Origin of the sequence: Luteolibacter rhizosphaerae, from assembly GCF_025950095.1 — a bacterium.
GTDB classification, from domain to species: domain Bacteria; phylum Verrucomicrobiota; class Verrucomicrobiia; order Verrucomicrobiales; family Akkermansiaceae; genus Haloferula; species Haloferula rhizosphaerae.
The window spans coordinates 461373-519043 of the sequence record NZ_JAPDDR010000003.1; the positions used below are offsets into that span (position 1 = coordinate 461373).

53 protein-coding genes (2 of these 53 cut by a window edge) are annotated in these 57671 nt (G+C 62.5%); 39 read left to right on the top strand and 14 right to left on the bottom strand.

All coding sequences use genetic code 11. From position 1 onward, the window contains the following. From OJ996_RS07615 to OJ996_RS07625, 3 genes are all read right to left on the bottom strand, one after another. Positions 1 to 1541 carry the 5' portion of a glycosyltransferase family 4 protein gene (locus OJ996_RS07615; RefSeq protein WP_264512889.1) on the bottom strand. Its footprint begins 574 nt before the window's first position, so the window shows 1541 of its 2115 coding nt (coding positions 1-1541); the start codon lies at positions 1539 to 1541; its stop codon lies beyond the left edge, outside the window. 282 nt (positions 1542 to 1823) lie between these two features. Continuing rightward, positions 1824 to 2093 carry a hypothetical protein gene (locus OJ996_RS07620; RefSeq protein ID WP_264512891.1) on the bottom strand — a complete coding sequence of 90 codons (270 nt, stop codon included), beginning with the start codon at positions 2091 to 2093 and terminating at the stop codon, positions 1824 to 1826. A gap of 111 nt (positions 2094 to 2204) precedes the next feature. After that, positions 2205 to 2708 carry a methylated-DNA--[protein]-cysteine S-methyltransferase gene (locus tag OJ996_RS07625; RefSeq protein WP_264512893.1) on the bottom strand — a complete coding sequence of 168 codons (504 nt, stop codon included), beginning with the start codon at positions 2706 to 2708 and terminating at the stop codon, positions 2205 to 2207. A 118-nt stretch (positions 2709 to 2826) separates the two neighbouring features. Between OJ996_RS07625 and OJ996_RS07630 the strand changes: the two genes are divergently transcribed. After that, positions 2827 to 4290: a DNA-3-methyladenine glycosylase 2 gene (locus OJ996_RS07630; protein ID WP_264512895.1), complete on the top strand. Its 1464-nt coding sequence runs from the start codon at positions 2827 to 2829 to the stop codon at positions 4288 to 4290. Here the strand turns inward: OJ996_RS07630 and OJ996_RS07635 are convergent. The 3 genes from OJ996_RS07635 to OJ996_RS07645 are packed head-to-tail and all read right to left on the bottom strand — an operon-like array spanning position 4270 to position 8264. Continuing rightward, positions 4270 to 4971, bottom strand: coding sequence for a metallophosphoesterase family protein (locus OJ996_RS07635; RefSeq protein WP_264512897.1), 702 nt, complete (start codon positions 4969 to 4971; stop codon positions 4270 to 4272). The two genes, OJ996_RS07630 and OJ996_RS07635, sit on opposite strands and share 21 nt — an antisense overlap. 4 nt (positions 4972 to 4975) lie before the next feature. Continuing rightward, positions 4976 to 7021, bottom strand: a complete 2046-nt coding sequence (gene recG / locus OJ996_RS07640) for an ATP-dependent DNA helicase RecG (RefSeq protein ID WP_264512899.1) — start codon at positions 7019 to 7021, stop codon at positions 4976 to 4978. Between the two features lie 22 nt (positions 7022 to 7043). Continuing rightward, complete coding sequence (locus OJ996_RS07645) at positions 7044 to 8264, bottom strand: hypothetical protein (protein WP_264512901.1); 1221 nt, start codon at positions 8262 to 8264, stop codon at positions 7044 to 7046. Between the two features lie 127 nt (positions 8265 to 8391). On the opposite strand from OJ996_RS07645, the gene lepA reads away from it, so the two are divergent. The 5 genes from lepA (at position 8392) to OJ996_RS07670 (ending at position 14106) form a co-directional block, all read left to right on the top strand. Continuing rightward, positions 8392 to 10191: a translation elongation factor 4 gene (lepA, locus tag OJ996_RS07650; RefSeq protein WP_264512903.1), complete on the top strand. Its 1800-nt coding sequence runs from the start codon at positions 8392 to 8394 to the stop codon at positions 10189 to 10191. 109 nt (positions 10192 to 10300) lie between these two features. After that, entirely contained in the window at positions 10301 to 11008 is a 708-nt protein-coding gene (locus OJ996_RS07655) for a hypothetical protein (RefSeq protein ID WP_264512905.1), read from the top strand. 82 nt (positions 11009 to 11090) lie between these two features. Then, complete coding sequence (locus OJ996_RS07660; protein ID WP_264512907.1) at positions 11091 to 11681, top strand: TetR/AcrR family transcriptional regulator; 591 nt, start codon at positions 11091 to 11093, stop codon at positions 11679 to 11681. A gap of 89 nt (positions 11682 to 11770) precedes the next feature. Continuing rightward, on the top strand, positions 11771 to 12859 hold the full coding sequence (locus OJ996_RS07665) for a class I SAM-dependent methyltransferase (RefSeq protein WP_264512909.1): 1089 nt from the start codon (positions 11771 to 11773) through the stop codon (positions 12857 to 12859). 113 nt (positions 12860 to 12972) lie between these two features. After that, positions 12973 to 14106, top strand: coding sequence for a HupE/UreJ family protein (locus tag OJ996_RS07670; protein ID WP_264512911.1), 1134 nt, complete (start codon positions 12973 to 12975; stop codon positions 14104 to 14106). Here the strand turns inward: OJ996_RS07670 and OJ996_RS07675 are convergent. Continuing rightward, a complete protein-coding gene (locus OJ996_RS07675) occupies positions 14103 to 15362 on the bottom strand; it encodes a hypothetical protein (RefSeq protein WP_264512913.1) in 1260 nt (419 codons plus the stop codon). The genes OJ996_RS07670 and OJ996_RS07675 overlap by 4 nt on opposite strands. A 280-nt stretch (positions 15363 to 15642) precedes the next feature. Between OJ996_RS07675 and rlmN the strand changes: the two genes are divergently transcribed. Both rlmN and OJ996_RS07685 read left to right on the top strand, forming a co-directional pair. Beyond that, positions 15643 to 16725 carry a dual-specificity RNA methyltransferase RlmN gene (rlmN, locus tag OJ996_RS07680; RefSeq protein WP_264512915.1) on the top strand — a complete coding sequence of 361 codons (1083 nt, stop codon included), beginning with the start codon at positions 15643 to 15645 and terminating at the stop codon, positions 16723 to 16725. Between the two features lie 6 nt (positions 16726 to 16731). Next, positions 16732 to 18672, top strand: coding sequence for a ferritin-like domain-containing protein (locus tag OJ996_RS07685; protein WP_264512917.1), 1941 nt, complete (start codon positions 16732 to 16734; stop codon positions 18670 to 18672). A gap of 1 nt (position 18673) precedes the next feature. On the opposite strand, the gene OJ996_RS07690 is transcribed toward OJ996_RS07685, so the two are convergent. Further along, complete coding sequence (locus OJ996_RS07690) at positions 18674 to 19378, bottom strand: pseudouridine synthase (RefSeq protein ID WP_264512919.1); 705 nt, start codon at positions 19376 to 19378, stop codon at positions 18674 to 18676. Beyond that, the gene (locus OJ996_RS07695) at positions 19375 to 20385 is read right to left on the bottom strand and encodes a class I SAM-dependent methyltransferase (protein WP_264512921.1); all 1011 of its coding nucleotides are present in this window, start codon (positions 20383 to 20385) and stop codon (positions 19375 to 19377) included. The genes OJ996_RS07690 and OJ996_RS07695 overlap by 4 nt, the downstream gene beginning before the upstream one ends. Before the next feature lie 128 nt (positions 20386 to 20513). Between OJ996_RS07695 and OJ996_RS07700 the strand changes: the two genes are divergently transcribed. Together OJ996_RS07700 and OJ996_RS07705 are read left to right on the top strand one after the other, a co-directional pair. Then, entirely contained in the window at positions 20514 to 21758 is a 1245-nt protein-coding gene (locus tag OJ996_RS07700; RefSeq protein WP_264512923.1) for a hypothetical protein, read from the top strand. A 14-nt stretch (positions 21759 to 21772) separates the two neighbouring features. Further along, positions 21773 to 23089 (top strand): hypothetical protein, encoded by a 1317-nt coding sequence (locus OJ996_RS07705; RefSeq protein WP_264512925.1) that lies wholly within the window; start codon positions 21773 to 21775, stop codon positions 23087 to 23089. Positions 23090 to 23133: 44 nt separating this feature from the next. Here OJ996_RS07705 and miaB read toward each other — a convergent pair whose 3' ends face one another. The 3 genes from miaB to OJ996_RS07720 all read right to left on the bottom strand — a co-directional run bounded on the left by miaB (position 23134) and on the right by OJ996_RS07720 (position 26364). Beyond that, complete coding sequence (miaB, locus tag OJ996_RS07710) at positions 23134 to 24504, bottom strand: tRNA (N6-isopentenyl adenosine(37)-C2)-methylthiotransferase MiaB (RefSeq protein ID WP_264512927.1); 1371 nt, start codon at positions 24502 to 24504, stop codon at positions 23134 to 23136. Positions 24505 to 24680: 176 nt separating this feature from the next. Beyond that, a complete protein-coding gene (gene purN / locus OJ996_RS07715; RefSeq protein WP_264512929.1) occupies positions 24681 to 25262 on the bottom strand; it encodes a phosphoribosylglycinamide formyltransferase in 582 nt (193 codons plus the stop codon). Positions 25263 to 25308: 46 nt separating this feature from the next. Then, a complete protein-coding gene (locus tag OJ996_RS07720) occupies positions 25309 to 26364 on the bottom strand; it encodes a hypothetical protein (RefSeq protein WP_264512931.1) in 1056 nt (351 codons plus the stop codon). Positions 26365 to 26501: 137 nt separating this feature from the next. Here OJ996_RS07720 and OJ996_RS07725 point away from each other — a divergent pair, with 137 nt between their 5' ends. The 10 genes from OJ996_RS07725 (at position 26502) to OJ996_RS07770 (ending at position 36720) form a co-directional block, all read left to right on the top strand. Then, positions 26502 to 26783, top strand: coding sequence for a ribbon-helix-helix protein, CopG family (locus tag OJ996_RS07725; protein WP_264512933.1), 282 nt, complete (start codon positions 26502 to 26504; stop codon positions 26781 to 26783). Continuing rightward, positions 26780 to 27166 carry a type II toxin-antitoxin system VapC family toxin gene (locus OJ996_RS07730; protein WP_264512935.1) on the top strand — a complete coding sequence of 129 codons (387 nt, stop codon included), beginning with the start codon at positions 26780 to 26782 and terminating at the stop codon, positions 27164 to 27166. Before OJ996_RS07725 ends, OJ996_RS07730 begins: the two co-directional genes overlap by 4 nt. Positions 27167 to 27268: 102 nt before the next feature. Further along, positions 27269 to 28369 carry an aminopeptidase gene (locus tag OJ996_RS07735; protein WP_264512937.1) on the top strand — a complete coding sequence of 367 codons (1101 nt, stop codon included), beginning with the start codon at positions 27269 to 27271 and terminating at the stop codon, positions 28367 to 28369. Between the two features lie 489 nt (positions 28370 to 28858). Then, positions 28859 to 29962: a hypothetical protein gene (locus OJ996_RS07740; protein ID WP_264512939.1), complete on the top strand. Its 1104-nt coding sequence runs from the start codon at positions 28859 to 28861 to the stop codon at positions 29960 to 29962. Positions 29963 to 30161: 199 nt separating this feature from the next. Beyond that, entirely contained in the window at positions 30162 to 31418 is a 1257-nt protein-coding gene (locus OJ996_RS07745; RefSeq protein ID WP_264512941.1) for a hypothetical protein, read from the top strand. Between the two features lie 56 nt (positions 31419 to 31474). Beyond that, entirely contained in the window at positions 31475 to 32881 is a 1407-nt protein-coding gene (locus OJ996_RS07750) for a hypothetical protein (RefSeq protein WP_264512943.1), read from the top strand. Positions 32882 to 32897: 16 nt separating this feature from the next. Further along, on the top strand, positions 32898 to 34343 hold the full coding sequence (locus OJ996_RS07755) for a hypothetical protein (protein WP_264512945.1): 1446 nt from the start codon (positions 32898 to 32900) through the stop codon (positions 34341 to 34343). A 248-nt stretch (positions 34344 to 34591) separates the two neighbouring features. Next, positions 34592 to 36028 (top strand): glycoside hydrolase family 10-like protein, encoded by a 1437-nt coding sequence (locus tag OJ996_RS07760; protein WP_264512946.1) that lies wholly within the window; start codon positions 34592 to 34594, stop codon positions 36026 to 36028. Between the two features lie 167 nt (positions 36029 to 36195). Then, complete coding sequence (locus tag OJ996_RS07765; RefSeq protein ID WP_264512948.1) at positions 36196 to 36414, top strand: hypothetical protein; 219 nt, start codon at positions 36196 to 36198, stop codon at positions 36412 to 36414. Positions 36415 to 36450: 36 nt separating this feature from the next. After that, on the top strand, positions 36451 to 36720 hold the full coding sequence (locus OJ996_RS07770; RefSeq protein WP_264512950.1) for a CDGSH iron-sulfur domain-containing protein: 270 nt from the start codon (positions 36451 to 36453) through the stop codon (positions 36718 to 36720). A 139-nt stretch (positions 36721 to 36859) separates the two neighbouring features. Here the strand turns inward: OJ996_RS07770 and glgP are convergent, their stop codons facing one another. Then, positions 36860 to 38521, bottom strand: a complete 1662-nt coding sequence (gene glgP / locus OJ996_RS07775; RefSeq protein ID WP_264512952.1) for an alpha-glucan family phosphorylase — start codon at positions 38519 to 38521, stop codon at positions 36860 to 36862. A gap of 230 nt (positions 38522 to 38751) precedes the next feature. On the opposite strand from glgP, the gene urtB reads away from it, so the two are divergent. From urtB to serS, 17 genes are all read left to right on the top strand, one after another. Then, a complete protein-coding gene (gene urtB / locus OJ996_RS07780) occupies positions 38752 to 40506 on the top strand; it encodes an urea ABC transporter permease subunit UrtB (protein WP_264512954.1) in 1755 nt (584 codons plus the stop codon). Continuing rightward, positions 40506 to 41636 carry an urea ABC transporter permease subunit UrtC gene (gene urtC / locus OJ996_RS07785; protein WP_264512956.1) on the top strand — a complete coding sequence of 377 codons (1131 nt, stop codon included), beginning with the start codon at positions 40506 to 40508 and terminating at the stop codon, positions 41634 to 41636. Before urtB ends, urtC begins: the two co-directional genes overlap by 1 nt. Further along, positions 41633 to 42400 carry an urea ABC transporter ATP-binding protein UrtD gene (gene urtD / locus OJ996_RS07790; RefSeq protein ID WP_345783770.1) on the top strand — a complete coding sequence of 256 codons (768 nt, stop codon included), beginning with the start codon at positions 41633 to 41635 and terminating at the stop codon, positions 42398 to 42400. The genes urtC and urtD overlap by 4 nt, the downstream gene beginning before the upstream one ends. Then, positions 42397 to 43122: an urea ABC transporter ATP-binding subunit UrtE gene (gene urtE, locus OJ996_RS07795; RefSeq protein WP_264512960.1), complete on the top strand. Its 726-nt coding sequence runs from the start codon at positions 42397 to 42399 to the stop codon at positions 43120 to 43122. Before urtD ends, urtE begins: the two co-directional genes overlap by 4 nt. Before the next feature lie 2 nt (positions 43123 to 43124). Further along, positions 43125 to 43412, top strand: a complete 288-nt coding sequence (locus OJ996_RS07800; protein ID WP_264512962.1) for a hypothetical protein — start codon at positions 43125 to 43127, stop codon at positions 43410 to 43412. Between the two features lie 10 nt (positions 43413 to 43422). Beyond that, a complete protein-coding gene (locus OJ996_RS07805; protein ID WP_264512964.1) occupies positions 43423 to 43725 on the top strand; it encodes an urease subunit gamma in 303 nt (100 codons plus the stop codon). Beyond that, a complete protein-coding gene (locus OJ996_RS07810) occupies positions 43725 to 44042 on the top strand; it encodes an urease subunit beta (protein ID WP_264512966.1) in 318 nt (105 codons plus the stop codon). The genes OJ996_RS07805 and OJ996_RS07810 overlap by 1 nt, the downstream gene beginning before the upstream one ends. 36 nt (positions 44043 to 44078) lie before the next feature. Next, positions 44079 to 45800 carry an urease subunit alpha gene (gene ureC, locus OJ996_RS07815; protein WP_264512968.1) on the top strand — a complete coding sequence of 574 codons (1722 nt, stop codon included), beginning with the start codon at positions 44079 to 44081 and terminating at the stop codon, positions 45798 to 45800. 36 nt (positions 45801 to 45836) lie between these two features. Beyond that, positions 45837 to 46067: an antitoxin VapB family protein gene (locus OJ996_RS07820; protein WP_264512970.1), complete on the top strand. Its 231-nt coding sequence runs from the start codon at positions 45837 to 45839 to the stop codon at positions 46065 to 46067. Continuing rightward, on the top strand, positions 46058 to 46450 hold the full coding sequence (locus OJ996_RS07825) for a type II toxin-antitoxin system VapC family toxin (protein WP_264512972.1): 393 nt from the start codon (positions 46058 to 46060) through the stop codon (positions 46448 to 46450). Before OJ996_RS07820 ends, OJ996_RS07825 begins: the two co-directional genes overlap by 10 nt. A gap of 4 nt (positions 46451 to 46454) precedes the next feature. Continuing rightward, a complete protein-coding gene (locus OJ996_RS07830) occupies positions 46455 to 46886 on the top strand; it encodes an urease accessory protein UreE (protein ID WP_264512974.1) in 432 nt (143 codons plus the stop codon). After that, positions 46876 to 47541, top strand: a complete 666-nt coding sequence (locus OJ996_RS07835; RefSeq protein WP_264512976.1) for an urease accessory protein UreF — start codon at positions 46876 to 46878, stop codon at positions 47539 to 47541. The genes OJ996_RS07830 and OJ996_RS07835 overlap by 11 nt, the downstream gene beginning before the upstream one ends. Next, positions 47519 to 48151 carry an urease accessory protein UreG gene (gene ureG / locus OJ996_RS07840; protein ID WP_264512978.1) on the top strand — a complete coding sequence of 211 codons (633 nt, stop codon included), beginning with the start codon at positions 47519 to 47521 and terminating at the stop codon, positions 48149 to 48151. The genes OJ996_RS07835 and ureG overlap by 23 nt, the downstream gene beginning before the upstream one ends. 79 nt (positions 48152 to 48230) lie before the next feature. Then, positions 48231 to 48440: an RNA-binding protein gene (locus OJ996_RS07845; RefSeq protein ID WP_169455283.1), complete on the top strand. Its 210-nt coding sequence runs from the start codon at positions 48231 to 48233 to the stop codon at positions 48438 to 48440. 170 nt (positions 48441 to 48610) lie between these two features. Then, a complete protein-coding gene (locus OJ996_RS07850) occupies positions 48611 to 50431 on the top strand; it encodes a hypothetical protein (protein ID WP_264512983.1) in 1821 nt (606 codons plus the stop codon). A 77-nt stretch (positions 50432 to 50508) separates the two neighbouring features. Then, positions 50509 to 51777 carry a serine/threonine-protein kinase gene (locus OJ996_RS07855; RefSeq protein ID WP_264512985.1) on the top strand — a complete coding sequence of 423 codons (1269 nt, stop codon included), beginning with the start codon at positions 50509 to 50511 and terminating at the stop codon, positions 51775 to 51777. A gap of 51 nt (positions 51778 to 51828) precedes the next feature. Beyond that, complete coding sequence (gene serS, locus OJ996_RS07860; RefSeq protein ID WP_264512987.1) at positions 51829 to 53112, top strand: serine--tRNA ligase; 1284 nt, start codon at positions 51829 to 51831, stop codon at positions 53110 to 53112. 6 nt (positions 53113 to 53118) lie between these two features. On the opposite strand, the gene OJ996_RS07865 is transcribed toward serS, so the two are convergent. Further along, positions 53119 to 53391 carry a GlsB/YeaQ/YmgE family stress response membrane protein gene (locus OJ996_RS07865; RefSeq protein WP_264512989.1) on the bottom strand — a complete coding sequence of 91 codons (273 nt, stop codon included), beginning with the start codon at positions 53389 to 53391 and terminating at the stop codon, positions 53119 to 53121. 226 nt (positions 53392 to 53617) lie between these two features. Here OJ996_RS07865 and OJ996_RS07870 point away from each other — a divergent pair, with 226 nt between their 5' ends. After that, entirely contained in the window at positions 53618 to 57505 is a 3888-nt protein-coding gene (locus OJ996_RS07870; RefSeq protein ID WP_264512990.1) for an endo-beta-N-acetylglucosaminidase, read from the top strand. A 59-nt stretch (positions 57506 to 57564) separates the two neighbouring features. Further along, positions 57565 to 57671, top strand: the beginning of a protein-coding gene (gene tilS, locus OJ996_RS07875) for a tRNA lysidine(34) synthetase TilS (RefSeq protein WP_264512991.1). The gene runs 850 nt beyond the window's last position; the window shows 107 of its 957 coding nt (coding positions 1-107); the start codon lies at positions 57565 to 57567; its stop codon lies off the right edge, out of view.

Sequence of the window (57671 nt, forward strand, 5' to 3'; positions counted from 1 at the left end):
GCTCGCAAGTACTCGTGGATGGCCACCAAGGTGAAAGCCCAAGCCCGCGGCGAGCTGAAGTGCTTTACCGCAGGCAGTCCTCGCTGGAAAAGGAGGGCGCAGAGATTGCGATAGCCTTCGTTTGCAGAGCGGCCCAGAGCGGTACCCGCTGCCCAGAGCGCCCGGGCGTGGCTATCTTCGGAGCCTTTGCTCTCCAGCCACTGCCGCTCGTGATTCATGAAGTTCCGAAAGCGGCGCGTGTTTGCATCAAAGGCATACCAAAGGAAGGCCAGATAGGTGCTCGCCAGCGCATCGATTCTCGTGTCCGCTCCGTGTTCTTCCTGATGGAGGATCGTGAAGATGAAGGCCCGCGCATTGTCATCGGTGCAGTAAGCCTCGTGATAGTTCGGTACGTTGTAGATCGCGTGCTGGAAAATTCCCGTGTGATCGGTCATCCGGAAGAGGTGGTCCAGTTTCGCAGGTGGGACGGCGTAGCGCTCCCGCGTGGACTCGCGTTCTTCCATCGCGGAGGAGGACATCGCGCTCAGACCCGCACGTGCCAGATCGAAACTCTCCATGTAGCGCCGGGCCACGTGCGGCCAAGTCATCTTGCGGCCTTCCTTCCAGGCCTTTTTCCGCATCGCGGTCATCCGGGTGGGATGCTTCAGGAGATCGTTCACCGCGGTGGCGATCGCTCCAGGGTCGGCGAAGGGGACAAGCACTCCCCGCTCCTCAGCAAGCAGTTCCAAGGCATGCCAGTAGGGCGTAGAGATGATCGCCTTTCCCGCGCCGAAGGTGTAGGCCAGCGTTCCAGACGTGATCTGTTCCTCGTTCCGGTAGGGAGTGATATAGATGTCCGCCCCGCCAATGAACTCTTTGAGCTCTTCCATCGAAACGAAACAGTCATGGAAAACCACCTGGTCCTGCACTCCCAGTTGCCGCGCCAGCGCCTGGAGTCCTTCGCGGTACGCTTCTCCTTGGCTCGCGATCAGGTGAGGATGAGTGGCCCCTACCACCAAATAGACGACATCCGGGTTCTCAACCAGAATGCCAGGCAGTGCCTCGATTGCGGATTCTATCCCCTTGTTCGGAGAGAGAAGGCCGAAGGTGAGCAGCACTGTTTTTCCCTCGGCATTGAAGATGTCCTTGTAGAAATTCGAGTCCACAAAGGGCATGTCGATCACGCCGTGGGGGATGAGGTCGATCTTGTCACGCTCGATCCCGTAAGTTTCCACGAGCAGACGTAGCCCCCGCTCCGCCATTACAATGAAGCGTCGCGAGAGTTGGTCGAGCCGTTCCATTACGTGGCGTTGCGCCGGATCCGGCTCTTTCAAGACGGTATGGAGCGTGGTCACCACGGGCTTCTTCAGCTGGTCCAGAAAGCCTAACAGGTGCGCTCCGGCCGGGCCGCCGTAGATACCGAACTCATGTTGGAGAGAGACAACCTCCACATTGTTGATGTGAAGGAACTCGGCCGCTCGGGTGTAGGATTCGGGATCGTTCTGATCGATTACGAAGCGTACCCTGGTGGGATAGTCATAGCCCTCCGCCCGATCGTTCATTGCTCCTGCAAAGCAACTCGTTGCAGGAAATTCAGAAGCGATTGCCTCGCAGATATCGGCAGTAAACGTGGCGATGCCGCATCTCCGCGGCGGATAATTGCCGATAAAGGCGATATGACGGGTCGACAAAGCAACTTTCATGGCGGGCGAAATCGAAATGATCTCGCGCTCTCCATGGCGGCGGAATCCGAGGATCCCGACAAAAGGCCCTTAGCCCCTTACGAAACGAATTACAGTAGCCGCGATGCGACCGGTAACAAGGAATATCGCGACACCTGATGCCTACTGCCTGCCGCTCAGGCAGAGCTTGATCCGGTCTTCGAGGAAATTGGTGACGGAGGACAGCGAGCGCTTTCCCGATTGCGGGGACTCGAAGATCGAGCCGTTCTCCGGCTCCGCACTGCCGTTTGGCCCCGGCTCGATGAACATCACGTAGCGCGGGAAGCGGCTTGGCAGCCACACGATCTCCGGGGATTTGATGAAGGTCTTCACCAGCTCCTCCACTTCGGGGCGCTTCGTTTCTGGGATGGAATCGTTCAGGGTGATTTTCACGGGAGTGCAGTGGGAAATCCCGGCCGGGGGTGCCAAGGGGTCCGCCATACGACTTGGCGGAAAGGGTAGCGAGGTATTTCGCGGAAATTCACGCTGCCCGGCGCGAATCCCTTACCACTTCAAGGCCGGGAAATCGTCCTTCGCTTCCATCCGGAGCAGGAAAGCCTTTGCCTCCAGCCCGCCTGCGAAGCCGGTGAGCTTCCCGTTCGAGCCGATCACGCGGTGGCAGGGCGCGACGATGGAGATCGGGTTCTTGCCATTCGCCGCGCCGACGGCCCGTACCGCGCCCGGACTGCCAACCTGCTTCGCGATCTCCGCATAGCTGCGGGTTTCGCCGAAGGGGATGGTGGTGAGTGCTGCCCAGACCTTTTTCTGGAAATCGGTGCCTTTGAATGCGAGGGGCAGGGTAAAGCGCTCCAGCTTGCCGGCGAAGTAGGCGTGCAACTGCTTCTCCGCTTCGACCAAGACGGGATGCTCGGGCTTCTCTGCCATCGGCCCCAAGCGCACCCGTTCAGGTGGATCGTTCTCCCAGAGGATCGCGGCTAGGGCATCGTCCTCCGCTACCAACGTGAGTGTGCCCACGGGTGAGTCCATGGTTTTGTAGAAAGTGCTCATGGCCTCACTATGCCCATTTGAAGAGATGCTGCTGGCCGTTTTCGGACATCAGGGCAAATTTAATCGCGTGTCCGAAAACGGCCAGCACGGGTGCGGGCTTTGGGGTTATGCTACTCCGATGATTGATCCCGCCGCTGCTTACAACGCGATGAGTTCGCGCGATCCCCGCTTCGATGGAGTCTTCTATGTCGGCGTCACTTCCACGGGGATCTATTGCCGGCCGATCTGCACGGTGAAGGCCCCGAAGCCGCAGAACTGCCGCTTCTTCGAGAGTGCGGAAGCGGCGGAGAAGGCAGCCTTCCGGCCTTGTCTGCGTTGTCGCCCGGAGCTGGCCCCGGGGAATGCACCGGTGGATAGCGCGCATCGCATCGCCCAGCTCATCGTGCACCGCATGAACGAGGGGCTTACCGATGAAGGCGCGAATTTGGAGGAGATCGCCGCGCAATTCGGGATCAGCTCGCGACAGCTTCGTCGCATCGTGCAAAAGGAGCTCGGGGTCTCGCCGATCGAGCTGATGCAGACGCGCCGCCTCCTGCTGGCGAAGCAGCTCCTCACCGAGACCAAACTGCCGGCTACCGAGATCGCATTTGCCAGTGGCTTCTCCAGCTTGCGGCGTTTCAATGATGCCTTCAGTGCCCGCTATCGCATGCCGCCCACGCGCTTGCGCAAGGAATCGGCGGAGGGTGAGACGGATTGGAAATTGTCGGATACTTCCACGCTGCAGCTTGGCTACCGGCCGCCCTATGACTGGGATGGAATTCTCGCGTTCTTGAAAGGCCGCGCGATCCGGGAAGTGGAGCATGTCGCGGAGGATCGCTACGCGCGTACCATTCGCCTCGGGAAGCACAGCGGTTGGGTCCGCGTCACGCATCTGGCGGGGAAGCATGCGCTGGCGGTGGAGTTCACGAACTCGCTGTCGCCGGTGCTGCCCGCGTTGCTGGGGCGGCTGAGGAATCTCTTCGATCTGAGTGCCAGGCCGGATGTGATCGCGGCGCATCTGAGGAAAGATCCGCTTCTGAGGGAGGGCGTGAAACGAAATCCGGGACTGCGCGTCCCCGGTGCCTTCGATGGCTTCGAGATGGCGTTGCGGGCGATCCTCGGCCAGCAGATCACGGTGAAGGCGGCCACCACGCTTTCGTGCCGCTTCGCCGAAGCCTTCGGGGACGAAATCGAGACTCCGCTGCCGGAGCTGTCACGTCTTTCACCGCTGGCTTCACGGGTCGCTGTTGCCACCGTGGACGATGTGGCGAAGCTCGGGATCGTGAGCGCGCGCGCGAAGAGCATTATCGCGATGGCCCGTGCCTTCCACATGGACGGTTTGCAGCTCGAACCCGGCGCAAATCCGGAGGCTGCGGTGGAGCGGTTGGTGGCCCTGCCGGGCATCGGGCCGTGGACGGCTCACTACATTGCGATGCGCGCTTTGCGTTGGCCGGATGCTTTTCCGAAGGAAGACATCGCGGTGCGAAATGCGCTCGGCCGCGTGAGTGCGAAGGAGGCGGAGAGGCTGTCCCAGCGCTGGCGGCCATGGCGCAGCTACGCGGTGCTGCATCTGTGGCGGAGTTTATCGGCGCAAGCGGCCTGATTGAATGCGGCCCTCTGCATTGGCCTGCCAGAACTCAAAGCCGGTGAGATCGAGACAGGTGAGTTCTCCTCCCTTGGTAATCCCGGTATCGATACAAATGGTATGCCCGAGGTCGGTTATTCTCCCGAACTCGTTGCGGGTGTGACCGCAGATCACGGTTCTCCCCGATTGATGGGGTAGAGCCATGGACAGGGTCATCCATTGCAGGCGTTCGGACTCTTCCTCGGCAGGAGACATGGAAGATCTGATTCCGCCATGAACGAAGATGAAGTCATCCGTCTCGTGCCAGTTCACGCAGGTGTTCTCTAAGAAGTACCAGTGGTGGAAGGGCACGACACGGATGAGCTCCTCGCTACTGCCAGCACCGTAGCTCGCGAGGGAGTTCTGCCCCGCGAGGGTTTCCCAGACCAGGAACTTGGTGGGGTCGAGATGCGCATCAAGAAAGATCTGATCGTGATTGCCGCGAAGGAAGATGGTGCGCGGGCGCGATGCGAGAGAGCAGAGGATCTCGAGGGTGCCTTTTACGTCCGGGCCTTTGTCCACATAATCGCCGAGGAAGATCAGCCAGTCGCCATCGGAGAGCGGAATGCTAGCAAGCAAAGCCTCCAACGCACGGGTGTGGCCGTGGATGTCGCCGATGGCGAAAACTTTAGAACCCACGCTGGATTCCAGATCTGACACGGGTTCAGCCACGTTGATCGACCGTGGAAGGTTTTTCGTGGATGAGCCCCCGAAGGGCGGCATGTGTATCGGATAGCATCGCATCTTCCCGGATCACCTGATCTGCCAGCGCGCGCGCTTCGCGGAGGAGTGCGGTATCCGCGAGGAAGTCCGCGAACCTGATATCGCCCAAGCCGCTTTGCATGGTGCCCAGCACATCGCCGGGGCCGCGCAGGCGCAGGTCTTCCTCCGCGATCACGAAGCCATCCGAAGTCTTCTCCATCACTGCCAGCTTCTCCATGCCCTCGGCGCTTTTGCCGTCGGTGAGGAGGATGCAGTAGCTCTTGTGCTCGCCGCGCCCGATGCGGCCGCGGAGCTGGTGGAGCTGCGCGAGCCCGAAGCGCTCCGCATGATGGATGATCATGAGATTCGCATTCGGGACATCCACGCCGACCTCGATCACGGTGGTCGCGACCAAGGCCTGGGTTTCGTTGTCACGGAAGCGCCGCATCACATCCTCCTTCTGCTCGGGGTCGAGCTTGCCGTGGACCATACCCACCTTGAATGCCGGAAGCCGCTTCTGCCATTTCTCGAAAGCTTCGGTGGCGGACTCGGCCTTCAGGGTCTCGCTCTCCTCCACGAGCGGATAGACCAGATAAGCCTGCCTGCCGGCGTCGAGCTGGTCCTTCACGAACTTGGTGATCTCGGTCTGCTTCGCGGTGGTGCGCAGCGCGGTGACCATCTTGCCGCGTCCAGCCGGGCGTTCATCCAGGATCGAAACGTCGAGGTCGCCGTAGATGGTCATCGTTAGCGTCCGCGGGATCGGTGTGGCGGTCATGACCAGCACGTCGGGCGTGATCCCTTGGGCGATCAGTCGCGAGCGCTGGGTGACGCCGAACTTGTGCTGCTCGTCGATCACCACCAGTCCGAGGTCTTGGAAGGCGACCTTGTCGTAGAGCAGCGCATGCGTGCCGATCAAAACCTGTGGCGTGCCCTCGAGTGGGAGGTGGGTGCCCTCTTCCTTGGCGGCGGTCTTCAGCATCACCCGCACGCCCAGTGGCTCCAGCCATTTGCGGAAGGTCAGGAAATGCTGCTCGGCGAGGATCTGAGTGGGCGCCATCAGCGCGGCTTGGACACCGGAGTCGATGGCCAGCAGCATCGACGCCATGGCCACGAAGGTCTTGCCCGAGCCCACATCCCCTTGAAGCAAGCGGTTCATGGGGCGCGGCTCGCGCATGTCCGCCACGATCTCCTTGATCGAGCGCTTCTGAGCGCCGGTGAGGTCGAAGGGAAGGGTCTCGTAGAAGCGCTTGAGCAAGCTCGTCTTCGTGCCGAGAACGCGACCGGTGTGTTCGTGGTTGCGGGCGCGCCGCCAAACCACATTGAGCTGCAGCGCGAAGAACTCCTCCAAGGCAAAACGCCGCCGCGCCGCCTCCGCCTGCTCGACCGCTTCCGGGAAATGCACTTCCCGATATGCCTCGTGACGCGGGTAGCTCGGATCGACATCGAAGGCGGGCGCAAGGGCCAGCGGGTCCATCGCTCCTAACAGCTCGTGGACGATCTCGCGCAATCTCCGCTGGGCGATGCCGGAAACATTCCGGTAGATCGGCACCATGCGCTCTAGGTGGATCGAGGGGCCGCCATCGAGCCGGATCACCTCGAACTCCGGGTGGTCGATCACCAGCTTGCCGCCGGAGTCCTTCGGCTTGCCGTAGACGATCACCTCCTGCCCGGCGGCGACCATCTTGTGGATGAAGGGCATGTTGAACCAGCGGCAGGTCACCTTGCCGGAGCCGAAGACCCCGCCGGTGCCATCCATCACCACGGCCTCGTAGAATTTCCGCCGCGGGCCGAAGGCGCGCTTCATCGAATCCACCACCGTGCCCCGCAGGCAGACCGCGGGTCCCCCGGCTTGGGCGGGAAAAGCATCGAAACGCCGCCGGTCCTCGTAGCGGCGCGGCAGCCAGTCGAGCAGATTGCCCGCGCGATGGAGGCCCGCGGTGGCGAGCGAGATGACTTCCTTCGGGACAAGGAAGCCGACAGACGCGAGCGGAGCGGACGGGACGATCAAAAGGGCAGCCTCCGGGGCGGGGTTACTTCACTTCGATCTGCTTGCGATCGCTCACATGGAGCACCTCGCCCAGTTCCGCCGGTTCCTTCCTGAAGGCACCGGAGACCACCACGCGCTTCCCCTTCAGGGCCTCCAGTTCCTTCGTGTCGAAACCCGGGGTTTTCTGGTCGAGCGGGTGGGCGATCCAGCGTGGCTTGCCATCCACCTCCAACTCCATGCAGCGATATTTGCCTTGGTCCTTCACGGACTTGACCGTGCCGGCGAGCTGGGTCTTGGGATCATTCACCACGGCTACCGGCAGTGCGGTGGCCTCGCTACCGGCCTGCGTCTTGCGCGCACCGAAGTCGAGAGCGCTGGCGGCAGCCGGCTCCTTGGCCGCCGCGATCTCAGCTGCCCTTCCGCCGCGGAGCTTGAAGAAATAGAAAGCACCCGCCCCGGCCCCGGCGACCAGCAGGAAGGCGAGAAGCACCGGCACCAGCGAGCTGCTTTTCTTCACCGGCTGTGGGGCCTGTTTCTTCGCGGCCTTCATCGGGATGGTCGGCACCGAGCCGGAGGCAGCAGGCTGACCGACGATACTGAGCGGTTCGTGGAGCGCTTGGAGCGCTTCGTCCAGCGACCAGCGGTTGGGATTCGTGCGCACGGAGCCCACCCATACGCCGAGCCCTTCCCCGGCGGCGGCCGGTTGCTTGCCGCGCCAGTGAAGGGCTTTCTCGGCTAGCTCGGCCAGAGGGAGTAAGCCACCGCGTTTTTGCGGGCTGGCCAGCCATTTCATCGGGCAGATCCAGAAAGTTACCATCTCGCCCTCGACCGGCAGCACGATGGATTCCGGGGTGGCTTCCACCCAGACGGCTTCCTCGCCGAAGGCCCCAGCGAGAGCTTGGGATGCCTCGATCGCGTGGGAAATCAGCGCCTTGGTCGAGCCAGGGCTAAGGGCCCGGGATCTCAGTAGTTCCGAAAGACGTTGACCTTCAACCCATTCGGTGACGAGGAAAGGCATGCCGTCCACGGGGTCGCAGCCGCCGTCGAGGATGGTGCGCAGGGTGGGGTGGCGCAGCTCCTTCACGCGGTCCAGAGCGGCCATGTAGGCGGCGCGCTCGGCCTCCTGCAGGCCGCCGCCATCGGGGCCGTAGGGGAAAAAGCGCCGGAGCACGACGGATCGCCCGGTATCCCGCTCCTCGGCATGGAAAACCACGCCGCTCGCGTCCTGCGCCAGGATGTCCAGAATCTCGTATCGTCCAGCCACTCGCCCTGCACTACCAGAGTCCCGGCGGCTTCGCCAATACCTCCGTCACTTCCCGGACTTTCTTTTTCCGTGATTTCCGCGTATTTAGTGCTTTCCTCCGCCCGCCCGAGAGTCCGTCCCGTCTGCCATGCCTACTTCCCTGACCCGCAATTTCTCGATCATCGCCCATATCGACCACGGGAAGACTACCCTTTCCGACCGCTTGATGGACGCTACCAATACGGTGGCCCAGCGCGATCAGCAGGCCCAGCTTCTCGATGCCATGGACCTCGAGCGCGAGAAGGGCATCACCATCAAGAGCCACCCGGTGGCGATGGAGTACAAGGCGAAGGACGGGAAGACGTACAAGCTCAACTTGCTCGATACCCCGGGCCACGTCGATTTCTCCTATGAGGTCGCCCGCTCGCTGGCCGCCTGTGAGGGCGCGATCCTGATGATCGATGCCGCGCAAGGCGTGGAGGCCCAGACTGTGGCAAACCTGCACCTGGCGCTTGAGCAGAATCTCACGATTATCCCGGTCCTCAACAAGATCGACCTTCCCGCGGCGGACGTCGAAAAGTGCCGCAAGCAGTTGGAGGACATCCTCGCCATCCCGGGGGAAGATGCGATTCCCGCATCCGCCAAGCAGGGCATCGGGATCGAGGAAATCCTGGAAGCCGTCGTGCAGCGCGTGCCGGCCCCGGTGGAGAATCCGGACAAGCTCCTGCGCGCCTCCGTTTTCGATTCGATCTACGATACCTACCGTGGCGTGGTCTCCTACGTTCGGGTTTTCTCCGGCAGCGTGAAGAAGGGCCAGCGCGTGAAGCTGATGGCCACGAACAAGACTTACGAGGTCAAGGAAGTGGGCGTCTTCACGCCGAAGATGACCGCCCGCGAAAAGCTGGTGGCCGGCGATGTGGGCTACGTCATCGCGAACATGAAGTCCGCGGACGAGGCCAAGATCGGTGACACCCTCACCGACAACACTCATCCCTGCCCCGAGCCGCTGCCCGGTTACAAGGAGATCCAGCCGATGGTCTTCTCCGGGATCTACCCGATCGACGCTTCCGACTACGAGTCGCTCAAAACCGCAATGGGCAAGCTGCAGATCAACGATGCGGCCTTCACCTACATGTCGGAAAGCTCCACCGCGTTGGGCTTCGGCTTCCGCTGCGGCTTCCTCGGCCTGCTCCACATGGAGATCATCCAGGAGCGCCTGCGCCGGGAGTTCAACATGGACGTGATCTCCACCTACCCGTCCGTGATCTATCAGGTCACGAAGACGAACGGGGAAGAGGTCATCGTGGACAATCCCTCGTTCTTCCCCGAGCAGCAGACCATCCAGGAGGTGCGCGAGCCGCTGGTGAAAGTCTTCGTCATGATCCCCGGCGACTACATCGGCGACATCATGTCGCTGGTGATGGAGAAGCGCGGCGAGGTCGAGCATACCGAGACGATCGATGACACCCGCGTGATGCTGACCTGTCTGCTGCCGCTGGCGGAGATCCTCGTCGATTTCAACGATCGCCTGAAGTCCTGCACGCGCGGCTACGGTTCGATGGACTACGAGCACGCCGGCTACCGTGCCGCGAACATGGTGAAGATGGAGATGATGATCGCCGGTGATCCCATTGAGGCTTTCGCCACCATCGTCCACCGCGAGAAGGCGGAAGGCTACGGCCGGGCGCTTGCCGCCCGTCTGAAGGACGTCATCCCGAACCAGCTCTTCGTGGTGGCCATCCAGGCCTGCATCGGCGGTAAGATCATCGCCCGCGAAAGCATCTCCGCCATGCGCAAGGACGTGACCGCCAAGTGCTACGGCGGTGACATCTCCCGCAAGCGCAAGCTGCTGGAGAAGCAGAAGGAAGGTAAGAAGAAGATGAAGGCGATCGGGAAGGTGAACATCCCGCAGGACGCCTTCATCAAGGTGCTGAAGAGCGGGGATTGATCCCGCCGCTCCCAGCCCGGACCGGTGCTTGGTGAAATTTCGATGAAGCTCTCATCGGAGCGTTGAATTGACTTTATCGGCGCGGACCTGTGGCGAACACAGGGGCGACATGAGACACGTCCTCCCCCTCGCTGCTTGCCTGCTTCCGCTCGTCTTCAGCTCCTGTGCTACCAAGTGGACCGAAGCCCAGAAAGCCCAGGTCAGCTCTCTATCCGTGGCGCCGAGTGTTGCCCCCGACGGCTACAAGCCGCCGATCGGCAACGAAGTTCATTCGGCCCCGATCATCACCGTCGGCGGTGGTAGCTTCGCGGCCGGTGCGGCGGCAGGAGCCGGTGCCCAGTTGATCGTGGAGATCGCCGCCTTGGCTCAGCAGAAGATGTTCGAGAGCAACTATGCCGATGCCATTTCCCGGGCACCCGGCACTGTTCCCGGCGATCTCTCGAGCCGTGTCCACAAGGAGGTGTCGAAGTCTCTGGGCGCTCATCCCTTCCTGAAGGGCAAGGTCAACAATGCCTCTCCGAACCGCTTCGTCGTCACGGTGGAAACCTTCCGCTACACGCGTGCGGGCAAGGATGGGGACGTGTTGGTCACGCCCGCGATCAGCGGCAAGTTCGAGCTGCTTGGCGCGGATGGGAAGAAGCTCCTTTCCACTCCTTATGTGGCAGTCGGGAAGACGGCCAAATCCATGAATGCCTTTGTGGCGGACAAGGCTCTCGCCAGCCGGGCCTTCGACGAGGCCATCATGCGGATCGGCCTGAGGGCGCGTAATGCCGTCGAGGTGAAGTTGGGCGAAACCCCCACCAAGGAAGCGCCTTAACCGGATCATTCCCGGGCGAATCGCCGGAGGAAGAGAAAGAAAACTGTTGATCATACCAACCGGTTGGTCTAGTGGTCCGTCCGTGTCCATTCCCGAGTCCAAGGAACGCCTGATCGCAGCAGCCAAGGAGCTGGTGCTGACCTATGGCTACGCCGGGATGCGGGTGGATGCAGTCTGCGAAAAAGCGGGGCTGACCAAGGGCAGCTTCTACCACTTCTTCAAATCCAAGGAGGAAATCGGGATCGCGATCCTCGAGTGGTCGGCCCGGAAGGGCGGCGAGATTCTGAGCAATGGCCCCCATGCGACGATTAAAGATCCGGTGGAGCAGGCCTTCGCCTTCCTGAAGCATGTGGAGGACTCCTCCGAAGCGCTGTGGGCGAACGGCTGCATCCTCGCGAGCTTCTCAATGGAACTGGCGGACACCAGCGACAAGCTGAACCAGGTCGTGGTCGGAATGTTCACCCAGGTGGTGGACTTCTTCGCTTCTTACTTCGTCCCGATCGCGGAGCGCTGGCCGGAACTTCCCTCCGCCCAAGACCTCGCCAATGAGTACCTCTCGCTGCTGGAAGGCTCGATTATCTTCGCCAAGGTCTATCGCGATTCCGCCCGCATTTCTTCCGCGCTGAGGGCTTTCCGCATCAACCTTGAACGCCTGACGATGGTAGCAGTCTGACTTTTTTCGGCCTCCGGACCATACCAACCGGTTGGTATTTCCATTCTCCTGGTTCATCCCACCCTCCCAAACTCGTCCAAAAGCGAACCATGAACTCGACACTCGAAATCCAAGAACAACGCACCGAACTCCGCATGGACCTCCTTGAGGCCTTTGCGGGCAAGATGATGAATGAGCTGGGGGCGGCCGTGAGTGGCGCTCTCGTGATCCTCGGCGACCGCTTGGGGATCTATGAAGCACTCGCCAAGACCGGCCCGGTAAGCTCCATCGGCTTGGCGCAAGCTACCGGCCTCGACGAGCGCTACCTGCGCGAGTGGCTGGCGGCCCAAGCCGCCTCCGGCTACATCGAATGCAATCCCGGCGAGGGCTTCTTCTGGCTGAACCCCGAGCAGGCCGCCGTCTTCGCGATGCCGGACCATCCGGCGACCATGATCGGCGGTTTCTACACCATGGCATCCGCCTACCACGACGAGCCGAAGGTGGAGGAAGCCTTCAAGACCGGGAAAGGGATCTCGTGGGCGGATCACCACAACTGTCTCTTCTGCGGGGTGGACCGCTTCTTCCGCGCCGGCTACGCGGCGAATCTGGTATCTTCGTGGATTCCCTCCCTTGATGGTGTGGAAGCCAAGCTCAAGGCCGGTGCCAAGGTGGCAGACGTGGGTTGCGGACACGGTTCCTCGACCGTGCTGATGGCGAAGGCCTTCCCGAATTCCTTCTTCACCGGCTTCGACATCCACGAGGAATCGATCAAGGCGGCCCGCGGCCATGCCGAGGATGCAGGCGTGAGCAACGTCCGCTTCGAAGTGGCCACCGCGAAGGACTTCCCGGGCCACGACTACGATCTGGTGACGGTCTTCGATGCCTTGCACGACATGGGTGATCCGGTCGGCGCGTCCATCCACATCCGCCAGGCGCTGCATAAGAACGGCACATGGATGATCGTCGAGCCCATGGCCGGTGATAGCTTGGCGGAGAATCTCAATCCGCTGGGACGTCTCTACTACAGCGTCTCGACCATGGTCTGCACGCCCGGCTCGAAAAGCCAGGAAGTGGGACTCGCCCTCGGTGCCCAAGCCGGGGAGAAGCGCTTGCGTGCGGTCATCCAAGAAGGTGGCTTCACCCGCTTCCGCCGCTCCACCCAGACCATGGTGAACATGGTGCTGGAGGCTCATCCTTGATTCGTAATGGAGTCCCGCCGAGATACCGGCGGCGCTCCATGCTCCCTCATGTCCGAGTCAATCCGGCGTTTCGCATTCGACCTGACTCGCGGATTCGCTAGATGCTCTTTCCGGTGAGCCGCTTGATCCGGAATCGATATCTTTCGCTGCTGTGGGTGCTGCTTTCCATGGTGGCGGTGCAGAGGCTGCCTGCCCATGTCGTGAGCCAGTTGTATGGCGAGCTTCAAGAGTCGGATGGCTCATGGAAGCTGGAAATCCTCTTTGATGCCGGGTTTGCCGATCCGAAGTTGCGCGACGATCTGGAGGCGCCGCAGCCGACCCGCGAGTGGCTGGTGGGATTGCCTTCCGGGCAGCAGCAGCAACTGTGTCGCGAGGCCGAGATCTATCTTCGCGAATCCCTGAGCTTCCGCACCTCAGGTCAGCCGCTGGATTGGAAGGTCTCCTACCCGGACTTCCATGTTACGCCGCCGAGCTTTCCTTCCTTGCTCAACGATGGCGCTTACTTCCGCATCCTGATCGAACCGGTCGCTCCGGCATCCGGGGAGGTCACGGTGGCGATGGCGGGCGGGAAACATCCCGATCTGGTGGTGAAGCTCCCGGGCGGAGCGGATGGTGGCAACTACCTGACCGTGGCCCCCGGCGCGGAAACCCGACTGGTAAGCAGCACTCCCGCGGATCCTGTGGAGAGCAGGACGCCGATCTCCGTGGCCTTCACCCAAGGCGTGCTCCATGTGGTGCCGGAAGGGCTGGATCACATCCTCTTCGTGCTCGGCATCTTCCTACTCCAGCGGCGTTGGAAGCCGCTGCTCCAGCAGTCCCTCGCTTTCACCGCGGCCCACACGCTGACGCTGGGCCTCGCTGCCGCCGGCTTCGTGAAAGTGCCGGGCTCGATCGTCGAGCCGATCATCGCGCTGAGCATCACCGCGCTTGCGGTGGAGAATCTCTTCGTCACCGAGGCGAAGCCGTGGCGTCTCGCGCTCGTCTTCGTGTTCGGCCTCGTGCACGGCCTTGGCTTCGCCGGCGTGCTTTCCGCCTGGATTCGCCCCGGGGAAGGATTCCTGCCCACCCTGATCTCGGCGAATGTCGGCGTCGAGGTCGGTCAGGTCATCGTGCTGGCCGCGGCATGGATCCTCACCATGGGATGGAGCCGCAGCCGGGCATGGCCGCACTTCCGGCGCTGGAGCTGCGTGGCGCTCGCCTGTGCCGGCCTGTTCTGGTTCGTCGAACGCGTGAGCTGGCTCGCTTAGTCCTCTTCCTCCTCGTCGTCGACGTAGTCTTCATCCTCATCGGGAAGACCCGGGGAGGCAGCACCGAATTCAATGTCCACGCGCTTCTTCTTCCAGGCCTTGGAGATTGCCTCTTCCATCTCCTCGTAGCTCCGGCCGTCGAGAAGCACCTTCAGCGCCGCGTCGCCGCTCTTGCCATCGCGGAGCGACTTCAGGAACTCCTTCATGCGGGCCGCGTCACCTTCTCCGTCGAGGTGGAGGAAGTAGGTGGTGAGGATTAGCCCGAAGCCGTAGTTGAAATTCGCGCGCTGGCCAGTGAATTGGCCATAGCTCATCTTGAAGAAGCTCTCGAGCGATGGCGCCTTGATCTTCTCGCCGAGCGCACGCCCGTGGGTGTCGTCCTTCCCGTAGCCGGTGGCGTAGGCCACGATGTCGTCGAAGTTCGACTTCACCTTGAAAATGCCCGCCCGGTAGGGAGTAGCCGTGGTGTATTCGGCGATCCCTTCGCTGAACCAACCCATGGCACCCTTCTCGAAATACGCGGAGGGAGAGAGTTGGTGGGTCAGCTCATGCACCAAGGTGCCATTGGCCTTGTCGCGATCAAGGATGTAGCCGCTGCCCATCGGGCGAACGCCCAAGCTCGTGAGCGGGACCATCACCACGCCGCGGCCTGGCATGAAGACTCCGGCGCTGGTAGGCGGCCCGCCTGCCTTCACGTAGCTCTCCTTGGTCTCGAAGAGCAGGATTTGATACTTGCCGTCCGTCTTCTTGCCGCCTGAAACCCCGAGGGGCAGCGCCCGGCAGTAGAGGTAGGTGGATTCGAACATGACGGCGAAGCCCTTCACCACCGACTGGGCCAAGCGCACGTCGCAAACGAAGCGGTAGTTCGCGCTTTCGTAGATGAAGCGCTTCGCCTCCTTGTCCTCCGTCATCGTTTCGATCTTCGGATCCTCGGTGAACTGGATCTTGTCCGGCCACGGCGCGTCGAAGTTTTCGCTATCGTCATCCTTGGAGGCGGACTTCGGAGTTTCCTTTTGCGCGGGCTTGTCGCCGGTGGTCTTGAGGTAGTCCAGATCCGCCGCGGAGAGACGAGCGAGCGGCAGGGTGACGACCTTCTGGTTGCTGTCCAATTTCAGCGTGACCTCCGTCGAGGTGGCGGACACCAGTTCGGCTTCGAGGGTACGGCCTTGCGTGTCGGTCCATGTCCGCGCCCAGGCGGGTGCGGATAGCAGACATAGGGCGGCAAGCAGGGGCAGCTTGTGAATCTTGGGGTTCACGAGTTGATAAGAGAGGAGTGAAGCGGGGGCCCGCTAAAGGCGGAGCGGGAGGCGGAACTTTTCTAAAAAACGCAGGGAATCAATCGAATTACGACAAATGAACGGTGAAAAAACCGTGAAGTCGGGGCGGAACATAGGCCGTGAAAATGCGGAATGGTGATGTCATGCCCCTATCATCCCCCGTATCATAAGGTCGCGGATAGGAGGGGCCCCCGGTCCGGCCGACGAGGGAAATGAGGCTTGAAGCCGGACCGCCTCCGGTGGATGGAGGGGCAGCAGCATGAGCCGACCGCCCCGCTCCCTTCACGATCTCGGACTCCACGAGATCGCCGGGGAGCTGTCTTCTGCCGGAATCAATCCGCACCATGCCAAGGCGCTTTGGCGCGCTTTCCAGCGGGAGAACTCCCTGGATCTGGCAAGCCGCGACTTCTCTCCACCCCTGAAGCGCTGGGTGGAAGACCACGTGGGCGAGGGGAAGGACTTCTTCCTCGATGCGCCCGAAGTCGTGAGCGAGACCCACAGCAGCGACGGCCTGACGCGGAAATTTCTCCTCAAGCAGCGCGACGGCCAGACCACGGAAACCGTGCTGATGGGCTACGATGGGCGACACACCGCCTGCGTCAGCACCCAGGCCGGCTGCGCGATGGGCTGTGTCTTCTGCGCCACCGGGCAGATGGGTTTCGTCCGCCACCTGCGGCCCGGCGAGATCGTGGCGCAGGTGCTTCACGCGCGGCGCGTGCTGGAGGCCATGATGCCCGGCAGACGCCTGCGGAATCTCGTGCTGATGGGCATGGGCGAGCCGTTGCATAATTTCGACTCGGTGATCCGGGCGCTGGATATCATCTCGAATGTCCGCGGCATCGGCATCGGGCCCTCGCGGATTTCGATCAGCACGGTGGGTGTCGTTCCCGGCATCCTGCGCCTCGCGAAGGAAGGGCATCCCTACCGGCTGGCGGTGAGCTTGCACGGTTCGACCGAGGAGGAACGCTCCGCCCTCGTGCCCGCCAGTAAGAAGTGGTCGCTGGCCGAGTTGATCGCCGCCTGTCGCGAGTACGGAGCCATCACCGGCAAGCGCATCTTCTTCGAGTGGACCTTGATCGCGGGGAAGAACGACTCGCCGGAGACCGCGCAGCGCCTCGCTGCGCTGCTGCACGGCATCGATGCGCATGTGAACCTGATCCCCTTGAACCCCACCCACGGCTTCAAGGGCATCGCGGCGGCGGAGTCGTCCGGCTTCGAGTTCCAGCGTATCCTGCTGGATGCAGGCTTCCCCTGCACCTTCCGACAGCGCCGCGGCATCGATGTGGCGGCGGGCTGCGGACAGCTGAAGGCGGAGAAGGTGAGAGCCGCATCCCGGAGCTAGAACACCATGGAGATCCGTGAAGCAGCGGAGCGCGTTCTCTTCGCGGAGACCTTGGAGGAAAAGCTCGCCTTGGCTCCGGCAACTGCCAGCGATTCCCTTCCGGGACTGGCCATCGCGATGCCGGAAAAGCCGGGACGCCCCCGGGAGCTGCGGATCGATGCGAGAGGAGTGCGGGTGGAGTTCCCCGGCATCCATCGGCTCGACGATGATCGCGAGCGCGGGGTGATGCTGCACTTCCTGGCGAATCACGAGTTGCTCGCCGCCGAGCTGATGGCGCTGGTCTTGCTGAAGTTCCCGGATGCGCCGAAGGAATATCGCGCCGGCGTGTATGCCGCGATGCGCGAGGAGCAGATGCACACGCTGATGTATGTGCGCCGCATGCGGGAGTGTGGCATCCACTTCGGCGAGCTGCCGGTGAACGATTACTTCTGGCGCACGATAGCCCCGATGGAGACGCCGGTGGATTTCGTCACGCGGCTGAACCTGACCTTCGAGCAAGCGAATCTCGATTTCTCGAAGCACTACGCCGCGCTGTTCCGGCAAGCGGGCGACACCTCGACCGCCGCGGTGCTTGAGAAGATCTATCAGGATGAGATCGGCCACGTGGGCCATGGCCTGAAGTGGTTCCGGCGCTGGAAGGACCAGGGCTCCAGTGATTGGGATGCTTATCGCGGAGCTCTGCACTTCCCGCTGACACCGTCGCGGGCAAAAGGAGTCGCTCCCTTCAACGCGGAAGGCCGCCGCCTCGCGGGCCTTGATGAGGACTTCATCCGCCACCTTGAAGTGAGCGAGCAATCCCGCGGCCGCACGCCCGTGGTCCATTGGTTCAATCCCGCTGCGGAGTCGCATGCCATGTCGCCGCGCTATCAGGCGGACAAAGGCGTGGCAGCTTTGGAAACGGATCTCGAAATGCTCATCGCGGCGTGGTGCCGGAAGGACGATGTCGCGCTCATGCGTCAATCGCCATCGCGAGATCATCTCGCGGAACTCAAGCGGGCAGGCTTCGACCTGCCGGAGATCGCGAGCTTGGATGAACTCCGTGGCAGGAAGCTCGGGGGATTGCGTCCTTGGGCGTGGTCGCCGGACGCCAGTCTCCGCCTCAAGCCTTTGGCGGAAGACGTCTCCGCCGGGGTTCCGTGGCAGTGGCGCGAGCTGCCCCGCGAGTGGTTCTCGAAGAGCATCGGCATCCGCCTGGAGGAGCTACTAGGACTATCGGAGCACGGACTGATCTGTTGCTCGGTGGAGCAGGCGCTTGCGGCGGTCGAATCCTTGCTCCCCGATGCACAAGGTCTGGCGAAGGCTGCCTACTCCTATGCCGGTCGAGGTCACAAGCGCATCAATGGCGAGAGCCCTCCGGAAGCGACACGCAACTGGCTCGCAAACGTGATCGCCGATCACGGCTGCGTGATCATCGAGCCTTGGCTGGAACGTGTCACCGACTTCTCTGCGCTCTACGAAATGGATTCCGCCGGCCGGGTCGAATTGATCGGTCTGACCTTGATGGAGAACGACGCGGCCGGACGTTTCCTCGGCACCCGGGTTTCGCCGAAGTGGGCGAGCATGCTCGATCCGGAGGTGGCGACCTTCCTTCACCGCGAAGCTCAAGTGATGGCATGGTATCAGGAGAAGATCCCTGCTGCGCTGGCCACCTTGCTACCGGGATACATCGGCCCGCTCGGTGTCGATGCGATGGTTTATCGCCGCGCCGACGGCAGCCTTGCTCTCAAGCAAGTCGTGGAGCTGAACGTCCGCATGACGATGGGACGCGTGGCACTCGAACTCCTGCAGAAATCCGCCCCGAACCGTCAGGGTCGATTCCGGACTCTCCGCAAAGGCAAGGCGGAGGCCGCGGATCTCGCATTCGGTGGCTCGCTGCAGGGCGGCAGGATCGCGCTCAACGATCCCGCTGCCGCGCGCGAGTTCATCGCCGTGTGGGAGGTGATCTGAGCTACTTCCCGGAGGCCAGGCGGATCTCCTCTTCGGTCACGATCCGCCATTCCCCCTCAGCCAGATCATCCGGCAGTGCCAGATTGCCGATGGAGATCCGCTTCAGGGCCACCACGTGATTGCCCGCAGCGGCAAACATGCGGCGCACTTGATGATAGCGCCCCTCCTCCAGGGTGATCGTCGCTTCCTTCTCGCCTAGCACCTCCATGGTCGCGGGTAAAAGCGGCTTGTCCTCGCCACGCAGGACCAACTCACCGCTGGCGAACAGATCCTTCTCATGTCCTTCGATCGGGCGGTCGAGGGTCACACGATAGGTCTTCGGCACGTGGTGTTTCGGGCTGATCAGGCGATGCAGGAGCTGGCCATTGTCCGTCATGAGCAGCATGCCGGTGGTGTCCTTGTCGAGACGGCCCACGGGGCTGAGGACCGGATTGCGCAGGGCGAATCTGTTAGGCAGCAGGTCGTAGATCGTATCGCCCGGGTCGTCGGTGCTGCAGGTGTAGCCGTCCGGCTTGTGGAAGAGGATCGTTAGCGGCGCGGGAGCGTCGAGAGGCTCGCCCTTGAAACGGATCTCCGCGTGGGGCGGGAAGTCGCGTTCGCCCAGCACCTTGCCGACCGTATCGGTCACATGCCCTTTCCTCAGATCCCGCTCGACCTGGCTGCGCGAGCCGTAGCCGAGATTTGCCAGCAACTTCACCAATTTCATCGCAACATTCTCCTTTCCGCAAAGATCACCTTGTAAACCGAGTCCTCCGCCACCTTGCGCCAGACGAGTCCCAAGCGCTCCAGCTCCGGCTCGTAGGGGAGCTGGCGATTTGCCACGAGGAAGAGGCGGCCGCCGGTGCGCAGCGCATCTGCCGCGCTGCGCAGGAAGGCACGACCGAGGCTGACATCCGTATTCTGGCCGCTATGGAAGGGCGGGTTCATCACGATGTTCTCGTACTTGCCGGGCAAGCCGGCCGCGACATCGTGCCAGTGAAACTCCAGCGGCACGCTTTCGCCCGCGAGGTTCGAGCGCGCGCAGTCGAGCGCCCGTGAGTCCGCTTCGTAGAGGTGTAGCGCCTTGATGTTGGGATTCTTCTCAATCACCGCCTTCGAGAGGTAGCCCCAGCCCGCGCCGAGATCGGCCACGCTACCGCGGAGGTTCTTCGGGAGCTGCTCCGCCAGCAGAGCCGATCCCGGATCAATTCCGTCCGCGCTGAAGATCCCCGCCTGAGTCTGGAAGCCGGTAACCTCGTCATGCCGCAGGGCACTGAAGCCGCGCCAGGCCTCCAGCGTGTCTGCATCCCATCCGGCATCCTTCACGGCCCGGAAGCAGCGGCACTTGTTCTTCTGGATCGATCCGATGTTTCCCGCCGCTTCCGCGAGCTCCTTCTCGAAGCGCGCGGCACCTGCCGTATTGGCCATCGCGACCACCAGCGAGCCGCCGGGAGACAGGAGATCGTAAGCGGAGGAAAAGGAGGCGAGCGTTTCTTCCCGTGACTTCCCCGGGAGCAGGAGCACCAGGGGCCAGAGGCCTTCCGGCTCCGCGCAAAGGCTCAGTCCTTCCTTTTTCCACGCCTCTGCCATCGGTTTCCACGGCTGCCAGCCGGTGATGTCGGGCCAGGTCTTCAAGGCCGGGTGCGCTTCGGCTCCAAGGAACAGCGCCTTGGACGGGATCGCGAATTCCCCGCGTTCAAAAGGCAGCAGCAGGGTTTCGAGGGCGGGGCTCACGCGGCGGAGGATGACCGTAGCCTCCCGTGAATGCGAAGCTCGAAAACCGATTCCAAAGCTTCCGCGCATTTCCAGAGGACGAAGCGGCGAAATCCTGCCCATGCTCCGCGCCGTATACCGGTAAACCCATGAAACCCGTCCACCTTGTCCCTCCGGTGCTCGCCATCGCGATCGCCGCCCTCTGGCTGGGATCGCAGCAGCGGTCGATCTCCGCGCTGGAGGAGAAGTCCGGCCACCTGCGGAAGCGAATCGAGACGGCGCGCCATGAGGCCGCCGGGGATGGCAGCCACATCGGTCGCAAGGACGCAGGAGCGAAGACCGGCAAGGGCATCGACTGGAAGCAGATCGCCCAGAAGCACAATTCGATGCAGAGCGGCAACGACGTGCAGGGGATGCGTGCCATGATGGAAATGCAGCGCGCGCTGCTGGCCATGACCACGGACGAGCTTCTGGGCCAGTTGGACGAGATCGAGGCGCTCGATATCCCGAAGGAGCTGAAAGCAAATTTGCAGGGCCTGATTCTCGGCGTGCTGGCCCAGAAAGACCCGCGTTTGGCGGTGGAACGCTTCGCCGATCAGATTGGCAAGGTGCAGGGCAGCATGTCCTGGCAGCTCGGCTCGGCCTTTCAGCAATGGGCGCTCAAGGATCCCGCGTCGGCGGTGGCGTGGATGGACCGCCGCATCGCGGAAGGGAAATTCGCCAGCACCTCGCTCGATGGGAAGAACGACGAACGTACCCAGTTCGAGCGGGGCTTGATCGGAGCCCTGCTCTCGACCGACCCGGAGGCCGCGGGCAAACGGATCGCGGCGCTGCCCCCGGAGCAAGGGGCGGATATCCTGCGCTACGGGATGATCTTCGGCACGAAGCCGGGAAGCGAGAAGGCACTGGCTAATCTGATCCGCCAGCAGATGCCGGAAGACCAGCGGAACAAGGTGCTGGCGGAGGCGGTCGGCCAGCTCGTCCATCAGGGAGGCTTCGAGCGGGTGGACAAGTTCTTCGGTGAGATCGCGCCGTCCCAGGAGGAGCGGGACGCCGTGGTGGCCGATGCCTTCCAGAACAAGATCCGCAATATCCGCGACAAGGCGAAGCTGGCCGCGACCTTGGAAGAGAGTCGTGCTTGGGCGCTGAAGCATTCCCCCGAACAAGCGGACCGCATCACCGGTCAGGCCTTGGGCAGCATGCATGAGTTCGAAGCCGCCTCGGAACTCGCCCTGAAGTATCACGAGCAAGCAGGTAACGACGAGGTGCTGGTCGCTTTTCTCAGCGGGGAGATCACCCGCTTTCACACCGAAGCGGCGACCGCCATGCTCGACAAGATCTCCGATGAACAGAAGCGCGAGGAGCTGCGCAAGAAGCTCGCCGAGAAACGCTGAACCGACGCTACGCCATGAAAGCCTCTCTAGCACTCGCCGCTTTGATTCTCCTCGCCGCGTCCTTCTTCGGCTGGCGCGGACACACCCGGCTCGCGGAAGTTCACGCGGAACACGAACGCCTGGTCGAGGAAGGCCGGGCGCTCGGTATCGATGGGGATGCGGCAAGCGGCAGCGGCGATGCCCAAACGAAATCCCGCCGTGCCGAAGCCGTGGACAAGCCGGCCAAGGTGAAGGCCTTCGCCGCCGAGTTGGTGGCCTTCGCGAAGGAGATGGAAGCAGCCCAGAAGTCGGGCCAGCAGCCGGGCGAGGAGATGCAGAAGAAGATCTTCGCGATCATCGACAAGATGCTCGAGCTCGATGCGTCGGAGCTCAAGCTCCTGGTCGCGGAGCTCCGCGCGACCAGCGACCTCAGCGAGGATATGCGGAACGGCATTCTCAGCTTCGCCGTGATGATGCTGGCGAATGATCATCCCGCGGCGGCACTTGCCCTGTTTGCGGAGTCCGGCGATCTAATGAAAGATCAGGGCACCTCGCAGCACGTTCTCAGTTCGGCGCTGGCTCGCCTGGCTCAGGATGATCCGATGGCCGCACTCGACTGGATTCGCAAGAACGCGAAGGAACATCCCGAACTCGCGGGCGAGCAGGCCAAGCGCGGTGTCCTGGCCGGAGCAGCGCGTCAGGATCCGAAGCTCGCCTTCTCCTTGATCGCGGAGCTCGGCTTCGAGTCGTCCCACATGGCCGTGCGGAGCATCGTCGATACCGCCGTGTCCGCGGAGGAGCGGAAGGCCATGCTGGCCGCCATGCGGGAACACGTGAAGACCCTGAACGGCGATGCCGCCAAACAGGTGAGGGAGCAGGCCTTGAATGCCTTGGGTCAGAACATCTCGCAGGCCGGGTACGATTCCGCCATGACCTGGCTGGCCTCCTCGGATCTCAGCGCGCAGGAGATGGAGGAGTTCGCACAAGGCGTGCAGCCATGGCAGACCAAGGCCGAGACGGGGAAATGGATCACCTGGATGGCGGACAAGTTTCCCAAGGAGGAGATTGGCCCGCGAATGAGCATGTTCATGCGCCAATGGGCGAACGACGACTACAAGGCGGCGGGCGAGTGGCTGAACGACTTCAAGGAAGGTCCAACGAAGGAAGTCGCCGTGAAGTCGTATGCCGACGCCGTGCTCCCCTACGATCCTGCGACTGCCGCCGAGTGGTCGCTCACGATGCCGGCGGGTAAGGAAAAGACCGATCTGATGGCACAGATCTATCGCCAGTGGAGATCGAAGGATGAGGCCGCGGCGGAGAAATTCGCGGAGGAGAACGGGATCCAAAGATAAGTCCGGCCTACGCTTGCGCCTGTGAGTCCGGAGCACCCTCTTTCTTACATCACGCTGCCGTACAGCGTGAAGCCGGTGCTTTCCTCCACGCGGATATCGAGAAGCTGACCGGTCAGCTTGTGCGGATCACCGTCGAAGATAAGGATCTTGTTCGTGCCGGTGCGGCCGGTCAGGCGCTGCTTGTTGTTCTTGCTCGGACCCTCGCAGAGGACCTGCTGGACCGTGCCGACGAGCGCCTGGTGCTTGGCCTTGGCGATCTCGTTGACGACATCAAGCAGGCGCTGGTTGCGCTCCTCCTTCACGCGCTCCGGGAGCTGGCCGTCCATCTCGGCGGCGGGCGTGTCCTTGCGCTTCGAGTAGCGGAAGACGAAAGCATTGTCGAATTGCAGGCGCTGCACGGTATCCACCGTCGCCTGGAAGTCTTCTTCCTCCTCACCCGGGAAGCCGACGATGATGTCCGTGGTAATGGCGATGCCCGGCCGGGCGGCCTTCATCTTCTCGCAGATCTCCACGAACTTCTCGTTCTTGTACGGGCGGCGCATCAGCTTCAGGATGCGGTCCGAGCCGCTCTGCATCGGGAAGTGAATGTGCGGGCAGAGCTTCGGCAGGTAGGTGAAGGCGGCGACGAGGTCATCGCGGTAGCCGATCGGGTGCGGCGAGGTGAAGCGGATGCGCTCGATGCCCTCCACCGCGTGCACCTGTTCCAAGAGCTGCACGAAGGGTGACTTGCCATCCACCTTCTCAAACTCGGTCCGCCCGTAGAGATTCACGATCTGGCCCAGCAGCGTGATCTCCTTCACGCCGTGGTCGCGCAGGCGCTTCACTTCCTCCACGATCTCCGCGATCGGTCGACCGCGTTCCTTCCCGCGCGTGTCCGGCACGATGCAGAAGGAGCAGCGCATGTTGCAGCCCTGCATGATCGAGACGAAGGCGGACGCGTTGAGGTCCTTCGGGATGTGATCGCGGATCGTGTTCTGCGATCCTGCTTCCTCTTCCACATCGCACACACTCTCGCCGGTCAGGGAGAGCTGCAGCTCGTCCATCCGGCGCTCCAGGCGGCGCTGCAGGATGGTGTCCACGTACTCGAAAACCTTGTGATACTTCTGCGTGCCCACCACCACGTCCAAGTGCGGGATGCGCTCGAAGAGTTCCGGGCCGCGGCTCTGCGCCATGCAACCCATGAAGCCGAAGACCACGTGCGGCTTGTTCCGCCGGTAGCTACCCATGCTGCCCATCTTGCCGAGCGCCTTCTGCTCCGCTTGGTCGCGCACCGAGCACGTGTTGACCAAGATGGCATCGGCGTCCGTCTCGTCGCCGGTGACCGTGTAGCCGCCTTCCGTGAACATCTGCGCGACCTGTTCGGAGTCGCGCTCGTTCATCTGGCAACCGTAGGTGCGTATGAAAACCTTTGGCATGGTGGGCTGGGGCCGCGGACGCTAGCGGCCCGGGCGGGCCGGATCAAGCCGGGAGAAACGGGGTTAGAGGGCGGAATGTCGAATGACGAATTTCCGAATGCAGAATGAAGTGTGCCGAAGCGGACGTTGCCGCCTCAAGCTCACAAGCCATTCGTCATTCGGGAATTCCACATTCGTCATTTGTCCGCTAGGCGGGCCGCCACCATCCGGATGGCCTCCGGGTAGGTCCGGTGCTCGGCCTCCAGGATCCGCGCGTGCAGGGATTCCGGGGTGTCTCCGGGCAGCACCGGCACGGAATTCTGCAAGATCACCGGGCCGGTATCCATGCCGCCGTCCACATAGTGCACCGTGCAGCCGGTCTCCGGCACCCCGGCGTCGAGCGCCTGTTTCCATGCCTGCAGGCCCGGGAAGGCGGGGAGCAGGGCCGGGTGAATATTGATGATGCGGTCCGGGAAGGCCTTCAGCAGCGGAGTGCGGACCAGGCGCATGAAGCCGGCCAGACAGACCAGTTCCACCCCGGCGGCCTTCAGCGCGGCGGCGGTTTCGGCCTGCGCTTCCTCCGGGAACTTCGACTTGAAACCCCGGCAGTCGATCACCGCGGTCGGGATGCCCGCCTTCTTCGCACGCTCCAGAATGTAGGCCTCCGGATTCTCCGACATCACCAGTGCGATTTCCGCCGGGATCGAGCCATCCGCCACCCCGTCGAGGATCGCCTGCATGTTCGAACCGGAACCGGAGCCAAGAATGCCGAGACGCATGCGCGGAGGAGAAAGTCCCGCGTGAGAACTTCCAAGTGCCAATCTGCTATTCGGCGAGCTTCTTCCTGATATCCTCAACCCGGTCCGCGTGCTGGTAGAACGGGGGGTAGATAGTCTCAAAAAGGAGCAGCCATCCGGCCGTCAGATCGCCAGGCGGCAGATCATTCACGGCTTCCTCGAGGATTTGATCGAAGCTCTCCCAAGTCTCCCGGGTCGCGGGCTTCAGAAGCACCGAGTCCAATCCTTTGCAGAAGGTGTATTTGGAGTATGCCGTGCGGCGTGCGGGCGGCTGCATGAATCCCTCGCCGAAACGTTCCCCCGGCGCCCGCTGTTCCAGCAATTTGCCCATTTGTTCCAAAATCATTCCGCGCTCGAGCCTCACGATCGTCCCGATATCTTCCCCGGCCGGAGGATTCAGCAGGGAGCTTCGCAAACGAAGCCGTGACGCGGAGGAGAAGCTTCCTCGAGCGAGGCCGATCTCGATAAGCGACACCGCCGCAGCCTTGACCCGCTTCCCCACCAGCACGGAAAGTAGGAAGTGCTGACTTTGGAGATGATCGCCGATTTGCAGCAAAGTCTCGATGGAATCCATCGCGGTCGCTTCTTCGTTCAGCGCCAAGGCGGCTTCGGCTCTGAGGGAAATTATCCCGGTCATGTCTATCAGCCAATCCAGAACCTCGGAAAGCCGATCACGATCACGATCCAATGCAAGCGGAAGCCGGCAAGCGGGACGCCCGGCGGCTTCACGGATCGCCGCGAGGTCAGCCGCGAGGGTAGCACCGCGCTCCATTACCATCGCGGCTTTCTCGGGTTTGTCCTCGAACCATGATCTCCCGTTGTCGGGCTCTTCATGGCCATCCAGCGCGTCGTAGGCCCAATATTTCCAGTCCCATACTACTTTCGCTTCTGGAGACTTCTCTGAAGCGATCATAGCCTTGATCCACGGATGGGCGGCGAAGTTCTCGCGATCCGCCACGACCGGTGGGAGCCACGCCTCGATCCCCAGATCTTCGCCGCGGGATCGGCACTCCTGCTGATAGTTCTCCCATCGCTCGACATCGCGCCGGATCGCCTGCAAGCGCACGAGCAGCCCGGCCACCACCACTAGGAACAAGACAGTCCCAGCAATCCACCATCCATGCTTCCGAAGCGCCATGCGCGGAAATTGGCGGACGCTGCCGAAGAAGCCAATGGCCAATGATCGCTTGACCGGTCAGCGTATGTGGTAATTATTACCACATGAGTTACCGCATGGTCAGGACCAGCATGTCGCTGGATACGGCTACGCTCGAGACGATGGATGCTTTGGCCAAGCGATGGTCGGTATCCAAGGCCGAGATCATGCGCCGCGCCGTGCGGACCTTGAAGGCTGAGGCGGATCGCGAAACCCGCAAGCTAACGCCGCTTCAGGCCCTAGACTGGCTGCAGGGTGGGGGCGGCCTTTCGGTGAAGGAAGGAGAGGCCTTCAAGAAAGCCATTCGTGCGGAGCGCGAATCAAAAAAGTACTGGTGGGAGGCATGATCCATCTGGATACCAACCTGCTCGTGGAGCTGGTTAGCGTGGGTTCGCCGGGTGCGGTGATCGTGCGCGGGTGGATTGCAGGTGGAGAAGATGTGGGCACCTCGGCGATTGCTTGGTCGGAGTTCTGCAACGGCCCTTTGTCCTCCGGGCAGAAAGATGCGGCCTTCGCGGTGCTGGATGGTAACATTCAGGACTTCACTTGGCGCGAGGGCGAGCAGGCAGCCCGGCTTTTCAATCTCGCTGGGCGCCGGAAGGGATCCCACTCGGACTGCATGATCGCTGCCTCTGCCCTGACCACCGGCAGCCGTCTGGCCACGAGGAACACTGCCGATTTCGCCCGCTTCGTTTCTCACGGGCTCGTGCTCGAATCACTCGGCGTATGATCTGCCGATCGATCCACGCGCGGCGGATGTAAGGAACGGTCCAAAAAGCGAGCCGCCCGCTTTTCGGATTTGGCCTTTTGCGCAGCTCGGCTAATCAGGCGCATGCACGACCCGCGAATCGATCAGCTCGCCCGCCAACTCGTCCGCTACTCCACCTCCCTGCAGAAGGGTGAGAAGATCCTGCTGGATCTCTACGACGTGCCGGAATCGATCGGTCTGGCCCTGATTCGCGAGGCCCGCGCGAAGGGTGCCTACCCGCTGCTGCGCCTGCACAATTCCCGCCTGAACCGCGAGATGCAGAAGGGCGCGGAGGACGAGCAGTACAAGATCATCGCCAAGCACCTGCTGGCGGAGATGAAGGACATGGACGCCTACATCGCCATCCGCGGTAGCCACAATATCGCGGAAAGCAGCGACGTGCCCGCCGCGAACATGAAGCTCGTCATGAAGCACATGCGCGGCGTGATTGACCACCGCGTGAAGAAGACCAAGTGGTGCGTGCTGCGCTGGCCCACCCCATCCATGGCCCAGCAGGCCGGGATGAGCACCGAGGCCTTCGAGGACTTCTACTTCGATGTCTGCCTGGTGGATTACAAGAGCCTGGTGCCTGCCGCCACCGCGCTGAAGAAGCTGATGGACCAGACCGACGAGGTCCACATCACCGGCCCCGGCACCGACCTCAAATTCTCGATCAAGGACATCCCCGCCATCGTCTGCGCCGGCACCCACAACATCCCGGACGGCGAGGTCTTCACCGCGCCGGTGAAGGACTCGGTCAACGGCGTGATCTCCTACAACGCACCGACGATCTACCAGGGCATCCCCTTCGACTCGATCAAGCTCACCTTCGAGAAGGGCAAGGTCGTGAAGGCCGAGTCCCCCGGCAAGACCAAGGAGATCAACAAGATCCTCGATAGCGATGCCGGTGCCCGCTACATCGGCGAGTTCGCTCTCGGCTACAATGCCGCGATCAAGCATCCGATGCGCGACATCCTCTTCGACGAGAAGATCGGCGGCTCCTTCCACTTCACCCCCGGCCAAGCCTACGAGGAAGCCGACAACGGCAACCGCTCGCAGGTCCACTGGGACATGGTCTGCATCCAGCGCAAGGACTACGGCGGCGGCGAGATCAAGTTCGACGGCAAGGTCATCCGCAAGGACGGCGTCTTCCTGCCGAAGAACCTCGCCAAGCTGAACGGATAACAAGGAGCGGGTGCGTCCCGCGCCCCATGCCTTTCTTCTCCGCGGTGTAGCGGAAGGACTCTCGTCCTTCCGGCTGTGGCCATGTCCGGAACGAAAGCCCGTTCCGGATGACTTCGGCCCGCACCCTCATCGCTTGCATCACGCAGGCATCCGCCTCAACTTCGGACCATCATGGCTCGGATCATCTGGCTTACTTGGCTCGCGTTCGTGCTGTGTGCGCAGGCCGATGTGACCGTGGTTTGGAAGGGTCCCGTGGAGTCCCTCTCACCCGCATTTCCTGAGGGCAAGAATCTCCCGAAACTCGAAACGGAGCCTGTGCGATCACCACTATTCAAGCCGGGTGATTCCTTACGGGATATGTCGGCATGGGTTTCAAAGCGAAGCGGTTTGATCGCTCTCTCGCAAGAGGGAGCTGCCGCGGCACAGAAACCCGCAAACGATCCGCCTCGGTGGCCGGGGGATTGGGTGGTCTGGAAAGAGAGTTCCGGCATGATTGCGGCGAGTGGGTCATACAATGACATCTTCCTCGTCGAGGAGGCCTTGGGCTTCAGCAAGATGCCCACCGTGATCCGGACCCGGCTTGAACTCGTGTCCGCCGACAAGACGAAAAACCGGAGCGCCGTTCTTACGGGCAGATCGGGAGAAGAGGCCACCTTGAAGGTGGAGGGGCTTGAAGCGAATGTGACGGGTGAGGATTGGAGTTTTTCTTTAGGTGCGGTCGATCTTCTCCTGACCGTCCAGTGGGCCGATGCGGGTTCGAGCAAACCATGGGGAGTTTCTACGGCTCTTACCTTGGAAGAGGGCAAGCGCACCTTGGTGGCGGGGCAGGGCACCGGTCAGGATCGCTGGCAGCTTTTTGCCACGGCCTCGATTGAAATGACCAATGGCTTGCCGCTTCGGGAGGCGCGTTGGACTGAGAAGGAGGGGCGTCTGGAGCCTTGGCCTCGCGTCGCTGCGAATGACAATCAGATCCGGAAACCCATCGGGAGTGATCTTTCCATCACCATGTATCGCTTTGCGAATCCGTGGAGCCGTCTCCGCAACAGCCCTGAGCCCTTTGCGCCGCTTCCTCAGGTAGTCGTACCGGATGCTCTTTCGAACTGGATGCGTGGTCCCGTCGCCGATGTGGGCGCCATCCTTTTCGAGGGCTTGGCGAATCCCGCTTGGTTTGCTGGTTTCGACTCCCGTAGCGGTCGGATCTTGGTGCTTGCGGATGCAGAGGCTCAAGATCGGTGCGAGTCGCGATTGAACACTGGCGTCGTGGACCCAATCGTGGGTGAGAATCTTTGGGTCGGATCCAATCCAAGCTCTGGGGCGTGGTTGCTCGCTTGCCGGGCGCGTGAGGAGGCCCGGATCTACGCCCCGGAGGTCGAAGCGGTGCCCGCATTTGAAGTCTCCATCTCCGAGTTGGGAGACCATTCATACGATCTCCAGTTCGCTGCCGCGCGCATTCCACTGGAAGGTGCCGCTGCTAGGATCTCCGGCGAAGGACTTTTCAAGCTCGTTGCCCCCGACTTCGTGACACGCAAGGACTTCATGGCCGAGCAAGGCGACGGGATGATCACCATCTTTCTCCGGCGATCTCCTCCTTGAAGCGCCCTCATCGCTTGCATCGCTCAGGTATCCGACTCAACTTCGGACCATGGCCCGGATCATCTGTCTCGCTTGCCTTGCGCTCGTGCTGTGTGCGCAGGCCGTTACCGTGGGGTGGAAGGTCCCTTTTCATAGTTCCCTCCCGGAGAGGTTCGCTGGCTTAGGGGCTACCAGGATGGAAAATGCTCCGGCAAAGTCTGTGTTCTTTGCAGAGGGGGATGAACTCTGGGAGATCTCAAAGACGATTCAGTGGAGCAGCGAGGCGGATCCATTCGAGGAAGAGACATCGGAGACTTCTAAGGCCAAGCCATGGGGCGGCGATTGGGTGGTCTGGAATGCACGTTCCCGGACGGTGATCGGCAGTGGATCATGGGACGATATCCGGCGTTTGGAACAGAGCCTGAGCATCAACTCCATTCCCACGCTCCAGAGGACGAGGTTTGAGTTCGTGGCCACCGCTGGCGAAGCCGCCGAGGCATCGAGACGGAGCGAATTGGTTCTAACGAGTCGGGACTCGGAGGAAGCCAGCGCAGAGGTCGAGGGCGTGAGGGCTAAGACCACATCGCAAAGCGACATGCGTCATGCCCTAAGTCATAGCGCCATCTTGTTCTTTTGGCCGGGAAAGGAGAAGGGAGTCCGATGGGAAGTTAGTTCAAGGTCCACCGTTGCAGACGGCGTCCGCACGCGAATTGCGAAGGGTCGGGATCATGACGAGAACTGGGAGCTCTACGCGACCATCTCCACCGAGACGGCGGATGGAACACCTCTCCACGGAGAACGCTGGATCGAAGCTCCATCGGGGCCGGTTCTCTGGGCTCATTATCCCATTGCCGGGTCCTATCGGGAAAGCTTCGAAGGCGATCTGATCCTGAAGGTATACCCGGTGCGGGATGACTTCATGAACAAGTTGGGTGGGGGGCTTCCGGGGCAGGCAGTATTTGTCGAGGGATCCTCAGCTGTGAACGGGGCTCGCCGGTGGTATCTCGACGTCCGCCCGCTGCTTGAGCAGAACGGGGTTAAGCTCGTTCATCCTGAGGCATGGATCGGCTTTGATCCCTCCACCTCAAGCGTGGTCGCACTTGCCGACCGCGAAAACCAGGATCTGCTGGAAGGCATTCTCGACATGGGAAGATCACCGGTCCGCGCAGTTTGGCTAGAGACGAATCCCGAGTCCGGCGGATGGGGAATTCTGAGCCGTTCGGGAGAGAAGGCTTCGATTTCCAGATCCAATCAGGGCGAGACCGTTTTGGCATGCGATATCGAGCCTACCATCGGCGGCAATGAGCAGGTCATCGACCTGCGGTATCAATTCGATGTGATGAACGGGCAGAAGCAGGTCGGGCGCATGCAATCCGCGACCACGCTCTTCCCCGACCGACCCCAAGTCGTCGGTAAGGTCTTCTCCTCGGACGGCAAGGAGATCGAGGTCGTCATGACCGCGAGCATCTCGCCTTGAAGTCGCGGCTTCGCCGCTTGCATGGAGCGGGCATCTAGCCTCAACTTCGGACCATCATGGCCCGGATCATCTGTCTTGCTTGGCTTGCGCTCGCCCTTTGGGCGCAGGCTTCCGTGACGGCGGGATGGAAGGTGCCAAGTTCGCAAGTGGTCTACTCCTTGGGGGATGATCCCAATGTGCCAAAGCTGGAGAATCCTCCGGGCGAATCCGCCTTCTTCCAATCCGGCGACGAGCTTTGGGATCTCTCGCAGATCGTGTCTCACCGGATCTTCATGGAAGGCGGTGAGCTGGGTGTGATTCCCGATTGGCCAGGCGAATGGGTGGTGTGGAATGCCCGTTCGGGAATGGTGGTGGCACGGGGTTCGGAGAGCGATCTGTTACTCGTCCAAGGAGCTCTGGAGCTTCCCCAATTAGAGTATGAGCTCCGCGCGAAGCTGGAGTTGGTCGCTGGGGGGGAGAAGATCGCGCGCTCGATCTCGCAGATCATCCAGAGCGGAATCGAGGCCTCGGCAAAGTCGGGAGATCTTGAGCTGAAGTTGTTGCCGACTTCATCGTCAAGCAGTAGCTGGATCGATCTCACCATCGATACGAAGTGGACTGAAAACGGTGTTTCATGGGAGTACACCTCAACTCTCCTTATCCCCGATGGCAGGAGAGTGCGGATTGCCTCTCACGCCTCCAATGGCGAACAATGGGAGCTATTCCTTACCATCACGCAAGAACTCCCCGACGGAACAAAGCGATCAGAGACTCGTTGTAGAGAGGCCTCCGGAGGCTTGGAGAATTGGCCTTTGCCAGCCGGATGGAAGGAATCGGCAAGGGAGCCTTTCCATCATGGCCTGCAACTCGGCGTGCTGCAAATCGACGACTGGGAGGTTCCTGCGGATTTGATTGAGAAATCGTTACAGGGCACGAATCCGGATGGCATCGCCAAGATTGCGGCACCGGCCGAGCTGGCGAGATGGATCAAGGGGGATTGCCATGACCTAACTCCGTTCTTCCGGGAGCAGGGGGTGCCGCTGGACCGGACCGGAACCAAAGTGATCTTCGATCCCGGGTGGCAGCGCGTTATCGTGTTGGGGAGTGAGGAGGACCTCGAATTGGTCGAGTTTCTATTCGGAATCGACCGGAACATCTCCCAAGATGACACGGGAAGAGACTGTCTCTGGATCGAGCTCTCCCAGTCGGAGAAGATTTGGGGTCTGGCCTGCCGATCCGGCTCGACCGCGAAGCTATCCGGGAAAGGCGGGACGGAGGGAAACTCTCTTGAGCTTGAGCCCATCCTCGGGGGCAGCGGCAGGATCGCCGGGTTGGCCTATTGCTTGGGCTTGTCCAGCGGGTCCAGCGAGCTGCTTTCCAAAACGATCCTGATCCTCGATGTCCCTCAGAACCTCGGCGGCTTCATGTTGCCGGGCCAAGCGGAGGAGGAGATTGAGGTAACGCTGAAGACGCTCTTTCCCTGATGCTGGCCACAGTCCCATGAAAATCTTCATCATGTTCTTGCTGCTCCTGTTAACCTCCGGGGTAACGCGGGCCGCCGTGACTGTTGCTTGGAAAGTCCCCGTCGAATCGCAGGCCGCTGATTTCCGCTCGGACGAAAGGTATCGGAAGTTGGACCAGCCTCCTGCGGCGTCCGCCTTCTTCCAAGCGGGTGACGAGCTATGGGATGTCTCGAAGGCGATCTCGTGGCCGCGAGGCTTCAGGCCGACGAAGAGGGAGAAGAAAGAGGAGGAGGGAAATGATCCCTTTGCCGCGAGGCGCTCGGGGGATTGGGATTGGAATGGGGAGCCCGATGGGAAATGGGATGGCGAGTGGGTGGTGTGGAATGCCCGCTCGCGGATGTTCATCGCCCGCGGATCGTGGGAGGATGTTCGGCAGATCGAGGCGGGGCTGAAGTTCAACGGGCGCCTTGAGATATTTCGCACCAAGCTGGAGCTAGTGGAGGCTGGCCAGCCTTCCCGCTCGATCTCATTGGTGTCGCGATCCGGTGAGAAATCGATCATGGAGGTCGGTGGCTTCAAGCTGGAGCTGGAAGCTGACGGGAGAGAGCAGATCCCCGAAAATTACGCCAAGCTCGTGGTCAAGTGGCCCTCGGGTAAGAAAGGCGAGACTTGGGAGCTAGCCACCGCATTGACCCTGAAGGATGCCAAGCCACTCCGCGTGGCGGGCCACGGAAGCGGCGCGGAGGAATGGGAGCTCTTTGCTTCCACCGAACGGGAGTGGCTCGATGGCACGCCCGTCTCCCCAGGACGGTGGATTGAGGAGAAAGGAGCGGTCACCCTTTGGTCCGTGCCACAGTATCATCAAGACGAGGCGCGCGACCTCGGGGAGGGTTATAAGATGGCGCTCTTCTACATTGGTAAGGACACGCCCTTGAAGATGGTCGGACACGGGTCACAGACCCCTTCCACGGCAGTCGAAGTCCCTGAGAAAGCTGCCGGACTTCTCCGCGGCAGCGTCATGGATTTGCGCCCCCATCTGGCACTAAATGGAATCCGGCTGGATGAGGCACGGGAGTTTGCAGGCTTCGATCCCGTGAGCGGGCATCTGCTCGTCATCGCCCGTGACCGCTGGGTGCAGGACATCGAAGGGCTCCTCTCCGGCGGAGGCGATCCGGGTGTGTCCCACTGGGTGAAGACCGGCCCCGAAGCCGGAGCTTGGCGGCTCAGCTCGCGATCCGGTGAGAAGGCAACGCTTGCCCGGAAGAAGAACGGCGAAGTCGAGTCGCTCTTCGAGACCGAGCTTAGCTCGGGCGGGAACGGGAAGATCTTCGACCTCAGCTACCGGCTCCAGCCCGGGCCCGGGCAATTGTTGCAGTCGAAGGGGACCTTCCTGATAGACACGCCACGGGAAGCGGGAAGCTTCACCGCCGCCGAAGGGCAAGAGGTGAAGGTGATCCTCACCGCCGGGAGCGAGCCGCGGTGAGCATGGGGCTAGCTGTCCCGGCCATTCTGTATCGGCCGGGAATCGGCAATCGGGAATTTCCGATTAAGTGTCGGCAAGCATCTTCGCCCTCCCTTTTCTCCCCCGATTTTGCTAGCCTGTCCTAACAACCTGCAAACGCCCTCCCGCAACTTTCTCCGCAACACAGACATTTCATGACCTTTCCGATCCCGAAAACCGTTAGGCATCGCCGCTTGCACGGGCTGGATATTCAAGCCATCTAAGACGCCATGCTCGCCCGGATCGCCGCTTTCGCCTGCCTGCTATCCTCCCTCTGCGCAGCCCAAACCTACCGCCCCTCGGGCGAGAAGCCGCCCATGCCTGCCCGCGAATTCCGCGCCGCGTGGGCCGCCGTCGTTCACAACATCGACTGGCCCAGTAAGAAAGGCCTCTCCTCCGCCAGCCAGCAGGCGGAGATGCGCGCCATCCTCGACCGCATGGCCTCGCTGAACATGAACGCCCTGATCCTGCAGGTGCGCCCGCATAGCGATGCCGTCTACCAGTCGTCCAAGGAGCCGTGGAGCCCCTACCTCACCGGCACCATGGGCAAGTCCCCGGGCTACGACCCGCTGGAGTATGCCATCCGCCAAGCCCACGCCCGCGGCATCGAGGTCCACGCCTGGTTCAATCCTTTCCGCGCGCTCTCGAATGCGAGCCAGCAGTGCTGCCCCAGCCACGTATCGCAAGCCTCCCCGCATATTACCAAGCGCTACGGCAACCTCGTCTGGTGCGATCCAGCCGCCACCGAGACCCGTGCCCGCGCCTTCGGGGTCATCCTCGATGTAGTCCAGCGCTACGACATCGATGGCGTGCACTTGGACGACTACTTCTACCCCTACCCGGAAGGCGGCCGCAGCTTCCCGGACGGCCGCAGCCCGGCGGTCCGCCGCAAGATCGTGGATGACTTCGTGCAGAAGCTTTACTCGGACGTGAAGCGGACCAAACCGTGGGTCCGCGTCGGCATCTCGCCCTTCGGCATCTGGCGTCCCGGCGTGCCGCAGGGGATCGAGGCCGGGATCGACGCCTACGAGCAGATCGGCTGCGATGCCCGCAAGTGGCTGGCCAGCGGCTGGGTGGACTACCTCGCCCCGCAGCTCTACTGGCGGGATCAGCCGCGCAAGCAGAGCTTCTCCGCCCTGCTCTCCTGGTGGCGCCAGCAGGGCAACCGCCCGGTCTGGCCCGGCATCGCCACCACCCGCATCGGCAGCTCGGAGGACCCCGGTCGCCCGGCCTCGGAGATCACCAGGCAGGTGGGCCTCTCCCGCAGCATCGGTAAGAACTGGGCCGGCCACATCCACTGGAGCGTGAAGGGCCTCACCCAGAACCGTGGCGGCATCTCGAACATGCTGGCCAAGGACGCTTATTCACAAGCCGCCCTCGTCCCGCCGATGCCATGGCTCAGCAACAAGGCCCCCGGCATGCCGCGCGCCAGTGCCGCGGGGAATGGCTCCGCCGTGCGGGTGGACCTGCAGAGCGGCGACCGCGCCACCTCGCGCTACGCCGTGCAGACCCGCTTCGGCAATCAATGGCGCATGGCCAAGGTCGTTTCCGCCGGTTCCAAGTCGATCGATCTGCCGGCCCTCGGCGGACGCCTCCCGGATGCTGTCGCGGTGAGTGCCGTGGACCGTTTCGGCAACCTCAGCGCGCCGGTAGTTCTGTCACGCTGAGCGCTTTCCGCTTGCATCCCGGCGGCGGTCCTGATGGAACGCAGCGCGAGGGAGCCCCCACTCCGGACAAGACATTGAATCTACTTTACTTTTGCGTAGTATCGGCGGCATAAACCGGCCGTCCCGCTACACCCTTCAGGCACTCCGTGCCGCTCCCTTGCCTCCTGATGAAAGTCCGATTGTTTGTCATGGGTTCCGCCGCGCTCCTCGCGGTCTGGCTTACCGCCACGTTTTTGCAGGACGTCCCCGTCGATAGCTACACCCAGTTCGGCCGCGGTTCCGTGCCGCTCTCTGCCAAGGTGAAGCCCGTGGCGAAGAAGCAGTCCACCGCTCTGGCCGCGGATCAGACGGGCGAGGAAGCCGCCCCGGTCGTGACCGTGGATTGAGCCGCAGGCTCTCCCGATTGAGTCTGGCATTTTCCCGTGGCTTTTGCCACGGTGACCGGCATGGGTGAAGAACCGCTCGTGTGCGATAACAAGCCGATGGGCTTGGAAGTCGAGGCAGGCGTCCACTGGTGGTGCGCCTGCGGCCGGTCCAGCCATCCGCCCTTCTGCGATGGCTGCCACAAGGGCACCGGCATCCAGCCGGTGAAGTTCGAGACCCTGGTCCAGACCACCGTCTGGTGGTGCCAGTGCAAGCACACCAAGACCCCGCCGCTTTGCGACGGGACGCACAAGCGGTTCCGGGCGTGAGAGCGCTTCTTTACCTCTAAGTCCCGGCAGGAACGACCGAGATTAGCCGGTGGCGTGAGCCACCGGTATCAGCATCGGGATAAGTAAGCCCCGGCAGGGGCGACACGGAGCGAACACCCGTGACGCTCCCCTCCTCACCTCACGCGTAAATCTTCTCGTAGTACTCCGTCACCATCCGGTCGGAATCGAAGAAGGGCACCACCTCGTTCATCGAGGTTAGCACCAGCTTCCACCAATCGTCCGGGCTATCGTAGTAGAGCGGCAGCACCTTCTGCTCCATCGCCTCGTAGAAGCCGAGCAGGTCGTGGCGGTCGCGTGCGATGGCATCCAGGCTCGGATCCGCCGGCGGGATGATGAAGCTGTTGTGACCGTCCTCGGAGAACTCGCAGACCCAGCCGTCGTAGGTGGAGAGATTGATCGCGGCATTCATCGCCGCCGTCATGCCGGAAGTGCCGGAGGCCTCGCGGGTCACGATCGGGTTGTTCAGCCAGATGTCCGCGCCGTACTTGAGCTGGCGGGAAAGCTCCAGCTCGTAGCCCACCAGCACCGCCACGTTCGGGAAGTCCTTCGTGGTCTGCACCAGGTGGTTGAAGGTCTCGATCGCGCCGAAGTCGAAGGGGAAGGGCTTGCCGGCCCAGATGATCTGCACCGGCTTGTCGTTGTTGTTTACCAGCGAGCGAAACATGCGGATGTCCCGCGTGATCAGGTCCGGCCGCTTGTAGCCGGCGAAGCGGCGCGCCCACACGATCGTCAGCACGTCCGGGTTGAAAAGCTTGCCGGTCTGGTTCGCCACCGTCTGGAAGAGGCGGGACTTCAGCTCGCGCTTGCGGCTGGCCAGCGTGGCGATGTCTCCCTCCAGCCGCGAGCCTTCCAGCCCCCGGTCCTTCCAGAACTTGCCGTTCTGCGCGTTCGTCACATGCGTGATCGGGCAGATGCCCGGATAGCTCTCCCACATCTTGCGGGAGACCTCCCCGTGCAGCTTGGACACCGCGTTGGACAGGTGGCTCACGCGCAGCGCCGCCAGCGAGTGGTTGAACACGTCATCCTCGATGCCGGTGATCTTCCGCACCTCGTCCATCGGCACCGAGCCGAAGAAGGAGAAGTCGTGCAGCAGCTTGAAGTCGTGCTTCTCGTTGCCCGCTTCCTCCGGCGTGTGCGTGGTGAAGACGAAGCGCTTCTTCACTTCGTCCAAGCTACGATGCTTCTCGTAGACACGGAAGGCGGCGGACAGGCCGTGGGCCTCGTTCAGATGCCACACCTCCGGGTCCACGCCCAGCTCTTCCAGCAGGCGGGCACCACCTGCACCCAGCACGATGTATTGGGCGATCCGGCGCAGTGGGTCGTTGTCGTAGAGGCGGTGCGTGATCGCGCGGGACAGGCCGTCGTTCTCGTCGATGTCCGTGGTCAGGAAGAACATCGGCACCGTGCCGAAGACATCGCCCGGCAGGAACATCGCCTTCACCCACACCGGGTGGCCGTGCACCGGCACTTGGAACTTGATTCCGGTATCCTGGAGGAAAGCGTACTGCTTCTTGCGGAACTGCACCGCCATCTCGCGCTCCTCGCCGCGGGCCTGGTCGTAGTAGCCGTAGGTCCAGAGCATGCCGATGCCGCAGAGGTTCTGCTTCATCGCCGCAGCCGAGCGCATGTGGGACCCGGCCAGGAAGCCGAGACCGCCGGAGTAGATCTTGAAGATCTGGTCGATCGCGAACTCGCACGAGAAATACACCGCGCTTTTCGAGAACTTCGGGTCGATCTCGTAGGAGTGGGAAAACGGCTTGGGTAGGAAAGATCCGGACATGGCGGGCGCGGGTTCTTGGCGGGTGAGAGAAAGGATGTCTTTGAGTGCCGGGCGTTTGGCAGGCCCGGCACGCGGGTGAGCCGTGGCCCAAATCCATGGCTTTGTCGAGCCCCGGACCGGCGCATGCTGTTTCCGTACCAGCTTGCCACGATTCCCCAATCACGGTGGCAAGCAGAGTGACAGAGCATATCTCCGGCGTGGCACGCCAGTTGCTCATGCGTAGATTCACCATGAGACTCGCGTCGCCAGGCAGGGAGGGTGGATTGGGCCGCAGGGTCCGGTGGGTGCTGTTGTGGACACTCGGTCTGCTCGGTGCGCTTGCCGCGCAAGAAGGCAGCTCCAAATCCGCTCAGGGAATCATCGCCGAAGCCGCCGTGGGCTCGATGGATGCGGACAAACAGAAGTCGCTCGTCGAGTCGCTCGTGGATGCAAATCCGGACGAGGTGGTCCTCTGGCTCACGAAGTGGAAGGAGGGAGAGATCTACCTCTATCAGGATGCCGCGGGCACTGACCTGGCGGTCACGCTGGAAGGCGCGCCGGATGGCGAGGAGAAGTATGCCCTCAGTGCCCTCGCCACGGGCAAGCCGGTAACCGCGGAGGGTGGCGCTGCCATTCGCGCCACTAAGGATGAACTCTATATGGCGGATACGGATTCCTCGCTCCGCCGCGTGATGAAGGGCGTCACCGACCGCATCGCGCTCTCCTCCCCGGATCCCGTCAAGCGCCTGCGCGCCATTCAGGATACCGGGCTGGAACAGGATCCCGCCAAGCTGCCGCTGCTGGAGCAAAGCGCCACCGTGGAAACTTCCGGCAAGATCAAGGATGCGCTCGCCGAGGCGATGGCCCTGATCAAGCTCCGCTCCGAGGATCTCGCCATGCGGGAAGCCGCCGTGAAGGAGCTCGGGGACATGGGCTCCATCGCCTCTCAGGAAGCGATCAAGACCGTAAAGGGGGAGGCGGAGAAGAGCGGCCAGGTCAGCCTCGTCGGTGCCTGCGATACCGCCCTGAAGGACATCTCCAGCCACATCTCCCGGGTCAATACAGTCGGCACCATGTTCCGTGGCTTGTCGAAGGGCAGCATCCTCCTGATCGCGGCCATCGGCCTCGCCATCACCTTCGGCCTCATGGGCGTGATCAACATGGCCCACGGCGAACTGATCGTGGTCGGTGCCTACACCACTTACCTGATCCAGAATCTCTTCGCCGCCGGCATCCGCATGTCGCCCTTCGGCCTCACGATCAACATCCCCGGGATGAATCTCACGGGATCCAGCCTCGGGCTCTATTTCCTCGTGGCCATTCCTGCCAGCTTCCTCGTTGCAGCCGGGGTCGGCCTGTTGCTGGAGCGGGGGATCATCCGCTTCCTCTACAAGCGCCCGCTGGAATCGCTGCTCGCCACCTGGGGTGTTTCGATGGTCATCCAGCAGCTCTTCCGCCTCGTGTTCGGCGCGAGCAATGTGCAGGTGGACAGCCCCGCCTATCTCTCCGGAAACTGGACCGTGAACGATGTCGTCTTCGGCTGGAACCGGGTCTTCGTCATCGCCTTCGCCGCGCTAATCATTTTCCTGACTTGGGCCGTCCTTACGAAGACATCGCTCGGCCTGCTGATCCGCGCCGTGATGCAGAATCGCGGCATGGCGGCCTGTATGGGCGTCCGCACCGAGCGGGTGAACATGATGACCTTCGCCTTCGGCAGCGGCCTCGCCGGTCTTGCCGGTGCCTTCCTCTCCCAGATCGGGAATGTGGGGCCGAATCTCGGCCAAGACTACATCGTGGATTCCTTCATGACCGTCGTGGTCGGCGGCGTGGGGAACATCATGGGAACCGTCATCAGTGCGCTTGGCATCGGCATGGCGGACCAGACTCTCCAGCAGACTTTGGGCGATCCCGTCACGGGTAAGATCCTCGTGCTCGGTGCCATCATCCTCTTCCTCCAGTGGAAGCCCTCGGGCCTCTTCGCCACCCGCTCCCGTAGCCTCGACTGATGAATACCGCGCTTACCGGAAAGGTTCCCTACCTCGTGTTCGCCGCCGTGGCGCTCATCCTGGTGGTCGTCATGCCCGCCCTGAATGCCGGAGGGCTGGTATCGGACTTCACTCTCAACACTTGGGGCAAGTACCTGTGCTACGCCCTGCTCGCCATCGCGGTGGATCTGCTCTGGGGCTACACCGGCCTCCTCTGTCTCGGCCAAGCGCTGTTCTTCAGTCTGGGCGGTTACATGCTCGGCATGCACCTGATGCTCATGATCGGTCCGGATGCGGTCTATAAGAGCGCGCTGCCGGACTTCATGGACTTCATGGGCCGCAAGGAACTGCCTGGATTCTGGCAGCCCTTCCACTCCTTCTCCTTCGCCACGCTGATGATCTTCGTGGTACCGGGTCTGCTTGCCGGGATCTTCGGCTTCCTTGCGTTCCGCTCGCGGATCAAGGGCGTCTACTTCTCCATCCTCACGCAGGCGCTGACCTATGGCGCGGCACTGATGTTCTTCCGCAATGAACTCTACATGGGCGGGAACAACGGCTTCACCGACTTCCGCACCATCCTCGGCGCGGATCTCCGCACGCCCGAAGCCAAGCGCATGCTCTATATCGCCTCGGCAATCACTCTTGTCCTCGTCTTCCTCGCCTGCACTTGGCTGACGAGAAGCCGCTTTGGCCTGATCCAGCGGGCGATCCGGGATAGCGAGAACCGGGTGCTCTTCTCCGGCTACGCCGCCGCGAACTTCAAGCTCTTCGTCTTCGTCATCTCCGCGATGATCGCCGCGGTCGGTGGTGCGCTCTACGTCCCGCAGGTCGGCATCATCAATCCCAGCGAGATGCTCACCGAGAAGTCGCTGGAAGCCGTCGTGTGGGTGGCCTTGGGTGGGCGCGGCACACTTTACGGGCCCATCATCGGGGCCATCGCGGTGAATGCCTTCAAGAGCTGGGCCAGCAACAAGTTCCCCGATCTCTGGCCTTTGATCCTCGGCGGTTCCTTCGTTCTCGTCGTGCTCTTCATGCCGAAGGGCATCGTCGGCCTGCCCGGCCAGATCCGCGAACTGATCGCCCGCCGCGAAAGCCGCCGCCTCGCCGCGGCGGAAGACGAACTCCTTACCTCTGCCGCGAAAAGCAAATGAGCATGCAGCCCTATCTCCTGGCCGCGGAGGGACTGAACAAGTCCTTCTCCGGATTCCAGGCTATCCGCGATCTGAACTTCGCTTTGCAGAAGGGCGAGCTCCGCACGGTCATCGGGCCGAACGGTGCGGGGAAAACGACTTTCCTCGACCTCATTACCGGCCGCACCAAGCCGGACAATGGCACGCTTCACTTCGAGCAGACGCACGATCTGCTGCGGATGAACGAGTATCAGATCTACCGCCTCGGCATAGGGCGCAAATTCCAAACGCCCACGGTCTACACCGACCACACGGTGAAGGAGAACCTGATGCTCTCGCTCGCCGGCTCGCGCGGCATCTGGCACTCGCTCTTCGGGCGCGTGACCCCGGAGCAGGAGCATCGCATGGAGGAGATCTTGCACACCATCAAGCTCACCGAGCGTGCTTATGTGAAGGCCGGTTCGCTCGCTCACGGCCAGAAGCAGTGGCTGGAAATTGGCATGCTGCTCGCGCAGGATGCCAAGCTCCTGCTCGTCGATGAACCCGCCGCCGGCATGACCGATGAGGAGACCTATCGCACCGGCGAGTTGCTGCTCTCCCTCGCGGGCAAGCACACCATCGTCGTCATCGAGCATGACATGACCTTCGTCCGCCAGATCTCGCAAGGCCGGACCGTCACCGTGCTGCACCAAGGCAATGTCCTCTGCGAAGGCGCGGTGGACAAAGTGCAGAACGATGAGCGCGTCATCGAAGTTTACCTCGGTCGCAAGAAGAAAGCCGCATGAGTGCCGTAGCCACCGAAGCCCCGACCCTGACCGTCCGCGATGTCTCCGTCTCCATCGGCGGCAGCCGCATCCTGCGCGGCGTGAATCTGGACATCCGCCCGAAGACCGTCTTCTGCCTCATGGGCCGGAATGGCGTGGGCAAGACCACCACGCTCAAGGCGATCACCGGCCTGATGGATGCGAATGCCGGTCACGTCAATCTGCTAGGCACGGAGATCTCCCGCATGAGCCCGGAGAAGCGCGCGCTGAAGGGCATCGGCTTTGTTCCGCAGGGCCGCGAGATCTTTCCGCAGCTCACCGTGGAGGAGAACCTTTACGTCGGTACCATCGCCCGCGGCCGCAAGCCGAAGAAGGAGGAGCTGGACCGGGTTTTCACGCTTTTCCCCATCATCAAGGAATTCCTGCCGCGGAAGGGCGGCATGCTTTCCGGTGGCCAACAGCAGCAGCTTGCCATTGGCCGCGCCCTGCTCACCCGCCCGAAGCTCCTGATCCTCGACGAACCCACGGAAGGCATCCAGCCGAACATCATCGACCAGATCGGGGATGCCATCAAGATGCTTCGCGACGAAGGCGAGATGGCGATTCTACTGGTCGAGCAGTACTTGGATTTCTGCAAGGAACTCGGCGACGACTTCGCCATCCTCGAGCGCGGTCGCGTCGCTGCCGATGGCCCGATGTCCGGCCTTTCCGAAGAGCTCATCAAGGAATTCCTCACTGTCTGATCATGATTCGCCAAACCCTCGACCGGCTGCGCGGTTTCGTCGTTGCCCTTCTCGTTCTTGCGCCTGCCATCGCCGCCGCCCACCCCGGCCACTACCATCCACCGGGAGAAGAGGATGAGTTCGATCAACTTCGCGCGGACTACTTCCACCTCCACGGCTATCTTGAGGTAGGCTTGCTAGCTCTGGCTGTCGTCGCTGCGGGTCTCTTCCGCTTTCACTCGAACCGCAAGGTGCGCGTCGGTGCGGCCATCGTCTTCGGTGGCTCGCTCGCTTTCATCGCCGCGTTCTGATTCCAGCGCCATGCACCTTTCCCCGCGCGAACAGGAGAAGCTGCTCGTCGTCGTCGCCGCCGATCTCGCCCGCCGCCGCCGTGATCGCGGCGTGAAGCTGAATTATCCGGAAACCGTCGCCCTTATCACCGCCGAGATCTTCGAGGGCGCCCGCGATGGCAAGTCGGTGGCCGAACTCATGAGCTACGGCACCACCCTCGTCACCCGGGATCAGGTCATGGAAGGCGTGGCCGAGATGATCCACGACATCCAGGTGGAAGCCACCTTCCCCGATGGCACCAAGCTCGTCACCGTCCACCATCCCGTTAGATAATGATCCCCGGTGAAATCATCACGCCTGCCGGCGCGCCGGACATCGAGCTGAATGTCGGCTTGGCCAAACTGAAGCTCGCCGTCTCTAACAAGGGCGACCGGCCCGTGCAGGTCGGTAGCCACTTCCACTTTGCGGAGGTGAACAGCGAGCTCGATTTCGATCGCTCTGCCGCCCGTGGCTATCGTCTCGACATTCCCGCCGGCACCGCCGTCCGCTTCGAGCCTGGCGATACCCGCGAGGTTCCTCTCGTCGCTTTCGCCGGCAAGCGCGAGATCTACGGGCTGAACAACAGGGTGGATGGACCCTTGGATGCCTGAGCCAATCACGGAACTGCTTTCCTTCCCTTTCCCGCGATGACCCAAACCCGCGCCAACTACGCCGGCACTTTCGGCCCCACGGTCGGCGACCGTGTCCGCCTCGCCGATACCGAGCTCTTCATCGAGGTTGAACGCGACCTCATCGCGGAGAACGGTGGCTATGGGAATGAAGTGAAGTTCGGCGGCGGCAAGGTCATCCGCGATGGAATGGCCCAGTCGCCCTTGGCCTGCGATGCCGATTGCCCTGACCTCGTTATCACCAATGCGCTGATCCTCGATGCCGCGCAAGGCGTGATCAAGGCGGATATCGGCATCAAGCACGGCTGCATTGTCGGCATCGGTCACGCAGGGAATCCGCTGCTGCAGGATGGCATCACCATGGTCATCGGCGCGGCCACCGAGATCATCGCCGGTGAAGGCTGCATCATCACCGCCGGTGGCATCGACACCCACATCCACTTTATCTGCCCGCAGCAGATCGAGCATGCCATCGCCAGCGGCACCACCACCCTCATCGGCGGTGGCACCGGCCCTGCCCACGGCACCTACGCCACCACTTGCACGCCGGGGAAGTGGAACATCCGCCGCATGCTCGAAGCTGCCGAGGCCTTTCCGGTCAATCTGGGCTTCCTCGGCAAGGGCAACTGCTCCTCGCCCGAACCGCTGCGCGAACAGGTGCTCGCCGGAGCCATCGGCCTCAAGCTCCACGAGGACTGGGGCACCACGCCTGCTGCCATCGACACCTGCCTCACCGTGGCGGATGAACTCGATGTCCAGGTCGCCATCCACACCGACACGCTGAACGAAGCCGGTTTCGTCGAGAGCACCCTCGCCGCCTTCAAGGGCCGCACCATTCACACCTACCATTCGGAAGGCGCGGGCGGCGGTCATGCGCCGGACATCATCCGCGTCTGCGGCGAGGCGAATGTCCTCCCGTCTTCCACCAATCCGACGCGACCTTTCACGGTGAACACGATCGACGAGCATCTCGACATGCTCATGGTCTGCCATCACCTCGACTCCCGCATCCCGGAAGACGTCGCCTTCGCTGAAAGCCGCATCCGCCCGGAGACCATCGCCGCGGAGGATCTGCTGCACGATCTCGGTGCCATCTCGATGATGTCGTCGGATTCGCAAGCGATGGGCCGCATCGGCGAGGTGATCACCCGCACCTGGCAGACCGCTCACAAGATGAAGGTGCAGTTCGGCAAGCTGGAGGGTGAGAGCCACCCCGCCGCCGATAACTTCCGCGCCCTGCGCTACGTCGCGAAATATACCATCTGTCCCGCGCTTACCCACGGCATCGGCCACGTCGTCGGCAGCATCGAGGTCGGCAAGCTCGCGGACCTCGTCATCTGGAAGCCCGCCTTCTTCGGCGTGAAGCCGGAGACCGTCTTGAAGGGCGGACTCATCGCATGGGCGAACATGGGGGACCCGAATGCGTCCATCCCCACCCCGCAGCCGATGATGTATCGCCCGCAATTCGGGGCTTTCGGCAAGGCCGTGCACGCTACCTCCATCACCTTCGTCAGCGCCTCCTCTCTTGAGTCGGGCTCGCTCGACGACCTCGGCCTGCAGAAGCAACTCGTGGCCGTGAAAGGCTGCCGCAGTGTCAGCAAGAAGGACCTGCCCTTTAATGACGCCTTGCCCAAGATCACCGTGGACCCCGAGACCTACACCGTCACCGCCGACGGCAAGGAACTCCGCTGCGAACCCTTGGCGGTCCTGCCGATGGCCCAGCGCTATTTCCTGTTCTGAGCTTGATTCGTGTGCCTATTCGTGTATACACGAAGCATGAAGACGATCACCTTGGATGAGGTCGCCTATGAGCGGTTGAAGGCTTGGAAAAAGGGCCCGAAGGACTCTTTTTCCAATGTTGTCAAAAGGCTGGTTCCCGAGGCCGGCACGCTGGGATCATTCCTCCAATTTTCCCAAGCAAACCGGACGGATCAACTCAAAGGCAACGACATCCTTGAGAAATCGGTCAACGAACGTTCATCGGTGAAAAGCGATCCATGGAGCTGATCGCGGATACAACCTTTCTTGTTGGTCTATGGAGGCGACAGGCCTGGGCTACCAAGTTTGCCGGAGAGAATGCTTCGACAGCTATCGCCATTCCTTGGGGGGTTCTTGGTGAGTTTTGGCATGGCACCTTGAGGGCTGGCCACGACTTCGATGTCGTAAAGCGTTTCCTAGCCTTGGGGATACCGATGAACGACGCTGATCAAGTAGTGCCGGTGTACGCCCGGATCTGTTCAGAACTCCAAGACCGAGGCGACTATCGGAAGATCGGCCAGAACGATCTTTGGATTGCAGCGTCCGCGGTTGCTCTTGGAAAGCCCTTGGTGACTCGAAACAGGAGACACTTCGAATCAATCAGAGAGCTTCAACTCGTGATTGTCGGCTAAAGCCATGCACCTCATCCAGCGCTCCCTTTCTCCTTCTTCAGCCCTTACCGCTGCAGACCAGATCACTCTCCATGCGGAGCGCCGCCAGTTCCTCAAGCGTCGCTGGCGCGGCATCGCGGATGACGGCACCGAGTTCGGTTTCGACCTCGATTCCCGCCTGACCGATGGCTGCGTGATCTTCCAGCAGGACGGCAAGGACTACATCGTCCGCCAGGTGCCGGAGTTGGTGTATGAGGTCATCTACCAGTCTCCCGCGCACGCCGCGCTCGTGGCATGGCGGGTCGGCAATCTCCACCTCCCCGCCCAGATCCTCGCGGACCGCATCCACGTGCTGCACGATGAGGCGATGAACCAACTCCTCGCTAGCGAAGGCTGGGACTTCAGTGAGCCGGAAGTGCTCTTCCAACCTCTCAAGGCCATTGCCCATGCCGTCTGACCCGTGGCTCTGGCTGATGCAGGCGAACGACTCCCAGTATCCCTCGGGAGCCTACGCGCATTCCTATGGCTTGGAGGAACTCGTCGAGGCCGGTGTCTTCACCAATGCAGAGGGGTTGGAGCGTTTCCTGGAAACCCAGATCCTGCCCGCCCTCCTCACCTTCGATCTGCCCTACTTCGTCCAAGCCCACGCCGCCGCAAACGCATCCGACACTGCCCGCCTGCTGGAGCTGGATGCCGAGCTCGACGCCTGGCGCCTGCCTGCCGAAACCCGGGATGCCTCCCGCCGCATCGGCTCGCGTCGTCTCGAACTGCTTCGTCAGCTTGCGCCCTCCGATCTCGTCGAGGCGCATGCCGCCGCCTGCCCCTTCAGCCATCATCTCGTCGTCACGGCCATCGAGCTTGCGGCCATCCCCATCGCCCAAGCGGCCCGCGCCTTCGCCTTCCAGACCATCACCGGTTTCGCCACTGCGTCCATGAAGCTCATGCGCCTCGGCCAGAGTGCCTGCCAGAGCATCGTTCGCCGCATGCTCGACCTGCTTGGCAGCGACATCGATGCCGCCCTTTCCCGTCCGCCCGACGGCTGGTTCAATCCTCTGTTAGAAATCGCCTCACTCCGCCATGCCCGCGCCGATGCCCGACTCTTCATCTCCTGAATCTTCCAAGCGTCCCTTCCGCCTCGGTGTCGGCGGCCCCGTCGGCTCGGGTAAGACCATGTGCGTGCTACGGCTTTCGCAGTGGTTGAAGGACGAGATCTCCCTCGCGGTGATCACGAACGACATCTACACCCGCGAGGACGCCGAGTTCCTCCTGCGCGAGGGCGTGCTCCCAGCCGATCGCGTCCGCGGTGTCGAAACCGGCGGCTGCCCGCACACCGCCATTCGCGATGACATCAGCATGAACATGGCCGCTGTGGTCGATCTCGAGCGCGCCCATTCGGATCTCAAACTCATCCTCATCGAGAGCGGCGGCGACAACCTCTCCGCCACCTTCTCGCCCGAACTCGTCGACGCCTACATCTACGTCATCGACGTTGCCGAGGGTGACAAGATCCCCCGCAAGGGCGGCCCGGCCATCCGCACCAGCGATCTCCTCCTCATCAACAAGATCGAGCTCGCCCCCTACGTCGGCGCGGACCTCGCCGTCATGGATCGGGATGCCCGCAAGATGCGCGGCACCCGCCCCTTCATCTTCGCCGATTTGAAGTCCGAAAAAGGTAAGGACGAGCTACTACGCTGGCTGAAGCACGAGTACCTGTTCGTCTAGTACTAGACCCCCCGGAGCTTTCCCTTGACAATCAAGGATCGCGTCACAAACTGGCGCCCTCATCCAAGGAAAGGAGGGCATGGTGGACAGCGACCTTTTGCATACGGAGAAGATCTTGGCGGACCGGAAGACGTTCTTCCTCGATCTCAAGGAGAACGCTCGCGGCATGGTGGTGAAGATCACCGAGGATGTCAGCGGCAACCGCGACACGATCATGGTTCCGGCCGAAATCCTTGGTGATTTCATCGCGGCCCTGACCGACATCAAGGCCACGGCGGACAGCCGCTAGATGCCTTCGCATCCCTTCTGGCAGGGGGCAGAGCTGCTGGAATGTAAGGAATCCCGTGAAAATCGCGTAGGGTAGGCCCTAAGGGGTTGATGCAGCCCCCGATTGCGGGCATAGTCCTAAGCGCTGAGCCCCCCTTCAGTGAAATACCGGCACCCAACAGTATTTCCGTTTTGAACCTGCTGAGACCCCTTCACGAAAACGCCTCCCCCCCCAGCGCGACAAGAAGAGAGAAGTCCGGACCCCTCCGGCGGTCCTTCCTCTTCATCGGGGTTTCGACCCTCCTGCTCTCAGGCGCGGAAGCGGCCCCGCAGGTCTCGTGGCAGCCCGTCACCGACTACTCGATCTCCTTTCCCGGCGATCGTCCTGATGCCGCCCCGGCCATCAATCCTTTCGAGAATTTCACCCACTTCGGCACCGACTTCGGCTGGATGGGTCCGGGCCAAGCCCGCATCGACGGTCACTCCGGCACCATCCGCACCAAGAAAGAGGGCGAGTGGACCGGCGTCTGGCACTCGCTCGCCGGACTGGCCTTGGAGACCGACCGCATGTTCGACCTCTCCGATGTCACCGGTCTGGGCGGTCCGCCGGAGGGTCGCGCGAAAGTAATCGCCGTGACGCTGGATGCTCGTGGCGATGGCGCCCTGCGCATCGAACTCTCGGATTCGGCCAAAATGGTCCGTTGGGCCAAGCCCCTCACCCTCGTCCCCGGCGAGCGCACCCGCCATCGCTTCGAGGTCACCGCGGAAGAGGTCGGCTCCATCAAGTTCATCAACTGGGTCGCCGAGCCCGGCTGTGCCGCAGAGGTGTCCTCCATCGGCTTCGAGGTGGAACGCGCCGAGAAGATGCCCCAGGAGGAGTGGCTCTTCCGCATCTCGCTCGGCAAGCTTCGCCGCTGCCATGATGTCGCCAGCGGCCTCACCCGCGATCGCGCCCACATTCCCGCCGGCGTCTTCGATTCCATCTCTTCGTCCGGGCTGCACGCCCTCGCCACCGCCACCGCTGCTTCGGAAGGCATCCTTGATCGGGAGCAAGCCGCTGCCGAAGTCCGCCGCACCGCCCAGACCATGCTCGGCATGCCGAAGGCGGCGGGCTTCCTGCCCCACTTCAGCCGCCGCAATCCCGAAGGCCGCCCGGAAATCCATCCCGGCACCGAGTACAGCACTGTCGATACCGCCATCGCCTTCCACTCGCTCCGCCTCGCCGCCGGGATCCTCGAGCTGGAAGACGTTGCCGCCGCGATGAACCAGGCCGTCGCGGATCTGAACTTCGATCTCGTCACTGATTCGGAGGGCTGGATCGGCCACGGCTTCACCCAGGATGGCACCACCCCGCTCGCCAGCCAGTGGCGTGATTGGGGCGGGGAGACCGCGCTGGTTCTCGCCTTGGAAGCCATGGTCCCCGGTCGCGAACCCCGCGGCCGCATGATGCAGGATGGCCGCGTCTTCCGCGGCGTCGGCTTCATCGCGGAGATCCAGAGCCTCTTCTACCCGGATTTCGACCGCACCGCGCCGGACCTTGTCAGCGGTGTGGTCTGGCCTGCCGCCCGCCGCGATCTCTTTGAGCGCCAGGCCCGCTACACCGTGGAAAACTGGCCGGATTCCGCCGCCGCGCGCCTCGGCCTCTTCGGACTTTCCGGGGGCGAGTCCGGCATGCCCGGTGCCGGATACACCGCGAATGGCGTCGATGTCCCCGGCATCCGCTGGATCCACCCGCACGCCATGCTCATGAGTCTCGCCCTTACCGGTCGCTCGGATTTGCCCGCGGGCATTGCCAGTCTGGAGAAGGCTGGCATGCTTTTCTCACAGGGCCTCCCGGAAAACATGGAGGTCGGCTTGACTCTCTACAATCCCATGCAGGGGTCTCTGAATGCAGGCTTCGAGGCTTTGGCCGCTTACCACGGATGGAAGCGGGGGGATAATGACGTGATCGATGAGGCCAGCCGCCGCGATCCGATGTTGCGGCAGGGGATCCGCAGGTTCTGGGCCGATTGACCCGCCTAACGGCCCCCGGTTTTTTATTCATTGCCGCATCGCAAACCCCGGCTTCAAATTAAGCGAACGATCACTGCATGGAGGAAAGATACGAGATCCGCGGGAAACTTGGCCAGGGGGGCCTTGGCGCGGTGTATCGTGCCTACGACCGCGCCCTGAAGCGCGAGGTCGCCGTGAAACGCATCATCTCCGGAGATGATGCGGAGCACCGGCAGGAGGCCACCAAGCAGATGGAAAAGGAGACGGGTGCCCTCGCCGCGCTCCAGCATCCGAATATCGTTACCATCTATGACGTCGGCTCGGACGAGGACGGACCCTTCGTGGTCATGGAGCTCCTTACCGGCCAGACTCTCGATGAGATTGTGGAGAAGGCCCCGCTCACTTGGCCCGATTTTCGCGAGCTCGTCCTTCAGATTCAGGAAGCGCTCATCGCCGCGCAGGATCTCGGCCTGATCCACCGCGACCTGAAGCCGTCGAACATCATGGTGAATTGGCTGCCCTCGGGCCGCTTTCAGGCGAAGGTCGTGGACTTCGGCCTCGCGAAGTTCAGTCCGAAGGCCTCGCTCCAGACCGTAGATCATCATGACTCAATTTTCGGCTCCATCTTCTACATGGCTCCGGAGCAGTTCGAGCGCGGTCCCGTGGACTCGCGCTTGGACATGTATTCCATCGGCTGCGTCTATTACTTCACCCTGACCGGCCGGTCACCCTTCGAGGGCGATACCGGCCCGCAGGTCATGGCCTCGCACCTCGAGCATCGTGTCATCCCGCTCGGCCAAGTCCGCCCGGATTTGCCGAAGTGGGCCTGCGACTGGGTCATGTGGCATATCAACCGGTATCCGCACGAGCGCCCGGAGAATGCCCGCGAGACGCTGAAGAGCTTCATCCAGCTCGATGTGCCGCCCTCGCAGACCATCACCCAGCCGGTGGCCCCCCGCGGCCCACGCACGATGGTCCGCCCGCCGGCTCCCGGCACCGCCGCGGCCCAGCGCCCCTCCCCGGTTCCCACGCCCCATACCATGGAGCAGCCGGTGCAGGTCCAGACCGCGCCCCAACCCCTCGCCCCGCCGGATGGCGCGCCACCCAGCCTGCACGCCACCCAGTCGATCAGCTTCGAGCCCGAGTATACGGGGCCACCACCGCCGGATATCCCGCCGCCCCCTTCGAATATCCCGCTCCCGCCCCGCCCCGCCGGCGGTCGCGTTTACGCGCCCCAGAGCACTTATCAGGTCGTTCACAAGAAGAAGAAACCCAGCGAGGCAAAACGCAACATGCTCGCCGTCCTCGGCGGCATCGTTCTCCTCGTCGTCCTCTACTGGGTCGTCACCACCTTCTTCTCGAAGTGATGTGATCCGCATTGGACGTCGGCGCGGGGATGCTCTAAGCCTCGCCGCGTCATGCTTGATATCCGCGAGATCCGCGAAAACCCCGCCACCTTCCGCGACCGGCTGAAGGCCCGTGGCGGTGCCCACTGGACCCTGATCGATGAAGTCCTCGCCTGCGACGAAACCCGTCGCCGCGTGGAAACCGAGAAGCAATCCCTCCAGTCCGAGCGCAAGCAGACCTCCAAGCAGATCGGCATCCTGAAGGGCAAGGGCGAGGACACCTCGGCCATCGAAGCCCAAGTCCGCGCCATCAACGAGAAGATTGCCGGTCTCGATGCGCAGGCGGATGCCGCCTCGGAGAGCCAGCAGGAGTTGCTCATGAGCATACCGAATCTCCCGCACCCGGAGTGTCCGGTGGGGGACGACGAGGCTTCGAACCCCATCGTCCGCGTCTGGAACGACAAGCCGGACATCGCCGAGCCGAAGGACCACCTCGTGCTCGCGGAAGCCCTCGGTCTGATCTCTCTGGAGGATGGCACCCGCATCGCCGGTTCCGGCTTCGCCGTCTATCGTGGGAAGGGTGCCCGCCTCGAGCGTGCCCTCATCGCCTTCTTGCTCGATCTCCAGAGCGGTGCGAATGGCTACGAGGAAGTGAACGTCCCGCACGTCGTGAAGCGCGAGTGCATGGAAGGCACCGGCCAGCTTCCGAAGTTCGAGGACGACATGTACGGCACGGATGCCGGGGAAGACGGCCGCAACCAGCTCTTCCTCGCCCCGACCGCCGAAGTGCCGGTGACCAATCTCTATCGGGATATGATCCTTTCCGAGGACGAGCTGCCCAAGAAGATGTGTGCCTACACGCCCTGCTTCCGCCGTGAGGCGGGCAGCGCCGGCCGTGACAACCGCGGCATCATCCGCATGCACCAGTTCGATAAGGTGGAGCTTGTGCAGATCGTCCACCCGGACCACGGCCTGCGCACGCTGGAAGAGCTCACCGGTCATGCCGAATCCGCGCTGCAGAAGCTCGGCCTGCACTACCGCGTCATCGAGCTCTGCACCGGCGATCTCGGCTTCGGTTCGTCGAAGACCTATGACATCGAGGTCTGGGCACCCGGTCACGGGAAGTATCTCGAAGTATCGAGCTGCTCGTGGTTCGCGGATTACCAAGCCCGCCGCATGAAGCTTCGCTTCAAGGATGCGGAAGGGAAGAACCGCGTCTGCCACACGCTGAATGGCTCCGGCACCGCCCTGCCGCGTCTCTACGTCGCCTTGCTCGAGCAGTGCCAGCAGCCGGATGGCTCCATCCGCATTCCGGATGCGTTGGTGCCCTACTTCGGCTTCCACGAGATCCGCTGAGCCGGGCTAGCGCTTCAGCCATTTCCAAGCGGCCAGCAGGATCACCGAGCCCACCGTTGCGGTCAGCAGTGACCGTAACGAGGGCATGTTCGGTCCCGGCGGATCGGCCGGCAGGTACCCTACGTGCCGGGCGATCCATCCGCCGATGAAGGCACCGGTGATCCCGAGCCCGATGGTGAGCAGGCAGCCGCCACGCTCTCCACCGGGCATGATCCGTTGCGCGATCAGGCCGGAGAAGAGACCGAGCAATACCCAGCCGAGGATCTCGTTGAGTTCCATTGGCGGGCTATATCATAAACAAATCCTGAAGGCACGGGTCGATTTCATAGGGCCGCTTGGAGCCCGAAGTCCCTCCATCGGGTGGCCCTTCCACCTCCTTTTCTCGCGAGGAAACGATTCCCCCGCCACGCGCTTCTCCGAAGACACCGGGCCGCGTTGACAGTCCCTCGGAACTGGCGTTTGCCTCCTCAAACCCATTTCCCCCGAACTGTTTCGGGCCTCCTTCATGAAAAACCCCGGTCCTCTGACCGCACTTCTCGCGGTCCTGTGCGGCGTTCTCTGCTTCAGCGGGTCCGCCTCCGCGCAGTACGAAGCGGTGCCGCAGTCCCGTCGCTGGCACCCGGCGGAGATTCTCACTTGGTCGCCCGCCACCGATCCCTTCGCGCCTTACAATCGTGGCACCGTTCCCTTGGCCAATCGTTTCACCCCTCCCACCGCGGCGGTGAATCCTGCGCTGAACGCGCTCTGGAATGTGAACTCCCACGCCCGTCCCGGCGAGGCCCGGGTGCAGGCAGTCACCACCTTCAATACCATTCCCTCCGGCTCCCCGAACGGCTGGCGCAGCACCCGCCTCTATGCCCCCAGCATCTGGCAGTACACGGATAACATGGTCTTCTGGGGTAGCTCGGATCGGGATAACCGGACGATCATGTGTCCTACCGCCCACATGATCGATGCCGCCCACCGCAATGGCGTCCGGATCTACGGGAAGATCTTCTTCCACTGGAACTCCTCCCCGGACAATGCCGCCCTGCAGCGGATCCGGGATCTGATCCAGAAGAACGGCTCCACCTTCCCCGTCGCCGACAAGCTGGTGGAGGCTGCCATCTACTTCGGCTTCGATGGCTGGTTCATCAATCAGGAGAACTACCAGACCAATGGCACCGACGCGCAGAACATGCGCGACTTCCTGGTCTATTTCCGGACCCGCGCCGCCGCCCAGGGTGCCCCGCACCTGAAGATCACCTGGTACGACGCGATGGCGGAGAACGGCAGCCGCAGTTTCCAGAACGCGTTCACCAGCCAGAACGACGGTTACATGAAGTCCGGGACCCTCGTGACCGATACGGGCAATACCCTCGCGGCCCACGAGATGTTCCTGAACTTCTGGTGGTACTATAATTCCAGTAATTTGACCAACTCCCGCTCCCTCGCCCAGACCCGCGGTGTCAATCCTTACGATCTCTACGCCGGTATCTGGACCGAGAACTACCGCACCTACGGCAAGACGCCGGACCCGAACAGCGCGGGGAATCTCGATATCAGCTGGCCCTACCTCTTCCCGGAAGGCCAGCCGCACAATACCTCCGTCGCGCTCTTCGGGGCGGAGACTCCCTATGTGAAAGGATCCTCCCCGGAGACGGTGGCGAATCAGGACCAGATCTACTGGTCCGGCCCGAATGGCGATCCCTCGAACACACTCCCTGCAGAAGGATCCTCCACGCCGAACTGGTTCGGCATGGCTCACTACATCCCCGCCAATTCGCCGCTTACCAGCTTGCCCTTCGTGACGAACTTCAATGTCGGGCAGGGCAGGTTCTACAAGATCAACGGCACCACCGTGATGAGCGGCCCGTGGACCAATCTCGGTGTCCAGGATGTCCTCCCCACCTGGCGCTGGCTGGTGCAGAGCACCGGGGCCAAGACCTTGGTGCCCTCGCTGGATTTCGCGGAGGCTTACTATGGCGGCAGTTCCTTGAAGGTTACAGGAAGCCTCGCCGCGAACCTCGCACAGGAGGTGAAGCTCTACCAAGCGCGGCTGCCCGTCGCCTCCAACACCAACCTGCGGCTGATCTACAAGCCCTCCGCCATCACCGCGGCCCAGGTCCAGATCGGCTACGCCTTTGAAGACGCGCCGGCAGTGATGCATTACACCACCGCGCACACCGCCGCTTCCGCTACCGCATGGAACACCGTGGACTTTTCCTTGGGCTCGCATGCAGGCAGGTCGCTTGCCCTCATCACCCTGCGCTTCAACAGCAGCGCGGCGCTTGCCAGCTATACGGCGAACATCGGGCGCATCCAGATCAGCAATGGCAGCGCGGTCGCGCCCGCAGCGCCATCGGCCATCACCCTCGAGGGGAAGAGCCGCAATCCGGACGAAGCGTTCTCCACCTCCCTGCGCCTCAGGTGGACCGCATCGTCTTCACCGGTTCTTTACTACAACATTTATCATCGCAAGGACCAGTCCGTCGGAGCGCCCCGGCTCTGGCTGGGTGCCACGCCGAACCGCTACTTCTTCGCGCAGGATGTCCGGCGCTTCGGTTCGGAGAGCGGCGGCTACATCGAGGTGGAAGCGGTGGCACCGGATCATGCCGTCTCGCCTCTGGCGGTCACCGCGCAGCCGACATTCACCTTCGAGTCCTTCCCGAATCTGCACCATCCGCTCATCACGGGCTATCCGCTCGCCAGTCCTCTGACGGTGATCGGCAGCGGTGAGGTGGCGAACATGACTCGCGCCTTCGATGACAATATCGCGACCTTCGCCGAGCCTGGCGGAGCTAGCGGTGCATGGGTGGGCCTCGATCTCGGTGCGGGCCATGCACGGCAGGTCGTGGCGGTTCAATTTGTCCCGCGTGCGAACTGGGCCAGCCGGATGATGAACGGGGTCTTCCAAGGCTCGAATACCGCGGACTTCAGTTCCGGCGTGGTCGAACTGGCAAAGGTGAATTGGATCGCCCCGCAGGATGTCCCCACCACCCTGTTGGTGAACAATGCCACCGCCTTCCGGTACGTCCGCTACCTCTCGCCCAATGATGGCTATGCGAATGTCGCCGAGATCAAGTTCTTCGGTCCCGGTGCTGCGCAAGCTCCACCGAAGCCGCTCGCGCTGCAGGCGACCAATTCGGGCTCGACCGCGACCCTGACTTGGCGGCCGCCTGCCAGTGGCATGGCCTACGGCTACGATCTCAAGCGCTCCTCGGTAAATGGTGGTGGCTACACGGTCATCGCCTCGGACCTCGGTACCACCTCCTTCCAGGATACCGGCCTCACCAATGGCGCGACCTACTACTACGCTGTTTCCGCCAGGAACGAAGCGGGAGAGAGCGCGAACTCCGACCGCCTGATCCTGAACCCGCTTTCCGCGAACCGGTTGAACGGCACCATCATTGGTACCGATGGTTCTTGGGATGGCACCAGCACCAAGCAGAAGGTCTTCGATAACTCGCTCGCGACCTTCTTCGATGCCCAGCTCCCGGATGGGGCTTGGACCGGGTTGGATCTGGGAACTCCGCGGAAGATCACGGCCATCCGCTATAGTCCCCGGAACGGTACGACCAATTGGCTGGATCGGATGATCGGTGGCGTTTTCCAAGCCGCGGATAACCCGGCTTTCAACAACCCGGTGACTCTCTTCAAGGTGCCGGTTGCGCCTACCTTCAATGTTTACACCAGTGCGGCGGTGGGCGATGAGGCCCGCTACCGTTACGTCCGTTACCTCTCGCCGAATGGAGGGCACTGCAATGTCTCCGAGATCCAGTTCTACGGCGTGTTGCCTCCCTCGCCGCCCGGAGCCTTGGCCCTCACCGGGGAGGGAAGCTCGGCGAGCCTGACATGGAACCAGTCCTCCTTCGCCGTGAGTTACCGGCTGAAGCGCTCCACGACCAGCGGCGGGCCCTACCAAACGATCGCCAGCGATCTGACCGTCCGCTCCTTTCAAGACAGCGGCCTCGATCCGCAGGCGACCTATTACTATGTGGTCAGCGCGGTCAATGAGGCGGGGGAGGGGGTGAACTCCGGGGAGCTGGCTCGCCACAACCCCTTCAATGCTTGGATCGTCTCCTCCGGTGGCAATCCGGTCTTGCCCCATGCCGGTTTCGACGCCGATCTCGATGGCGATGGCATCGCCAACGGGGTGGAGTACATGACGCCCGAGGGAGTGAAGATCCGGGAGTCGTCCGGCACCCGAGGAGTGTCGGCCCTGATCCGGAACGATCCCGGAGTGATAACCACACTGTGGGAGTCAGTCGATTTGTCCGCTTGGTCCCAAGTGAGCTACGCGAATGCCACCGATCAAAGCGATGTCCCCGCAGGATTCAGAAGGGTCGAGAGCGCGCTGCCTCCCGCTTCAGGAAACGCTCCCGTGTTCTACCGCTTCCGCTTCTCACGCTGAACGATTACGGCACCATTTCCCTTTGGCTGGCGGCGTGACTTGCATCTAGAGTCCCCGCCATGCCGATTCCGGACATCGCCTGGTTTCGCGAAGCGCCGAAGCGCCGGCGCTATCTCGCGGGCATTTCCGGTGGCGCGGATTCGGTCGCCCTTCTGCATCACCTGCA

Bases quoted from the DNA above. Each gene is read 5' to 3' on its own strand.
- OJ996_RS07625 (WP_264512893.1), bottom strand. From the start codon at position 2,708: ATGAGCACTTTCTACAAAACCATGGACTCACCCGTGGGCACACTCACG.
- OJ996_RS07630 (WP_264512895.1), top strand. From the start codon at position 2,827: ATGATTGATCCCGCCGCTGCTTACAACGCGATGAGTTCGCGCGATCCC.
- lepA (WP_264512903.1), top strand. From the start codon at position 8,392: ATGCCTACTTCCCTGACCCGCAATTTCTCGATCATCGCCCATATCGAC.
- OJ996_RS07655 (WP_264512905.1), top strand. From the start codon at position 10,301: ATGAGACACGTCCTCCCCCTCGCTGCTTGCCTGCTTCCGCTCGTCTTC.
- OJ996_RS07665 (WP_264512909.1), top strand. From the start codon at position 11,771: ATGAACTCGACACTCGAAATCCAAGAACAACGCACCGAACTCCGCATG.
- rlmN (WP_264512915.1), top strand. From the start codon at position 15,643: ATGAGCCGACCGCCCCGCTCCCTTCACGATCTCGGACTCCACGAGATC.
- OJ996_RS07685 (WP_264512917.1), top strand. From the start codon at position 16,732: ATGGAGATCCGTGAAGCAGCGGAGCGCGTTCTCTTCGCGGAGACCTTG.
- OJ996_RS07690 (WP_264512919.1), bottom strand. From the start codon at position 19,378: ATGAAATTGGTGAAGTTGCTGGCAAATCTCGGCTACGGCTCGCGCAGC.
- OJ996_RS07700 (WP_264512923.1), top strand. From the start codon at position 20,514: ATGAAACCCGTCCACCTTGTCCCTCCGGTGCTCGCCATCGCGATCGCC.
- OJ996_RS07705 (WP_264512925.1), top strand. From the start codon at position 21,773: ATGAAAGCCTCTCTAGCACTCGCCGCTTTGATTCTCCTCGCCGCGTCC.
- miaB (WP_264512927.1), bottom strand. From the start codon at position 24,504: ATGCCAAAGGTTTTCATACGCACCTACGGTTGCCAGATGAACGAGCGC.
- purN (WP_264512929.1), bottom strand. From the start codon at position 25,262: ATGCGTCTCGGCATTCTTGGCTCCGGTTCCGGTTCGAACATGCAGGCG.
- OJ996_RS07725 (WP_264512933.1), top strand. From the start codon at position 26,502: ATGAGTTACCGCATGGTCAGGACCAGCATGTCGCTGGATACGGCTACG.
- OJ996_RS07730 (WP_264512935.1), top strand. From the start codon at position 26,780: ATGATCCATCTGGATACCAACCTGCTCGTGGAGCTGGTTAGCGTGGGT.
- OJ996_RS07735 (WP_264512937.1), top strand. From the start codon at position 27,269: ATGCACGACCCGCGAATCGATCAGCTCGCCCGCCAACTCGTCCGCTAC.
- OJ996_RS07740 (WP_264512939.1), top strand. From the start codon at position 28,859: ATGATTGCGGCGAGTGGGTCATACAATGACATCTTCCTCGTCGAGGAG.
- OJ996_RS07750 (WP_264512943.1), top strand. From the start codon at position 31,475: ATGGCCCGGATCATCTGTCTTGCTTGGCTTGCGCTCGCCCTTTGGGCG.
- OJ996_RS07755 (WP_264512945.1), top strand. From the start codon at position 32,898: ATGAAAATCTTCATCATGTTCTTGCTGCTCCTGTTAACCTCCGGGGTA.
- OJ996_RS07760 (WP_264512946.1), top strand. From the start codon at position 34,592: ATGCTCGCCCGGATCGCCGCTTTCGCCTGCCTGCTATCCTCCCTCTGC.
- OJ996_RS07765 (WP_264512948.1), top strand. From the start codon at position 36,196: ATGAAAGTCCGATTGTTTGTCATGGGTTCCGCCGCGCTCCTCGCGGTC.
- glgP (WP_264512952.1), bottom strand. From the start codon at position 38,521: ATGTCCGGATCTTTCCTACCCAAGCCGTTTTCCCACTCCTACGAGATC.
- urtB (WP_264512954.1), top strand. From the start codon at position 38,752: ATGAGACTCGCGTCGCCAGGCAGGGAGGGTGGATTGGGCCGCAGGGTC.
- urtC (WP_264512956.1), top strand. From the start codon at position 40,506: ATGAATACCGCGCTTACCGGAAAGGTTCCCTACCTCGTGTTCGCCGCC.
- urtD (WP_345783770.1), top strand. From the start codon at position 41,633: ATGAGCATGCAGCCCTATCTCCTGGCCGCGGAGGGACTGAACAAGTCC.
- urtE (WP_264512960.1), top strand. From the start codon at position 42,397: ATGAGTGCCGTAGCCACCGAAGCCCCGACCCTGACCGTCCGCGATGTC.
- OJ996_RS07800 (WP_264512962.1), top strand. From the start codon at position 43,125: ATGATTCGCCAAACCCTCGACCGGCTGCGCGGTTTCGTCGTTGCCCTT.
- OJ996_RS07805 (WP_264512964.1), top strand. From the start codon at position 43,423: ATGCACCTTTCCCCGCGCGAACAGGAGAAGCTGCTCGTCGTCGTCGCC.
- OJ996_RS07810 (WP_264512966.1), top strand. From the start codon at position 43,725: ATGATCCCCGGTGAAATCATCACGCCTGCCGGCGCGCCGGACATCGAG.
- ureC (WP_264512968.1), top strand. From the start codon at position 44,079: ATGACCCAAACCCGCGCCAACTACGCCGGCACTTTCGGCCCCACGGTC.
- OJ996_RS07820 (WP_264512970.1), top strand. From the start codon at position 45,837: ATGAAGACGATCACCTTGGATGAGGTCGCCTATGAGCGGTTGAAGGCT.
- OJ996_RS07825 (WP_264512972.1), top strand. From the start codon at position 46,058: ATGGAGCTGATCGCGGATACAACCTTTCTTGTTGGTCTATGGAGGCGA.
- OJ996_RS07830 (WP_264512974.1), top strand. From the start codon at position 46,455: ATGCACCTCATCCAGCGCTCCCTTTCTCCTTCTTCAGCCCTTACCGCT.
- OJ996_RS07835 (WP_264512976.1), top strand. From the start codon at position 46,876: ATGCCGTCTGACCCGTGGCTCTGGCTGATGCAGGCGAACGACTCCCAG.
- ureG (WP_264512978.1), top strand. From the start codon at position 47,519: ATGCCCGACTCTTCATCTCCTGAATCTTCCAAGCGTCCCTTCCGCCTC.
- OJ996_RS07845 (WP_169455283.1), top strand. From the start codon at position 48,231: ATGGTGGACAGCGACCTTTTGCATACGGAGAAGATCTTGGCGGACCGG.
- OJ996_RS07855 (WP_264512985.1), top strand. From the start codon at position 50,509: ATGGAGGAAAGATACGAGATCCGCGGGAAACTTGGCCAGGGGGGCCTT.
- serS (WP_264512987.1), top strand. From the start codon at position 51,829: ATGCTTGATATCCGCGAGATCCGCGAAAACCCCGCCACCTTCCGCGAC.
- OJ996_RS07865 (WP_264512989.1), bottom strand. From the start codon at position 53,391: ATGGAACTCAACGAGATCCTCGGCTGGGTATTGCTCGGTCTCTTCTCC.
- OJ996_RS07870 (WP_264512990.1), top strand. From the start codon at position 53,618: ATGAAAAACCCCGGTCCTCTGACCGCACTTCTCGCGGTCCTGTGCGGC.